Below are 50,228 nucleotides of genomic sequence, written 5' to 3'. Positions count from 1 at the left end.
CCAGGGAATCCTGCACCAAGCTGACATCTGAGGGGAGCCGGAGACGAGCCCGTTCCTTCATGGTCCTGTCATCGAGTACGAGCAGAAGCGGGGTGCCTGAGGTCCCTTCACCTTCTGCCAGTTCTTCGGCGAAAACGGACAGGGTGCCATCGTGCCAGACGGGTTTGCTGGGGATCACGTTCGGGTAGTCGACTTCGGCTGTGGTCTTCCCATCCAGGTCGTGGCGGTGGACCCAGCCCGCGCCATTGATTCCGTTGGTGGTGAAGGTGGCGTCGGGCGACGTTCCCACGCCGAGCACGAGCGGTTCAGGGATCTGGACCGCAGACAGGGAACACGCGGTGGTGGAGAGGGTGACGATGTGGGTCTTGTCGCGGTCCATGTTGCCGTTGGTCACGGTGACGAGGTCGTCGCCGCGCCGGTCCAGAAGGTTGCCGGGGCCGGCGGTGAGACCGATCCAGGGCAGGTGCTGCTGGGCGATGGTGTTGTCGGGCTTGATGTAGTCGATGGTGCTGGCCGTGCCGTTCTCGGTGGACCACAGGACGGCTGCTTTCCATCCGTCGGGGCAGGGGCCGTTTGTGGACAGGTCTCCCGACAGGCCGGGAAGGACGCTGCACGCGGTTGTGAGCATCAGCGTGGCCGACAGGGCGGCGGCCGTGCGCACAGAGGCGTGGCGGGTGCCTTTCCCGGTCGTCATCGGATCACTTCTCCCGGCAGATCGAGGTGGCCCCGGCGTTGTTGACGGCTCATCCGATGCACCGATGGGGAAGCGGAGGCGAGGACGGGGGGAGCGACGCGCAGGGCGATCGCCGCGGTGAGGACGGGGATGGTCTTCGTCATCGAAGCGTCCTGTTCTGTTGGGGTGTGGGCGGGTGAGCATCGTCGATGATGCTGCGAACCTACGCACCTGATCACCGATCCCGCAAATCGCACCCAGGGTTCTCAGGAAACTCTCAGGATTATGAGGATATCTCCAACAGGATGGGAGTCCCTTCCTGAGAGACGCCGGATGCCGCGTGGCTTGGGGCGACGGTGCCCGGCGGGTCTGCAGGGTGCCGCCGACCGGGGTCGATGTGCTGGAATGTGCCGATGACCCACGCGCACGATTCCGACGCGGTCCGCGGCTACTGGGACGAGGTGCGGGCGCGGCTCGGGCAGGCCGTCCTCGGGGCCGCCGCGGTCCAGCACGATCCGCCGGAGGCCTGGGCCTTCGGCGACGGGGCCGAGATGGCCGACGACCTCCTGGGACTCGTCCTCGCCGGCGAGAAGGTCGGGACATCGTCGGCGGTCGCCTCGTACGAGCCCGGCGAGACGTACCCGCGGCCCGGCGGACTGTCGATCCTGCTGGACGGCCACGGCCGGCCTCGGGCGCTCATCCGCACGACCGCCGTCGTCCGCACGCGGTTCTGCGACGTGACCAAGGAGTTCGCCGCGTCCGAAGGGGAGGACGACCGGACCCTCGCGAGCTGGCGGCGCGGGCACGAGCACTTCTTCCAGCGCGAGCTCGGCGACGGGTTCGCCGAGGACATCGAGGTGTTCTGCGAGACCTTCGAGGTGCTGGCCCGATGACGCTGCCGATCGAGATCCCCGCCGAGCCGATGCTCGCCAAGGCCGTCTCGGCGATCCCGGCCCAAGGCTCGATCCCGGGCGGCTACCTGTACGAGCCCAAATGGGACGGCTTCCGCTGCCTCGTCGTCCGCGACGGCGACGAGGTCGACCTGCGCAGCCGGGGCGCGAAATCCCTGGCCCGGTACTTCCCCGAGGTGATCGAGACCGCCGCCGCCAGCCTGCCGGAGCGCTTCGTCGGCGACGGCGAACTGGTCGTGCGCGTGGGCGAACCCGGCGCGCAGCGGCTCGACTGGACGGCCTTGTCACAGCGCATCCACCCGGCGGCGTCCCGCGTCGCGCGGCTGTCGGCCGAGTTCCCGGCCGAGATGGTGTTCTTCGACCTCCTCGCGCTCGGCGACGACTCCCTCCTGGACCTGCCGTTCGGCGAGCGGCGGCGGCGTCTCGAAGGCGTGCTGCGGGGCATCGCCGCCCCGGCCGTCCACCTCACGCGTGTCACCGACGATGCGGCCGTCGCCCAGGAGTGGTTCGACGTGTTCGAAGGCGCCGGGCTCGACGGCGTGGTCGCCAAGCCCGTGGGCGATCCGTACTCTCCCGGGCGGCGGACGATGCTGAAGATCAAGCACTCCCGCACCGCCGAGTGCGTCGTGTGGGGATACCGCATCCACACCTCGGGCCAGGGCGTGGGATCGCTGTTGCTCGCCGCACACAACGCCGACGGCGTCCTGCAGCCCGTCGGCGGCATCGGCGCGTTCAGCAACCGGACCCGGCTCGATCTCATCGACATGCTGGCCCCGCTGGTCGAACGGGACGACGCCGGCGAGGCCGTCACCGGCGAGACGGAACGGTCCCGCTTCGCCTCCGGCAAGGACCGGTCCTTCGTGACGCTGCGCCCGGAACTGGTCGTCGAGGTGCGATTCGACCAGTTGGAGGGCGAGCGATTCCGGCACGCGGCGCAGTTCGTGCGCTGGCGCCCCGATCGCACGCCGGAGTCGTGCCTCCTGTCCGATATCGACCGGGCTCCGGCGTACGACCTGTCGGACGTCCTCGCCGACGACTGACCGAGTACGCCCGGCCCGTGCCCCGGGGCGCGAGCCCGCGGGGCGCACCCCGGCGAAGCGGTCGGACCCCTCCGGACACCGGGATACGACGCGTCCGGGAGGCCGGATGCCGGATGCGGCGCCGGCGCGGCCCTGACTTGCCGGGGTCGCGCCCGGCCACTAAAGTCCGGCGCATGTCAGCCAACGCGAACACGCACCAGCGGTCTCTCCGGTCTCTCCGGGCCGCCGCGTGCATGTGTCCGTTCGGCTCGGTGCGCGACTGTATGTGACCTCGACCCGCACCGCTCGCGCGATCCGCGCGAGATCGACCCATCCGACCCTGTAGGGCCCGTTCGGCGCTGGCGCGCTGGGCTCCCGACGGCCGGGTGCCGGGCCTGTACGAGGCCCCGCCTTTCCTGCCCTCCGGTCCCCGGCGACGAGCCGCAGACCGGTGAGACCGTCCTGTCTCGACATTCATCGAAAGCGAACTCCCATGAAACTCAAGCGTGCGGCGCAACTGCTCACCATCGTCCTCACAGGGCTGCTTCCCCTGGCGGCCTGCTCAAGCCCGACCAGCCAACCGGGCGGTGCCACGACCACCGGCGCCGACACGGCCCTCGCCGAACTGCAGAAGTCCGGTGTTCTCAAGGTCGGCACCGAAGGCACCTACTCGCCGTTCACCTTCCACGACGCGGACACGAACGAACTCACCGGCTACGACATCGAGGTCATCACGGCCGTGGCCGAGAAGCTCGGCGTGAAGGCGGAGTTCTCGGAGACCAAGTGGGACGCGATCTTCGCCGGCCTCGAGGCGAAGCGCTACGACCTGGTCGCCAACGAGGTGTCGATCAACGCCGAACGGCAGGCCAAGTACGACCTGACCGACCCGTACTCGGTGTCCTACCCGGTGGTCATCGTGAAGGCCGACAACACCGACATCACCTCGCTCGACTCCGTGAAGGGCAAGACGACCGCCCAGACGGCGACGTCCAACTGGGCCGACTTCGCCCGCGAGGCCGGGGCGACCGTCGAGCCCGTGGACGGCTTCACCGAGGCCGTCGCGGCTGTGAAGGCCGGACGTGTGGACGCCACCTTCAACGACAACCTCGCCGCGCTGGAGTACTTCAACACGACCAAGGACACCTCGGTCAAGGTCGGCTTCGAGGTTCCCGACGAGAAGGTCACGCAGGCGTTCGCCCTCCGCAAGGACTCCGGTCTCGTCGAACCGATCAACGCCGCCCTGAAGGACCTGGCGGCCGACGGGACGCTCGCCAAGATCGGCGAGAAGTGGTTCGGCGAGGACATCTCGAAGTAGCTGCGGCGTGACGGAAGGGGTGCGTCATGGATGGGAGCACCTGGGACCTCCTGCTCCACTCGATCGGTCCGCTGCTGCTGGGGACCATCACCGGGACGATTCCGCTGACCCTGATCTCGTTCGCGATCGGGCTGGTGCTCGCCCTGCTGGTGGCCCTGGCGAGGCTGTCCTCGGTGCGGGTGCTGTCTCGGCTTGCGCAGGTGTATGTCTCCATCATCCGTGGCACGCCCCTGCTGGTGCAGCTCTACATCATCGTGTACGCGCTGCCCAGCCTCGGGCTGGTCATCGATCCGTTCCCCTCCGCGGTCGTCGCGTTCTCGCTGAACGTCGGAGGCTATGCGGCCGAGACGATCAGAGCCTCGATCCTCGCCGTCCCCAAGGGGCAGTGGGAGGCGGCGAGCACCGTCGGCATGGGGTACGTCCTCACGCTTCGCAGGGTGGTCCTGCCGCAGGCGCTGAGGGTGGCGGTCCCGCCGCTGTCCAACACCTTCATCTCGCTGGTCAAGGACACGTCGCTCGCGTCCTCGGTGATGGTCACCGAATTGCTGCGCAAGGCACAGGAGATCGCGGCTCCGTCGTTCGCGTTCCTGCAGCTCTACGCGCTGGCGGCGGTCATCTACTGGGTCGTGTGCACCGTGCTCTCGTTCGCCCAGGGCCGACTGGAGCGTCGCCTCGACCGGTACGTGGCCCGCTAGGAGGATGGACATGAGTCTGGTGTCGGTACGAGGGGTCCACAAGGCGTTCGGCGATCACGTCGTGCTGCGCAGCATCGACCTGGAGGTCGCCGCGGGGTCGGTGACGGTTCTCATCGGGCCCTCCGGGTCGGGCAAGACGACTCTGCTGCGGTGCCTCAACGGCCTCGACAGACCGCAGGAGGGTGTCGTCACGGTCAACGATGTCACGCTCGACTTCGCGAAACGCCCCAGCGGCGCCGAGGTGGCGGCGCTGCGGGCGCAGTCGGGCATGGTCTTCCAGGCTCATCACCTGTTCCCACACCGCACGGCTCTGGAGAACATCACGGAGGGGCCGATCCACGTGCAGCGGGAACCCGCTGCCGAGGCCAGGGCGCGAGGCATGGCGCTGCTCGCGCAGGTCGGTCTGACCGCGAAGGCCGATGCGTATCCCCACGAGCTGTCCGGTGGCCAGCAGCAGCGGGTCGGCATCGCCCGCGCGCTGGCCCTGCGGCCCAAGCTGATCCTGTTCGACGAGCCGACCTCGGCGCTCGACCCCGAGACGGTCGGCGACGTCCTGGTCGTGATGCGCGACCTTGCGAAGCAGGGCTGGACGATGGTCGTCGTCACGCATGAGATCCGGTTCGCCGAGCAGGTGGCCGATCATGTCGCGTTCCTCGATGGCGGCGTGATCGTCGAGGACGGACCGCCGTCGCAGGTGCTGGGCCACCCGGTGGAGCCGCGTACCCGGCAGTTCCTCCGGCGTGTGCTCGATCCGCTGTCGGCAGATCTGGACGGGAGCGACGATGCCTGAGTCGCCATCGCCGGACAGCGACCGCCGGGCGTTGCCCCCAGGTCCGGAGCCGACCGGCCGAACCCGCGTGCCGAGCCAGGGACCGGGGAACGATGCCCGCGACTCGGCCCCGGAGCCCGCACGTAGACTCGGCCGCATGACTCTCGCCTTCCGCGATCTGGGCCTCGGCGCACGGCATGTCGACTACGAGGAGGCGTGGCGGATGCAACGCGAACTCCACACCGCCGTGGCCGCCGGCGAGCAGGAGGACACGGTGCTGCTGCTTGAGCACCCGCCGGTCTACACCGCCGGCAACCGGACCTTCCCCGAGGAGCGTCCCGCCGACGGCACTCCCGTCATCGACGTCGACCGGGGCGGCAAGATCACCTGGCACGGTCCGGGCCAGCTCGTGGGGTACCCGATCGTGCGGCTGCCCGATCATGTCCGGTCGGTCGACTACGTCCGCCGACTGGAGGAGGCCCTGCTGCGGGCCCTTCGAGCATTCGGGCTGCCCGCCGGACGCATACCGGGCCGGTCGGGGGCATGGGTCGCCGACGAGCGGGGCGAACGGAAGCTCGCCGCCGTCGGGATCCGGGTCGCACAGCGGACGACGATGCACGGCTTCGCGCTCAACGTCGACCCCGACCTCACCTGGTTCGATCGCATCGTCCCCTGCGGGATCACCGACGCCGGTGTCACGTCGATGACCGCCGAGCTCGGTCGTCCGGTGTCGGTGGTCGAGGTCGCCGCCGTCGTCCGCCCCCACCTCGAAGAACTCCTCGGCGAGTTCGCTCCGTTCGAGCGGACTCCTGATGCCGCGGGTCCTCGCCCCGATCCCGCACGCGCGCCGCGGCCGGGGCCGCGCGTCGCCGTCGTCACGCACACCGCATCCGAGAGAGGAGCAGCCTCATGACCGTCGAGCCGCGCAAGCTGCTGCGTCTGGAGGTCCGCAACGCGCAGACCCCCATCGAGACCAAACCGTCGTGGATCAAGAACCGGGCTCACCAGGGTCCCGAGTACCGGGAGCTGAGTGATCTGGTCCAGCGGGAGGATCTGCACACCGTCTGCCAGTCGGCCGGCTGTCCCAACATCTTCGAGTGCTGGGAGGACCGCGAGGCGACCTTCCTCATCGGCGGCGACCAGTGCACGCGGCGATGCGACTTCTGCCAGATCGACACCGGCAAGCCGGCCACCTTCGACGCCGACGAGCCGCGTCGCGTGGCCGAGTCGGTGCAGAAGATGGGTCTGCGGTATGCCACGGTCACCGGGGTGTGCCGCGACGACCTGCCCGATGAGGGCACCTGGCTGTACGCCGAGACCATCCGGCAGATCCACGAGGTCAATCCCGGTGTCGGCGTCGAGATGCTCGCGCCGGACTTCAGCGGCCGGCGGCCGTACCTGGAGGAGATCTTCGCCACGCGGCCCGAGGTGTTCGCCCACAACGTCGAGACCGTGCCGCGGATCTTCTCGCGCATCCGTCCCGGGTTCCGGTACGAGCGGTCGTTGAACGTCCTCACCTGGTCGCGGGAGGCCGGCCTCGTGACGAAGTCGAACCTCATTCTGGGCATGGGGGAGACCCGCGAGGAGGTCTCGCAGGCGCTGCGGGACCTGCACGCGGCGGGCGCCGAGATCATCACCATCACGCAGTACCTGCGTCCCAGCCCGCGGCACCACCCCATCGACCGCTGGGTGAAGCCCGAGGAGTTCGCGGAACTCGCCGACGAGGCGCGCGCGGTCGGCTACGCCGGTGTGCTCAGTGGGCCGCTCGTGCGGTCCTCCTACCGGGCCGGGCGCCTGTACCGCCAGGCGCTCGACACCCGCACCGCCGCCGTCTGAGCGGCGACCGTCACGGCTCCGGCCTGTGACTTTGTGTGCGGGGACGGTCCCCAGGGCCCCGTCCCGGTCCCGTCCGGGGTGCTGCCGGTGTGTTTTGTCACGCGTGGCCCCGTCGCTGGGGGTGTGACTTTGTGTGCGTGGAGGGTTCCCAGGGGGCCGTCCCGGTCCCGTTCGGGGTGCTGCCGGTGTGTTTTGTCACGCGCGGCCCCGTCGCTGGGGGTGTGACTTTGTGTGCGCGGTGCGGGTGGCGGGTCGTGTTTTCGGCGTCGGTGGGGCGTTGCGGGGTCGGTTTGTCACGTGCTGGTCCCGTTCGGGGCGCTGCGGACAGCGGGACTGCTGCACGGATAGGTGACAGGTTGTAGTCACGCGTGGCCCCGTCGCTGGGGGTGTGACTTTGTGTGCGTGGAGGGTTCCCAGGGGGCCGTCCCGGTCCGGTTCGGGGTGCTGCCGGTGTGTTTTGTCACGCGTGGCCCCGTCGCTGGGGGTGTGACTTTGTGTGCGCGGTGCGGGTGGCGGGTCGTGTTTTCGGCGTCGGTGGGGCGTTGCGGGGTCGGTTTGTCACGCGCCGGCGTCTCCGCGTCGCCGCGAGCGCCCAGGCGGTGACACCGGCGCATCGCGCCGAAACGCCATTGGGCGGGCAACTACCATGGGATGAGTGGAGGACGAGGCCGGGGCTGCGGACGCCGACGGCACACGTTCGGCCTCGGGGCTCCCGGCGCTGCCGGAGTCGTTCCTGACCGCCCGGGCCCAGGCTGCCGGAGTCGGAGCCGACGACGTGCGTCGCCTCATCGACCAGTTCTCGCGCTTCATGCTCGGCTACAAGTTCGGCATCGACGCCCTCACGACGAAGGTGCGCATCCTGCAGCAGGAGTTCAAGCACGTCCACCGCTACAACCCGATCGAGCACGTCTCCTCGCGGCTGAAGTCGCCCGAGAGCGTGCTGGAGAAGGTGGCGCGCAAGGGCATCGAGCCCCGGTTCGACGAGATGTACGAGCACATCACCGATATCGCGGGCGTGAGGGTGACGTGCTCCTTCGTGTCGGACGTGTACGACGTGTTCGATCTGCTGACCAAACAATCCGATGTCCACGTCGTCAAGGTGAAGGACTACATCGCCCATCCGAAGACGAACGGCTACCGCAGCCTGCACGCGATCGTCGACCTCCCGGTCTTCTTGTCCACAGGGCCGCAGACGTCGCGGGTCGAGCTACAGGTCCGCACGATCGCGATGGACTTCTGGGCGAGCCTGGAGCACAAGATCCACTACAAGTACCGCGGTGAGGTGCCGGACGGGTTGCAGACCAGCCTGCAGGAGGCGGCCGCCACCGCCGCGCGTCTCGACGAAGAGATGGAACGCCTGCATCACGACGTTCGTGGCGACGCGACGAGCCCCGATGGCGACGACTCCGCCGACGAGGGCGATGACGGCGAGGTCGCGGCCGTCGAACTGTCCGGACTGGTCATCGCGCGTCTTGCCCAGCACCGAGCCGACTCGGGCGAACCGCACGCCTGAAGCTCCCGGCCCTCCCGAGTGCCGACCTCGATCGCGGCGCGGACGGGGGCGTGACCGGGGTCGCGACCAGCCTGTCCGGGCGCGCCGACTCGCGTGATGCGGGAACGAGGCGGTGGCCGATCCCGCGGGCGGCCGACACCGCCGAGCCGGTCACGCCGGGGGATCGGCGATGGCGGCCACAACAACCCGGGGAGCGATGCGCAGGAGGTCGGACGCGTCCAGCTCGACCGTGAGCTCGGGCGTGCCGCCCCCGCAGTACACACGGCCCATCTGCGGCACGGCCGCATCGAGCACGAGGGTCGTCGCCGGGTCGGCCGTGATGGGGGAGACGCCACCGGGCGACATCCCGACCGTCGTCAGCCGATCCGACGGCGCCGGTCGCCACAGCTTGCGCGGCACGCCCAGAGCGCGCCCGAGGTCCCCGTAGCGGAGTCGGTGGGGACCCGGGATGCCGACGAGCACGAGCCGGTCGTCCGGCAGGACGAAGGCGAGCGTCTTCACGCTGGTCTGCCACGAATGCGGCCACAGGTGGGCGTCCGCCTCCCCGTGGATCGGTTCGTGTCGGTGCATCGTGTACGGCACCGCATGCGCGTCGAGGATGTCGAGCAGTCTCACGCTTCGCACCCTCCCACCGCCTCGGGCGGACGTGGACACCCGCCGGGCCGACGCGAACCGCTCGCCCGCATCGGGCGATGGGCGGTCCCGCGCCGGCGCCGGGCTACTTCAGGTAGCCCACGTTCTCCCATTTCACACTGCCGAAGCCCATGGAACCGAAGTTCGCCAGGTTCTTCTTCACGGCCACGAGATCGGGACGCTGGTACAGCGGCAGCGTGTGGACGGCCGTCCAGATCTTCTCGGCGGCCTGATTCGCCAGGTCGGTCCGGGCGGCGGGGTCCGTCTCGGAGTCCAGCTTGTCGAGCAGATCGTCGAGCCCGCTGATGGAGAGCTTGGCGAAGTTGGACTGTGAATCGGTCCCGTAGAGCTGGCGCACGCCCGCGAACGGGTACGGCGAGCCGTACCACGAGAAGGCGATGATGTCCCAGTCGCCGCCGCTCAGCAGCTTCTCATCGAGGCTGTCGGCGCTCACCGACTCGATCTTGAGGTTGACGCCGATCTGCTTCAGCATCTGCTGGGCCTGCAACGCCTCGTTCTCGGAGGCGGCCACGCCGGTGAGCTGCTTGAACCGGACATCGAGCTGGTCGCCGTTCTTCTCGTAGTACCCCGACGAGGAGTTGAGCGTCCAGCCGGCTTCCTCCAGCAATGCCTTGGCCTTGTCGACGTTGTAGTCGATGCCCGTCTTCGCGGCCATGTCGACGTAACCCGACTGGTTGGACATGAAGATGTTGTTGTTCAGCGGCGAGACGTCGAGATTGAGGCCGGCGAGGTCGGATGCCGCGATGGCGGTGCGATCGAGGCCCATCACGATGGCCTGCCGGACCTTCTCGTCGGTCAGGAAACCGCCCTTGCTGTTGAAGGTGAACTGGCGGAAGTCGGGGCCTCCCGCATTGCGCACCTCCGCGTCGCCGACCTGCTGGACCCGGCTGTAGGCGTCGGCGTCCACGCCGACATCGAGATAGTCGAGCTCGTTCGACTGGAATGCCGAGGTGACCGAGTCCGCCGACACGACCCGCCAGGTGATCTTGGTGAGCAGCGGCTTCGCGCCCCACCATTTGTCGTTGGGGACGAGCGTGATGATCTTCTGGGTCTCATCGACGCTGTCGACCTTGAACGGGCCGGCGAAGTACTCGTTCTTCAACTCCGACCAGCCGTTGTTGAAGGCTTCGGGTGTGGCGCAGGACTCCTTGCGGAGCGGGCCGGAGCTCAGTACCTGCGTCCAGTCCGGATAGGCGATGTCGAAGGTGAAGACGACCTCGCGCTCGTCGGCGCCCTGCTTGACCTCGCTCACCGAGGCCCAGCCCTGGGTGGACACGGCACGGAACTCTGTGTTCTTGCCGTTCATCGCATTCCAGGTGGCGATCCAGTCCGCGGCCGTGATGGCCGTGCCGTCTCCCCAGACGGCGGCCGGGTTCATCTTCAGCGTGACAATCGTGTTCGGGGAGTTCACTGTCTGGACGTCCGCGATGTAGTCGCTGTTCGCGACCGGGGTGCCCTCGGAGTCGTAGTCGAAGAAATGTGCACGGATCGCGTCGCGGACCAGGGAGTAGTCGTCGCCGCTGCCCTCGATATTGAAGGGATTCCAGTTGGCGGCGAAGTCTTGGACCGACCCGCGGAACTCGCCTCCCTCGGCAAGGTTTCCACGGTCCTGCTCGTTGATGTCCCAGCCGGACGTCGGCTCTGTCGTGCCGGGCGAGTCCGTGTTGCCGGGCGACCCTCCGCAGGCGGCGAGACCGAGGACCAGGCCGGCGGACAGGAGCGTCGCCAGCCACCTGTTCAACTTCACGGGGTCTCCTTTCGGGAGGACTACGCCACGGCGCCGGTGGCCCCATTGACTTGACCTTAGTCATGACTCCCGCCCCTTCTCAGAGCGCCCATGTCACGACCTGCTAACGATCATTCTCTCGCCTCACGCGGTGGGCCGCGGCCAAACGGCGTCGTCATCGAGTCCCCTGATGGCCGGAATCAGACCGGTGTAATGGCATGCCGATCTGTGGTCGTTCAAACCGTGGACAACGTCGAGCCCGGGCGTGTCTTGGACGCAGGCGGCCCGCTGGTCCTCGCTGAGCTGCGCGAAGGCGGGGCAGCGGGTTCGGAAGGGGCAGCCTGACGGCGGTTCGGCGGGGGTGGGCGGGTCGCCGGCGAGCAGGACGCGGGCTCGGCCGCGTTCGGCGGCCGGATCGGGGATCGGGATCGCCGAGAGCAGCGCCCGTGTGTAGGGATGGGCGGGGTGGTCGTAGACGTCGGCGACGGGCCCGTCCTCGACGATCCGCCCCAGGTACATGACCGCGACCCGATCGGCGATGTGCCGGACGACGGCCAGGTCGTGCGCGACGAGCAGGTAGGACAGTCCCAGCCGTCCCTGCAGGTCGGCCAGGAGGTTGACGATGCCCGCCCGGACGGACACGTCCAGCGCCGACACGGGCTCGTCGAGGACGACGACCCGAGGTTCCAGCGCGAGCGCCCTGGCGATGCAGACACGCTGGCGCTGTCCGCCGGAGAGCTGCTGCGGATACCGGTTGACGTGGTCGGGTTCGAGGCCGACCAGGTCGAGCAGTTCGTCGACCCGCTGTTCGATCCGGCCGGGTTCGTATCCGAACGCGTCCAGCGGTTCGGCGATCAGGTCGAAGACCGGCATGCGGGGGTCGAGGGACGCCGTCGGATCCTGGAAGACGACCTGCAGCTCCCTGCGCAGCGCGGTGCGCGCCGCCCGGTCGAGCGTGCTCACGTCCTTGCCGAGGACGACGATGCGTCCGTCGGTGGGTGCGGCCAGGTCGAGGATCCCCAGCAGGGTCGTGGTCTTTCCGGAGCCGGACTCGCCCACGAGCGCGAGCGTCTCGCCGGCCTTGAGCTCCAGGTCGATCCCGTCGACGGCGTACACGGTGCCGACGCGACGCCGGAAGACCGATCCCGAGGTGCGCGGGAAGTGCCGTCTCACGCCGTGCAGCGCGATCACCGTGTCGCGCTCGGCCCTGGGCAGACCCGCGAGCGGGCTCGGGGAGATGCGGGGCACGGGGAAGACCTTGTCGTAGGTCAGCCGGTCGGTGCGGACGTCGCGCGCTCGGTGGCACGCGACCTCGTGACCGGCCTCGAACGGCCGGGCCGGGTCGGGCTCGGCCTCCCGGCACAGGGCGGTCGCCAGCGGGCACCGGGGCGCGAACGGGCAGCCCGGCGGCGGCGTCAGCGGCGACGGAGGGCTGCCCTCCAGGGACGTGAGGGGCCGGTCGGGGGCGTCCGGGTGGGGGACGGTGCCGAGCAGCCCCACCGTGTACGGCATCAGCGGGCGGTGGAAGACCTCGTCGGCCGTGCCGTGCTCGACGGGGCGGCCGGCGTACATGACCGTCACCCGGTCGGCCATCCCGGCCACCACGCCGAGGTCGTGCGTGATGAGGAGGACCGCGGCGCCCGTCTCGGCCTGCGCGCGCCGCAACACCTCCAGCACCTGCGCCTGGACGGTCACGTCCAGGGCGGTCGTCGGTTCGTCGGCGATGATCACGGCGGGGTCGTTGGCGATCGCCATCGCGATCATCGCCCGCTGCCGCATCCCTCCCGAGAACTCGAACGGGTACGACCTCGCCCGCAGCGCGGGGTCGGGAATCCCGACGAGGTCGAGCAGGGCGACCGCCCGTGTGGCGGCGGCCGCGGCGGTCAGGCCGGGGTTGTGGACGCGGATCGCCTCGACGATCTGGTCGCCGACGGTGTACACGGGGGTCAGGGCGGACAGCGGATCCTGGAACACCATCGCGATGTCGTTCCCGCGCAGGCGGCTCATCACCGCGTCGGACGTGCCGAGCAGTTCGGTCCCCGACAGGCTCACCGAACCGGTCACGCGTACCCCGGGCGGGTGGAGCCCCATGATCGCCAGTGCCGCCGCCGACTTGCCGGACCCCGACTCCCCGACGATCGCGGTCGTCTCCCCGGCGACGAGGTCGAGCGACAGCCCGCGGACGGCGTGCACCGGCCCGTCCTCGCTGGGGAAGGTGACGTGCAGGTCGGCCACCGTCAGCACGGTCCGTCCCGCCGTGCGCCCTGCGTCGTCCGGGGAGCTCATGCTCGGCCCCCCGAACCGCTGGACGGGTCGAGTGCGTCGCGGAGGCCGTCACCGACGGCGTTGACGCTCAGGACGAGCGCGAGGAGGACGGCCGACGGGCCCAGGAAGATCCACGGGAACGTGGTCGCGCTCCGCGCGCCCTCCGCGATGAGCGTCCCGAGGGACGTGTCGGGGGATTGGACGCCGAACCCGAAGTACGACAGTCCGGTCTCGGCCAGGATCGCGTAGCCGACGTTGAGGGTGGCGTCGACGATCAGCAGCGAGGAGATGTTCGGGAGGATGTGCCGGCGGATGATGCGGGGCGTCGACACACCCATGTACCGCGCGGCGAGGATGTACTCGCGTTCCTTCACCGTCAGGGTCAGTGCCCGCACCACCCGCGCCGACAGCATCCAGCCGAAGCCCGCGAGCAGCGCCACGAGCCAGATCCAGGCAGACTCGCCGCTGCCGCTCGTGATGATCGCGACGAGGAAGAACGACGGGATCACCAGCAGCAGGTCGACGACCCACAGCATCGCCTTCTCGTACCAGCCGCCGATGTAGGCGATGGACGTGCCGATGACGGCCGCCAGGCCGGTGGAGCCGGCCGCGACCAGGAAACCGATGAGCAGCGACTTGCCCAGTCCGTGCACGGTGAGCGCGAGGACGTCCCGGCCGCTCTGCGTCGTCCCGAACCAGTGGCGGCCGCTGGGGGGCTGCAGATATGCGCCCGGGTCGATGGCGTCGTAGCTCCAGGGCACCAGGTGCGGCCCGAGGACTGCGGCGACGATCAGCAGGACGATGACGCCGCCACCGAGGACCGCCGGGAGATTGCGGCCGAAGCGGCGCAGGATCAGGCGCCGGGAACTGATCCGGCGAGCGGTCTGCGGGCCCTCGGCGGCGACGGTTGCGGGTGCGGTCACGATGCGGTCCTATCCGAGCCGGACGCGCGGGTCGAGGAGGGCGACGAGGAGGTCGGACAGGAGCGCCCCGGTGAGGACGCACACGCCGCTGAAGGCGGTCACGGCGACGATGCCGTGGACGTCCTGGCTGCCGATCGCGTCGACGGCGTACATGCCCATCCCGCGGAAGTTGAACACACGCTCGGTGTAGGCGGAGCCGACGAACAGCGTGGCAACGGTGAACGCGACATAGGTACCGGTCGGCACGAGCGCGGTCCGCAGGGCGTGGCGGCGGATCGCGCGACCGCGGCGCAGGCCCTTGGCGCGGGCGGTGCGGACGTAGTCGGAGCCGAGGGCGTCGAGCATCAGGTTGCGCTGGATCCGGCTGAGGGACGCGGCTCCGGTGAGGGTGAGCACGACGGTCGGCAGGAACAGGTGCTGCAGCCGGTCGACGAGGGCGGCGCCGGGGTAGGCGCCCACCGAGCCCGTCTCGCCGGTGAACTCGAAGATGTCCACGCCGGTGGCGTTGTTGATCCGGATCGCGACGATGGTCGACACCGTGGCCAGGACGAAGACGGGCACGGAGATCACCAGCAGGGCCAGGAACGTCACCACCCGATCGGAGACGGTGTATTGGCGCGTGGCGGTCCAGGCGCCGACCGCGACCCCGACGACGATGCCGAGCAGCGATCCCAGGAGGACCAGTCGCAGGCTCACCCACATGCGCACGGCGATCTCGTCGTTGACCGAGACTCCCAGCGGCGACGTCCCCCAGTCCCAGCGGAACAGGATGTCGCCCAGCCAGGTCAGGTAGCGCTGCCACAGCGGGACGTCGTGGCTGAGGCCGTACTCCCGCATCAGGCCTTCGATCGTCTCGGCGGGCACGGGCGGGGTGCGCAGCGAGTACACCGAGTACGGGTCGAGGCGGACGGATGCCAGGACGAACGTCAGGCTCACCGCGACGAACAGTAGCACCGCGTAGTTGGCGAGCCGCCTCACCAGGTACCTGATCATCGGTTCCGTGCTCTCTCCGCCGTGAAACCCGTGTCGGGAGCACTGTATGACGAGCCCCGCCGCGCTCGCGAGGAGGTCACGGATTCGACAGCCTCCCCTCCCCACACGATCGAGCCGGAGCGTCACCGGGACGGGAGCGTCGCGTCACACCCAGCTTCCGAACCACATCCGGGCCAGCCAACTGCTGTACGGCAGGAGCTGGTCGGTGAGGATCGGGTAGATGTACGCGAAGTTGAGAGCCACGAGGGCGATCGCGACGCCCACGATGATCGCGCCGGTGCGTCTTCGCTGCTTCGGCTCCCGGTCGCCGAGGATCAGCCCCATCACCATCGCCAGCCCGATGCAGGTGAACGGGATGATCGTGACCGCGTAGAAGAAGAAGAGCGGCCGGGAGGTGTACATGAACCACGGCAGGTAGGTGCTGAGGGCCGCCACCACGGGGACGCCGAACCGCCAGTCACGGGCCGCCAGCCACCAGATGATGCACACGACGAGTGCCGCGGCGGCCATCCACCACAGAACGGGCGTACCGGCGGCCGAGATGACCCTGACGCACGTGTCGGGCCCCTCGCAGCCGTCGGTGCCCGCGGCGATGTTGTTGACCGCGTCCACACCGGTGGGGCGGGCCATGATGAGCCACAGCGCCGGGTGCGCCGAGTACGGATGGGTGGCGTTGTTGATGTAGTCGCCGGTGTGGAACGCGTAGATGTCCTGATGCAGCCGGATGAGCGAGGCGAATCCCTCGCCGAGGACGCGGACGAGCGGGTTGTCGGGGTTCTGCCTCCCCCAGTCGCGGTCCCAGCCGCCGCTGGTGACCAGCCACGGGATCCACGTCGCGAGGTAGGTGAGGAAGCCGACGACCACCAGGTAGACGAATCCGGGGACGCCGTCGGCCAGCAGCGCCCACCAGGATTTCATGCGCGCCCCGGCGAGACGCCGCGCACCGACGTCCCACAGCACGGTGAGGATGCCGAACGCGGCGAGCGCGTACAGGGAGTTCCACTTCACCGCGCACGCCGCGCCGAACGCGAGCCCGGCCGCGAGGCGCCAGGGCCGCCACCAGACGAGCGGACCGAACTGGCCGCCGAGGTCGCGCAGCCCGGCGCGCTCGAGGTGGGTGGCCAGTTTCACGCGGAACCAGTCGCGGTCGGCCACGGCGCACGACACGCCGATGACGAGGAACGCCGCCTGGAAGATGTCCAGCAGGCCGGTGCGCGACATGACGAACGCAAGACCGTCCAGCGTGAGCAGCAGGCCCGCGATGCCGCCGATGAGCGTGGACCGCGAAAGGCGGCGGGCGAGGCGGATCGTCGCGAACACCAAGATCGTGCCGAAGACCACGGACATGATCCGCCAGCCGAACGAGTTCATCCCGAAGAGGTACTCGCCGACCGCGATGAGCATCTTGCCCAGGGGCGGATGGACGGCGAACTCCGCACTGGTCGACATCACGTTCGCGTTGCCGTTGATGATGCTGTCGTTGGCGCTGTCGGGCCAGTTCACCTCGTACCCGTAGGTCAGGATCGCCCAGGCGTCCTTCGGGTAGTAGGTCTCGTCGAAGACCAGCCTGTTGGGGTAGCCGACGTTCCAGACGCGGATGACGAACGCCAGCGCGGTGATGCCGAGGGTGACGAGCCAGCCGTTGAGCCGGTCGGTGGGGTGGAAGTCGCGCAGCCGCTGGATGGTCGTGAGTTGGGGCGGGGCTCCGTAGCTGCTGGCCAGGCCGAAGAACGGACGCCGCCTCGCCGGGGCTTCGGGTGCGGCCTCGTCGGCGCCGTCCCCGGTCGTGGGGGCCTCGGTGCTCGGTGTGTCCGTCGTGGGGGCCTCGGTGATGTCGGCGGGCGGGCCGGGGTCGGAGTCGGCCGACCCGGGGTCGGAGGCCTCGTCGCGCGGAGGGAACTCGTCGCGGAAGTAAGGCGCGGCGACGGTCGTCGCCGCGGTGGCGTCGCCGTCGTCGGCGACCGGGTCGGTATCGAGCGGCTCGGCGCCGGGCGTGGCGGGGTCGGACGCGGGGACGTCCGGCGCCTCGGGGCCTTCCGCCCCTCCGCCGGGTGCGGCGGGCGGCGGACCGTCGCCGCTCGTGCCGGGATAGGTTTCCTCACGCGTCACGCGCCCCATAGTAGAGGGGCATGCTGGCCGTCGGTCCGGGCGTGGTCGCGCGCCGCCGCGTGCGGTCGCGTCGCGAGGGTGTGGGACAGTTGCGGTGTGACTGGGACCGGCGTAGGAGAACTCCGCGTCGTCGGCACGCCGATCGGGGACGCGGCCGACGCCAGCCCTGCGATGCGGGACGCGCTCGCGACCGCCGATGTGATCGCCGCCGAGGACACCCGTCGCGTCCGGGCGCTGCTGCGCCGTCTGGAGTTGGGGACGACGGCCCGGATCGTGTCGAACTTCGACGGCAACGAGGCCGCTCGTGCCGCCGATCTCGTCGCCGAGCTCGTCGCGGGGCGCACGGTCGCGCTCGTCAGCGACGCAGGCATGCCGCTGGTGTCCGATCCCGGGTACCGCGCGGTACAGGCGGCGATCGCGGCCGGGATCAGGGTGCGCGTCGTCCCGGGCCCGTCGGCGGTGCTCGTCGCCCTGGGGCTGTCGGGCCTGCCGACGGACCGGTTCTGCTTCGAGGGATTCCTGCCGCGCAAGGCCGAGCAGCGCCGGCGCCGGATCGCCGACCTGACGGCCGAGCCGCGCACGATGGTGTTCTTCGAGGCGCCGCACCGGTTGGCGGACTTCCTCGCCGACACAGCCGCTGCCTTCGGCGCCGATCGGCCCGCGGCGGTCTGCCGGGAGCTCACGAAGACCTACGAGGAGGTCCGCCGGGACGGGCTGGGCGCGCTCGCCGCCTGGGCGGCCGGCGGTCCGGTCCGCGGCGAGATCACGGTCGTGATCGGCGGTGCCGCACCCGCGTCGGCGTCGCCGGCCGCGGCGGTCGCCCTCGTTCTCGACCGGGTCGCGGCCGGGGAGCGGTTCTCGGCCGTGGTCGCCGAGGTGGCCGAGGCGGCCGGGATGCCGCGCAAGGAGCTGTACCGGCGTGCGCTGGCCGCTCGCGAAGAGATGTCCACCGCGTCCGGGGGTGCCGCGGGCGCCGTCGTGGACTCCGATGCCCCTGCGCCGCGCCGTCCGGGTGCGGGCCGATCGTCCGAAGGAGACCCGACGTGACGACGCGTCCTCTTCCCCCTGCCCCGGAACCGCTGCCCCGGCCGGTCACCGATGCGCACACCCACCTGCTCAGCACGCAGGAGTTCTCGGGCCTCGCCGTCGCCGACGCGCTGGCGGCCGCGCGTGCGGTCAACGTCACCCGGCTGGTCGAGGTGGGGGTGGACGTCGCGTCGTCCCGCGCGGCGGTGGCGCTCAGCGAGACCCACCCCGAGGTCGTCGCCAACATCGCCATCCACCCCAACGACGCCGCGCGGCTCGGTGTGAACCTGGCCGGCGCGCTCGCCGAGCTGGAGCCGCTCGCCGCGCACCCGGGGGTCCGTGGGATCGGGGAGACAGGGCTCGACTATTTCCGCACGACCGATGCGGCGGGCAGGGCCCTGCAGCGCGAGTCGTTCACATGGCATATCCGGCTCGCTCAGCGGACCGGGGCCACGCTCGTCATCCACGACCGGGACGCGCACGACGATGTCCTCGCGGTGCTCGACGAGGCGGGGGTCCCCGAGCGGGTCGTCATGCACTGTTTTTCGGGCGACGCCGCCTTCGCGGCCGAGTGCGTCGCGCGGGGCGCGTGGCTGTCGTTCCCCGGCACGCTGACCTTCAAGCCGAACGAGGCGTTGCGCGAGGCCGCGCGGGCCGTCCCGGCCGACCGGCTGCTGGTCGAGACCGACGCGCCGTACCTGACGCCCATGCCGTTCCGGGGCAAGCCGAACTCGTCGTACCTGCTGCCGCTCACCGTCGCCTTCCTGGCCGGGGTGCGCGGCCTGGGGCTCGGGGACTGCTGCGATCTGGTGAACGACAACGCGGCCGCCGCGTTCGGGGGCGGGTGGGGAGCATGAGCGACGGCCTGCTCGACCCGCGGACGCTGCGCGAGATCGCGGCCGGCATCGGCCTGCAGCCCACGAAGAAGCGCGGGCAGAACTTCGTCGTGGACGCGAACACCGTCCGGCGGATCGTCGCCCTGTCGGGTGTGCAGGCGGGCGATGTGGTGCTGGAGGTCGGTCCCGGGCTGGGATCGCTGACGCTCGGGCTGCTGGCGGCCGGCTGTCGCGTCGTCGCGGTCGAGATCGACGCGCTGCTGGCCCGGCGGCTGCCGTTGACGGTGGCCGAGCGGCGGCCCGACCTCGCCGACCGGCTGACGGTCCTCACCGCCGACGCGCTCGCGGTGACGACGCTGCCCGGCCCGGTTCCGACCGCGCTGGTGGCGAACCTCCCGTACAACGTGTCGGTGCCGGTCATCCTGCACCTGCTGGCCGGGTTCGATTCGCTCGCGCGCGGGCTGGTGATGGTGCAGGCCGAGGTTGCCGACCGGCTCGTGGCGGCGCCGGGGTCGAAGACCTACGGGACGCCGTCGGTGAAGCTGGCGTGGTATGCACGGGCGCGGCGGGTCGGGACCGTCCCGCCGGCGGTGTTCTGGCCCGTCCCGAACGTCGACTCCGGGCTGGTCGAGATCGTGCGCCGCGAGCCTCCGTCGCCGACCGTGCCGCGGGAGCTTGTGTTCCGCCTGGTGGACGCCGCGTTCGGGCAGCGCCGCAAGATGCTTCGTTCCGGCGGGTTGAGCGGCGTCCTGCGTGATCCCGAGTCCGTGCTGCGCGCTGCGGGCGTCGATCCGACCGCGCGACCCGAGGCGCTCACCGTCGCCGACTTCACCCGGATTGCGGAATCGGCCACGGCAGCGGGCGACGCGTGAAGTCGGCTACTGTCCACCCGTGACCCACGTGGCGTCGAGCGAGCAGGTCCGGGTGCGGGTGCCCGGGAAGATCAACCTCGCCCTGCGCGTGGGCGCGCTGGCGCCCGACGGGTACCACCCGCTCATCTCGATCTTCCAGGCCGTGTCGATCTACGACGAGGTCACGGTCACGCCCATCCGGCGCGGTCGCGTCACCGCGGAGGTCAGCGGGCCGCAGGCGTCCCGTGTGCCGACCGACGGGCGCAACCTCGCCGTGAAGGCCGCCCGGCATCTGGCCGAGCATCTGGAGCAGGTGCCGACCGGGGTGCACATCGCGATCCGCAAGGAGATTCCGGTCGCCGGAGGCATGGCCGGCGGTTCGGCCGACGCCGCGGCGACCTTGCTGGCGTGCTCGACCCTGTGGCAGACGGGGCTCACGATCCACGATCTCGCGCAATTGGCCGCCACGCTCGGGTCGGACGTCCCGTTCCCCCTGGTGGGCGGGATCGCGGTGGGTACCGGCCGGGGCGACAAGCTGGTCCCGGCGCTGAGCCGCGGTGTGTACCACTGGGTGCTGGCGTTGAGTGACGGGGAGTTGTCGACGCCGGCGGTGTATCGGCGGTTCGATGCGCTGGGGGCGGTGAACGAGCCGCTGGACGTGCCTGCGGAACTCATGAACGGGCTGGCCGCCGGCGATCCCGTGCAGGTCGGCCGCCACCTCGCCAACGACCTGCAGGCGGCGGCGGTGGACATGCAGCCGCAGTTGCGGCGGGTGCTGGACGCGGGCGCCGAGCGGGGTGCCCTCGGCGCGCTGGTGTCGGGGTCGGGCCCGACGGTCGCCTTCCTGACGGCCGATGAGGAGACCGCCATCGACCTGTCCGTCGCGCTGTCCGGCGAGGGTGTGTGCCGCGCGGTGCGGCGCGCGTCCGGTCCGGTGCCGGGCGCCCGTGTGATCGGCTGAGACCCGGTCCTGCGCAGCAGCGTGGAGGGTTGTTGTTGGACTACCAACATCAACTCTCCACGCTAGGCAGGTTCCTAGGCCATGACCGGACGGTGGACGGCGCCGTCGGCGAGGACCAGGGAGCCGACGGGTACGCCGAGCATGCCTGCGACCGGGGCGCATTTGGCTTTGAGCAGGTAGAAGGTCCGCGGTCGGAACACGTCGTCCTCGACCGTGGTCTCGAAGTTGGCCATCCCTTTGGTCAGGATGAGGTCGGCGGCGTCGAGGTGGGCGAGGGTCGACGGTTCCACGAGGCTGCGGATGACGCCGATGCTGGCCGTGCCGGTGTCGCGCACGTCGGCGATCTCGCCCATGCGGGCCGCCGTGGCGTCGGCGCGGAGCGCGTCGTTGATCGCGGGGCCCCCTTTGACGACCACCGTGAGGCGCAGCGGCGGGAGCCCCTCGTTCGCGCGCCATTGCCGGATCGTGTCCAGGAGCAGCCGGTCGAACACGATCTCGCCGGCGTTGTCGGTGCACAGGGTGAGGTCTCGGGCGGTTCGCAGCCTGTCGCGCAGCCGGTCCAGGTCGTTGATGGCGAAGTCGAGTTCGAGGGAGTCGAGCAGCGCCTGGTGGACGTCGAACTGCGTGCCGAAGGAGAAGTCCATCATGTTCCCGACGGCCGCCACCCGCACCGCGGCGTAGAGGGGATCGGGATGATCGGCGATCATCTCCTGCGCCATCGGCACCAGGCCGAGGACCGCCGCGTCGTTGTCGGCCTTCGCCTGCGCCAGCGGGTCGTCGACGCCGATCCGGCCGCGCGTGTGGGCGTAGAACTCGCTGAGCGAGCGGCCCAGCTCGCGACCCGGCTGCAGGAACTGCTGCTGTTCGGTCAGCAGGGCGTCCCGCAGCTCGGGGGTGACCCCGTGGCCGTCCAGGACGCGCAGCACGGTCTTGGACTGGCACTCGATGCAACTGTGCGTGAGCTTCACGGGTCACCACCTTGTCGACCGGCGCGACGCTGTCGTCGCGCCACCTCTGGGGGAACGGTAACCGGGCGCCCGGGGTTTCGAGTTACTGAGTGCGAACACCCACATCGGCGCGTTCGGCCTTGTCAGCCGGTTCCGACGCCGGTGCCGGACGCCGCGTGACGCGCCACATCCCAACGCTGTAAGAGATATCTGGGTGCACCGCTCGTTGACGGGGTCCGTCCTCGGCCTGTAGCGTCCGAGTCAGTCGCGACCCACCCATGGAGACGTCTCCATCTCAACAACCGAAGGGATATCGCCATGCCTACGAGAAGGCGCAGAGCGCTGCGCACGGGCGTCGCGACCACCGTCGTCATCGGGGCACGTTCGTCGATCGCGTTTCTCCTGTCTGCGTGCCTGCTTGCCGGGTGCGCGTCAAACGAGTCACGGGACTCCACGGCCACCGCGCGACTCGATGCGGAGACAGTCCAGGTCATCATGCCCATCACGGAGTACCGGATCTCGGAGCAGACCAGCACCAAGATGTCTGTTGCCACCGGCCTCATGGTGAGGCCGTGCATGCGCCGGTTCGGCTTCGAGATCGTCATTCCTTCACTGTCGTACGTGTCGGAGATGCGCGTCTGGGGTGTCTGGAATGTCGAGCGGGCCCGGCGAAACGGCTTCGCCATGGAAGGGGACAGACCGGAACCGACGGTCTCACCCGAACATGAGGAAGCGCGGCTGACGTGCTGGGAGGCATCGCAAGCGGACAGGGACGAACTGCTCGCCGGATGGACCGACGAGATGGAGGCAAAATCCACGGAAGTGCTTTTCAGGGCACACGACGCCGCGGAGGGCACGGACGAGTTCCGGCGGGCCAGGTCCGAATACGACGAGTGCCTTCGCGGAGCGGGTCTTCGGCCCAGGGCCGACGGATGGGGGTCGGAGAGGACATATGCATCTGGTCCATCCGGATCTCCCACCGCGGAGGAGATTCGGGTGGCCGTGATCGAGGCTCAGTGCAATGTCGATCTGAACATCACGCAGCGAATGGGTGACCTGGAGGCGAGCCTCCAGGTTCCGTTGATCAGGGAGAACCAGGCCGCGCTGAACGCGGAGCGTGACGGGCTTGCCGGACTTGAACAGCGCCTCGACGAGTACATCCGGACGCATCAGTGAGATGGATGAGGTGGGGAGTCCCGGCCGTCGCCATCGTCCTGGTTGCGGCGTCCTTCGGCATGGGGGTGTGGTTCGCCAGGCCGAAGTGGCAGCAGGCCCAGGACGCGGCGACCCCCATCGTCGTCTGGGCGACCGTCGAGCAGCGGGTCGTCGACGACCGCGCCGAGTTGTCCGGATCGGTGGCGACGACCACAACGAGTGACGTCGTGGTGCCCGTCCCCGACCAGGCCGTGGTGACCGTGGCCCCTCCGGCGCGGATCGAGCAGGGCGGTCTGATCCTGGAGGCGTCCGGCACCCCCTACTTTCTGCTGCCGGGGCCGCTGGCCCTCTATCGCGACCTGCGAGTCGGCGATCACGGGGCGGACGTGCAGACGCTGGAGGACTCACTCGTCCGCCTTGGGTACGACCTCACAGCCGACGGCGTGGTCAGCACCGTCACCGTGGAGGCCGTGCAGGAGGTCTTCCGCGACGCGGGCTACGAACTGCCCACCGAGACCGTGTCGGCAGGCAGCGACCCGAGCGCATCGCCGTCTCCGAAACCCCAGAGGCGCGCCGTGATTCCTGTCTCCCAGTTGGTGACCGGGCCTGCGGGCGAGGTCGCGACACGGGTCAAGGTCGGCGAACGCATCTCGCCGGACACTCCGGTTGTGAGGATCCGCTCGACGACCAGATCCGTCACGGCCACCGTCGGGGTGGACGAGCGAGCGAGCTTCCCCGTCGGGCAGCAGGTGGCCGTGATGTCGGACGGGAAGAAGATCCAGGGCAAGGTCGCCCGCATCGGAGCCTACGAGAGCGGCACCGACGGAAGGGTTCCCGGGTACCCCGCGACGATCGACCTGTCCGCCGCCGACGCGAAGGGCCTCAGCGACGGGCAGTCCGTGCTGGTGACCCTGCCCGGAGGTGCGGTCAGTGCCGGACCGGCGATCCCTGTCACCGCGATCCGCCACGACGACGCCGGCGACTTCGTGCTCGCGAAGGGGACCGGAACCCAGACCCCTGCCCGCACTTCGGTGAAGGTGCTCCGCACGGCGAACGGCTGGGCGGCCGTGGAGGGCGTGTCGGAGGGAACCGAAGTGCAGGTCTCCTGATGGCCCTGCTGACCGTCCAGGGCGTGACGCATCGTTACGCAGGCGCCGACGTCCCCGCCCTCGCGGACGTCAGCCTTGAGATCGAGCGCGGGGAGTTCGTCGCCATCGTCGGCCCCTCCGGCTCGGGGAAGAGCACGCTGCTCAACATCCTCGGGCTGCTGGAGGCGCCGACCTCCGGCTCGTATGCCATCGACGGCCGTTCCACGACCGACATGACCGAGGCAGAGAGCGACGTCGTCCGGTCGCGCGTCTTCGGCTTCGTGTTCCAGAACGCCCATGTCCTGGGCGACGACACCGTGGCGTCCAACGTCGAGCTCGGGCTGCGCGTCCAGGGCGTCCCCGAGATCGAACGAGGCTCCCGGGCCCGCGAGGCGATCGAGGCAGTCGGCCTGGACGTCCCCCTCCGGCAACGCGCGCGGCTGCTGTCCGGTGGTGAGCAGCAGCGGCTGGCCATCGCACGTGCCCTGGCGACCCGTCCCGACGTGGTCTTCGCCGACGAGCCGACCGGCAACCTGGACTCGGCGAACGGCTCCACGGTGCTCGCCCTGCTGCGTGACTTCCATGCGCGGGGAGGAACGGTCGTCCTCGTCACCCATGACCGGGACATCGCGGCGAGCGCCGACCGCCAACTGCTCATCCGGGACGGCGAACTTGTCGAGGACGTGTCGCGGCGCGCGCCGGACGTGCCGCGAGAGGCCGAGGCATCCGAGGCGTCCGGGGCGCCGGTCGACCGGACTCCGCGACGGCGAGGGAGGCCGGGCCGCTACGAGGAGGCGCTGCGCTCCATCGCCGTCAAGCCGATGAGGTTCGCCTGGCTCCTGACCGCCTTCGTGCTCGGTGTCGCCGGACTCGTCGTCGCGCAGGGCTTGAGCGAGAGCGCCGCCGCGCAGGTCAACCAGCGTCTCACTGCGGCCGCGCTCGACAGCCTCACCGCCGACCTCCCGACCAGCGTGGAGGTGTGGCGACCGGGCGACCTCACCCTCGACACCCTGCAACAACGCACGCTCGCGCTTCCACGCGTCGAGGAAGCGAGCTGGGTGGCCGGCGTCGCCCCGGCAGACGTGACCATCACCCGCCTGAGTCCGGCGGAGCAGGAGCCGGCGGACGCGCTCGGCCTGACCGCAGCATCGCCGGCCCTCTTCGACCTCGTCGGCGCGCGGGTGAGACCCGCCGGCGCGGCCGCCCTGCTCAACAACGAGAGCGTCTCCCCCGCGGTCATCCTCGCGACAGGCGCAGCACGGGCGCTTGGTATCGAGCCCACCGACACGCCCGTCAACCTCACCATCTGGGTCAACGGGGTCCGGGTGCAGGTGATCGGATTCGCGGACTTCCCCGACGAGGACCAGGTCACATCGCCGTACTCGCAGACCGTCTTCATCTCGCGCACGGGGATGGCTCTTGTCGGGGACCGTCCCATTGCCGTTCAACTGCGCGCGCGCACCGAACCGGGTTTCCCCGCCACCGTCGCCTCGGCGCTGCCCCTGCAGCTCGCACCGTCCAACCCCGGCAGCGTCACGGTGCGGACCGTGGCCGACCTCCTCGGGCTACGGATCGGCGTCGCCGCCGACCTCGCCGCCTTCGTCGGCGGCCTGGCCGTCATCGTGCTGATCCTGGCCTGCGTCGCCGGCGGAGTGGCCATGTACCTGTCGGTCGTGGCACGGACGTCCGAGATCGCCCTGCGTCGGGCCATCGGCTCCTCGCGTGGCGATGTGTTCGGGATGTTCCTCTTCGAGAGTCTGATCACCGGGTTGCTGGGCGGTGCCCTCGGCGCCGTCGCGGGGCAGGCGTTGACCGTCGCCGTCACGGCGGGGCTGCGGTGGACGCCGGTGCTGTCGCAATGGGCCGGCCCGCTGGGACTCGTCGCGGGCGTTGCGTGCGGGCTGCTCTCCGGCGCGTTCCCCGCCATCGCGGCGTCGCGGAAATCACCCGCCCAGGCGATGCGCGAGTAGCGCTCCGGTCGCCTCGCCGTGGCGCCTCACTGTTCCTGGCGAACGGGGGCTACCGGCGGCGATTGGCACCTGTCGCGGATCGGAGACAAACCTGATACCGCACGGCGACCAGTGGCCCCCACTTCCTAAATACTGTGGGGATATGAGTCACACCAGACGAAACATGCATACCCCGGTCCTTCTCGCTGTGCTGACCGCCGCCGTGTCGCTGACCGGCTGCGCTCTCAACGTCTCCTCGGGCCCCGACGCCGAGGACAAGCCGTCTGTCGAGGTCTCCACTCCGGTCGAGGCGTCCACGCCGGTGGAGACCGCCGCTCCGTCCGCGACCACCGGAGGCGAGAGCGATTCCGAGAGCCGGAGCGAGACTCCGTCCCAGACCCCGGCCGAGGGGTCGATCCGCACGAAGTACGCGGACGCGGTCACGACCGAGGTGCGCTGTGTCGACGGCACCGCCAAGGTAGCCGGGCAGGGGTCGGTCGTGAGACTCGCCGACACCTGCGACAAGCTGGTCATCACGGGGAACGGGGCAGTTGTGCTCGCACAGCAGGTCGGAACCCTGCAGATCGACGCCGTCGGCGTCGTGGTGGTTGTCAGCGAGGCCGACGACATCTCCCTCAGCGCCAGTTCCGTCGGCTCCATCGTGAGCTGGGAGAAGGGCTCGCCGTCCGTCGACGACAAGTCGACCGGTTCGGTCGTCATGAAAGACGCGACTGTTGACTGACGTCCACTGCCCCGTGGCGCCCGGCGTCGCCCGACCTCAGCAGCCCGGCCCGATCGAGCCCAGGACGAACGGGCTCGCGATCACCGCCTTCGTGCTCGGGCTGCTGGGGTTCGCGCTCCTCCCCGTGGCCCTCGGCCACATCGCGCTGCGGCAGATTCGCAGGCGCGGCGACGCCGGGACCGGTCTCGCGGCCATGGGACTGGTGCTCGGCTATGCCGCGACGGTCGTCTATGCGGCCCTCGTCCTCGTGGTGATCTGGGGCACGATCCGGGCGGCCACGTCGTGACCGCGGATCCCCGGGTGCTGCTCGTCGACGACGAGGAGCCGATCACCTCGACGCTGGGGCCGTACCTCGAACGCAGCGGCTTCGATGTGCTGATCGCCCGCGACGGCGAGGAAGCCCTGCAGATGCTCGCCTCTCACCCCATCGATATCGTGGTCAGCGACGTCCTCATGCCGCGGCGCGACGGACGCTCGTTCCTCCGAGAGCTGCGGAGGCGGGAGGATTGGACCCCCGTGATCCTGCTCACCAAGGTCGACGAAGCCTTCGAACGCTCGGCCGCGCTCGACGAGGGTGCCGACGACTATCTCGGCAAACCGTTCGAACCCGCAGAGCTGGTCTCGCGGCTCCGGGCGGTGCTGCGGCGCACAACGCCCGGAAAACGGACGCTGGCGGCCGCCACCCGGTTGACGTGCGGGGAACTGGAGTTCGACCGCACCGCTCGTCGGGTGCGCCTCGCAGGCGCCGAAGTGGTGCCGACGCCCCGCGCAACGCTCCTGCTGGAATACCTGATGAGCCACCCTGACGAACTGCTCACGAGGGAACGGCTGTTGTCGACGCTGTGGGGGTACGAGTTCGCGGTGTCGACGCGGGCGATCGACCACCGGGTCGCGGAGCTGCGCCGGGTACTCGGCGACGATGCGCAGCATCCGCGCTACATCGAGACCGTGCAGCAGTCCGGATACCGCTTCGTCGGAGAGGTGACCGGGGCATGAGGCGGAGGCTTGTCGCCGCAGCCGGGCTTGCCCTGGCCGGCGCCGCCCTGGCCCTGTTCTTCTGGATCGGCGGGGCCAACCCCTGGTTTCACCTGTCCGTGCCCCTGTCCACGCTGGTGCTTCTCACCGGGTTCGCCGCCGCGGGTGTCGTGGTGCTGCGGGGGCTCCGTCGCTCACGCGAGTCACGCAGGGTCGAATCGGCTGTCGAACGGGCTCAGGAGGAGGAACGATCCGCGCACCACCGATTCCTGCGCCGGCTCGACCACGAGATCAAGAACCCCGTCACAGCGATCCGCAGCGCGCTCGCGGCCGCGCCGGAGAATCCGGCGGCGCTCGACGTCGCGGACGCTCAGGCGACGCGGCTGAGTCGCCTGGTGACAGAACTCGCGAAGCTCATCGACCTCGAGACGCGCTCCATCGAGCGACTGCCTGTGGATCTCGAGGACATGTGTCGTGACGCGGTCGACGCGGTGACCTCGATCGATCCCGCCCTGGACGTGCGAATCGAGTTCCCGAAGGTTCCGTGGCCGGTTCCCGCCGTGGAGGGAGACCCGGATCTCCTGGTCGTCGCGGTGTACAACCTCATCGCGAACGCGGCGAAGTACTCCGATCCGGGAGCGCGGATCGAGATCCGGGGCACCGAGGACGAGGGGTTCGTCACCCTTGAAGTCTCCGACACGGGGTGGGGCATCGCGCACGACGAGATCCCGTTCCTGTGGGACGAACTCGCCCGTGGCACGAACGCCCGCGGAAAGGAAGGATCGGGGCTCGGCCTGTCGATCGTTCGCATCATCGTCGAGCGCCACGGCGGCACGATCGCGATGCGGTCGGCGCCCGGGCAGGGGACGCGCGTGATCCTCCGGCTGCCCGTCGCAGCGTGAGCCCCGGCACGGGCATCGACCCGGGTCGCTCCGCGAGCGCGGGCCCGGTCCCCGGGGACGGTGCTCAGGACGGCTCCGGGGCGCGGCCCACGCCTTCGACCGGCTCTGCGGGTACCGTCGAGCGCAGGTGCGGCTCGACCTCCAGATGGCGCATCCCATTCCAGGCGAGGTTCACCAGATGGGCCGCCACCTCCTGCCGGGACAGGTCGTAGCGATCGCGCGAGTCCAGCCACCACTGCCCGGTGAGGCCGACGAGCCCGACGAGCATCTGGGCGTACATCGGAGCCATCGCCGACGGGAAGTGGCTGCGCTCGAAGTGGTCGGCGAGGAGGTGCTCCACGCGGGTTGCGACGCCCGACAGGATCGTGGCGAACGACCCCGACCCCGCCTCTCCGCCGGACGTGTCGCGCGAGATGATCCGGAACCCTTCGGGGGATTCGTCGATGTAGTCCAGCAGCGCCAGCGTGCCGAGCTCGATGAGCCGTCGTGCACTGGATTGCTGACGAGTGAGGGCGTTGTGGATGGCCAGATCGAGCCGCACGACCTCGCGGTCGACGACCACCGCGTAGAGGCCCTCCTTGCCGCCGAAGTGCTCGTACACGACCGGCTTGCTGACCTCGGCCCGGGCCGCGATCTCTTCGACGGACGTCCCCTCGAAGCCCTTCTCGGCGAACAGTCCGCGTGCGACCTCGACGAGCTGGTCGCGCCGCTGCTCCCGCGTCATCCGGACACGCGTACGCCGGGCGCGGCGAACCGGTTCGGGGTTGGCGCTCACCGGGCCAGTCTGCCCTGAATCGCCTCCTGGTGGCAGGATGTCCGCTACTTGACACACCGTCAAGTAGCGGAATCGGCGCGGACGGTGACTCCCCGAACTCCTCGCCGTGCCGGGCCGGTCGTCGCTCCGGGCCGGTCGCCGGGAAGCGACGCTGACGTGCGCGACGCGCGCCGGGCACCGTAGAGTTGGCACCGGCCATTCACCTGGCCGCTTCCCCTGCGCAGGGGGAAGTTCCCCGGTTGGTCTGCCGGCAGGGCCCGCCTGACTTTGAATCAGGACCAGCGACGTAGGTTCGACTCCTACCCGGGGAGCGGAGACCGTGTTCGACCGTAGGGAGTGCCCGTGTCCGCTGACCAGACCGGTTCCGCGCCATCGCCCGTCGCAGCCGTCGTCGTCCTGGCGGCAGGCGGCGGTACCCGCATGAAGTCCGCCACCTCGAAGCTGTTGCACGAGGTGGCCGGACGTCCGATGCTGAGCTACGCGGTCGCGGCGGCGAGTGCGCTGCGACCCGACCATCTCGTGGTGGTCGTCGGCCAGCTCAAGGAGCAGGTGCTCGCGGCGCTGGAGGCGTTCGGAGCGGGCGTCGAGACCGCCGAGCAGCCCGAACCCCTGGGCACAGGGCATGCCGTGGCGTGCGGTCTGCGCGACCTGGGCGATCTCACCGGCGAGGTGGTCGTCACCTACGGGGACGTCCCGCTGCTGGAGGGCGACACGCTGGTCGACCTCGTCTCGACCCACCGGCGCGAGAGTGCCGGCGTGACGATCCTCACCGCCGACGTCCCGGAGCCCGACGGCTACGGACGCATCGTCCGCGACCACGGCGAGGTCACGCGCATCGTCGAGCACCGCGACGCATCCCCCGCCGAGCGCGAGATCCACGAGATCAACTCGGGGATCTACGTCTTCGACGCCCAGATCCTCCGGGCGGGCCTGGCCGGTCTCACCACCGACAACCATCAGGGCGAGCAGTACCTCACCGATGTCGTCACCTACTGTCGCAGCGTCGGCGGCCGGGTCGCGACGATGCAGATCGCCGACACGATCCAGACCGAGGGCGTCAACACCCGGGTCGAGCTGGCCCGCATGAACGCTGTCCGAAACCGGCGGCTGTGCGAGAAGTGGATGCTGGCCGGGGTCACGATCATCGACCCGGCGACGACCTGGCTGCACGATTCGGTCGACCTCGCCCCCGACGTGACCATCCTTCCCGGCACCCACCTCTACGGCGCCACGAGCGTCTCCTCCGGCGCGACGATCGGGCCCGACACGACGCTCGTCGACTGCGTCGTCGGCGAGAACGCCACGGTGATCCGCACGCACGGTCAACTCGCCGAGATCGGCCCCGGGGCCAGCGTCGGTCCCTTCTCCTACATGCGGCCGGGCACGATCCTCGAAGCCGGCTCCAAGGTCGGCGCGTTCGTCGAGACGAAGAACGCCCACATCGGAGAGGGCGCAAAGGTGCCGCACCTCACCTACTGCGGCGACGCCGAGATCGGGGAGGGCGCCAACATCGGCGCCGGCACGATCTTCGCCAACTACGACGGCGTCGGGAAGTACCGGACGACCGTCGGCCGGCACAGCTTCGTCGGCAGCGACTCCGTCCTCGTGGCGCCGGCCAGCATCGCCGACGGCGCCTACGTCGCGGCGGGGTCGACGATCACCAACCCCGTCGGGCCGGGCGAACTCGCGGTCGCCCGCGGCCAGCAGCGCAACATAGCCGGCTGGGTCGCGCGAAAACGGGCCGGCACGAAGACCGAGGAGGCGGCCCAGGCTGCGCTCGCCGAGGACGGGACGGAGGACGTCCGGTGACCGGAATCAAGCGGCCGTACGAGAAGCAGCTCATGCTCTTCTCGGGGCGGGCCTACCCGGACCTGGCCCAGGAGGTCGCCGAGCTGATGGGTGTCGAGCTCGTCCCCACCCGCGCGTTGACCTACGCGAACTCCGAGATCTACGTCCGCTACGAGGAGTCGGTCCGCGGCTCCGACGCGTTCGTCATCCAGTGTCACCCGGCACCCCTCAACGAGTGGCTCATGGAGCACCTCATCATGGTGGACGCCCTCAAACGGGCATCCGCGAACCGCATCACCGTCGTCGTCCCCTTCTACCCGTACTCGCGGCAGGACAAGAAACACCTCGGCCGCGAACCCATCTCCGCCAGGCTCATCGCCGACCTGTACAAGACGGCCGGCGCCGACCGGATGATGTCGCTCGACCTCCACGCCGCCCAGATCCAGGGCTTCTTCGACGGGCCCCTCGACCATCTCTTCGCGATGCCGGTGCTGGCGCCCTACGTCCAGGAGAAGTACAGCCTGGACGAGATGACGGTCGTGTCGCCCGATGCCGGACGCGTCCGCCTCGCCGACTCGTGGACCGACCGCCTCGGCGCCCCGCTCGCGATCATCCACAAGCGACGCGACCCGAGCAAGGCCAACGAGGTCGCCGTGAGCGAGGTCGTCGGCGATGTCGCGGGGCGCACCTGCCTGCTGGTCGACGACATGATCGACACGGCCGGAACCATCTGTCAGGCCGCCGAGGTGCTGATGGAGATGGGCGCGAAGCGGGTCATCGCCGCGGCGACCCACCCCATCCTGTCCGGCCCGGCCGCCGACCGTCTGAACGCGTCCGCGTTCGAAGAGGTGATCGTGACGAACACCCTGCCGATCGCCGACGACCTCCACATCCGGCAGCTCACAGTGCTGTCCATCGCACCCCTCATCGCGAAGGCGATCATGCAGGTGTTCGAGGACGGCTCGGTCGCCCAACTCTTCAACAACAACAACTGAGCATTCCGCCGCGGACGGCCGCGGCACCCGTCTCCCCGCGCTGTGACATTCCGGCCCGTCGCGTGCGCCGAGGCGCCCTGTCACGCGGCCATCGGTGCGTGCGCGCGCGGAATGTCACAGCGGCTGGCCGCGGGCGGGCGTCGCCGCCCTGGCGGCAGCACAGCTCTTCCGCGTGACATTCCGTCCCTTCGCGCCGGCGAAGACGGCCCGGGACGGCCCCGCGGGCCGTTCCGCGCGCGAAATGTCACGCCGCAGACGCGGTTCGCATGGCGCCGCGGTGCGCGGGATCGACGGCGATTCGCGCGGCACGCGGGGATTCGGGTAATCTTTCGAAAGTTGCCTCGGCGAGGGGCTTTGCCCGTGATCGACAAGGACCTCCTCGGCGAGCGCCTGCGTAGACATGGTCGAAGAGGAGAGTTCGTGTCAGAGGTCAAGCTTGCCGCCCAATCCCGCACCGAGTTCGGCAAGGGCGCTTCCCGTCGCCTGCGGCGTGCAGGCCGCGTTCCCGCCGTGATGTACGGTCACGGCGCTGATCCCGTGCACATCAGTCTGCCGGGACATGAGACCCAGCTCGCGATGCGTGTCGCGAACGCGCTGATGTCCATCGAGGTGGACGGTGGCGACGAGCAGCTCGCGCTGCCGAAGCAGATCCAGCGCGACCCGGTCAGGGACACCATCGAGCACATCGACCTCATCATCGTCAGGCGCGGTGAGAAGGTCACCGTCGAGGTGCCGCTGATCGTCGTCGGCGAGCCGGGCGATGCCTCGGCCGTCGTCGTGGCCGACCAGCAGACCATCGCGTTGGAGGTCGAGGCGACCAACATCCCGGCCCAGATCGAGGTCAGCGTCGCCGGCCTGCTGATCGGGGCGCAGGTGTTCGCGAAGGACCTGGCCCTTCCCGAGGGCGCCGTGTTCAACGGCGCGCCCGACGACCTGATGGTGTCGGTGAACGCGCCGGCCGTCGAGGCGCCGGTCGCCGAGGCCGCCGAGGGCGAGGGTGCCGAGGCCGAGGGCGAGCAGGCCGAGGCAGCCGAGGAGTAGTCCGTTCGTGTCACGCTGGCTTGTGGTCGGGCTCGGTAATCCGGGCCCGACCTACGCGTCCCACCGGCACAACGTCGGGGCGATGGTGGTCGCCGAACTGTCCCGCCGTGCCCGCTCCACCTGGAGCAGTGGGAAGGGCCTGCGCGCCGACCTCAGCCAGACACGGATCACCCCCTCCGGGATCGGGGCCGTCGGGGCGGACGCCGACACGGTCGTCCTCGTGCGCTCCCGGACGTTCATGAACGAGTCGGGCCTGGCGGTCGGGAAGACCGCGAAGTACTTCCAGGTGCCGGCGGAACGGATCGTCGTCGTGCACGACGAGCTCGACCTCGACTTCGGCAGGCTGCGACTCAAGCTCGGTGGCGGCGACAACGGGCACAACGGGCTGCGGTCCATCCGGGCGTCCCTCGGCACCGGCGACTTCCTCCGGGTCCGCGTCGGCATCGGCCGCCCGCCCGGACGCCAGGACCCGGCCGACTTCGTCCTCTCCGGCTTCCCGAAGGCGCTGACCGCCGACCTGGACGAGCTCGTGGACCGCGCCGCCGACGCCGTGGAGGCGCTCCTGCTCGACGGGCTCGCCACCGCGCAGAACCGCTTCAACTCCTGACACGGCCGTCCGGCCTCCCGCTCGGCGCGGAGGTGCATACTGGGGCACGGTCCGGCCCGTGCCGGCCGGGACCGACGCCGCTGCGCCGGCGCCCGTGAACCCTCCGGAAAGAGACTCCATGACACCCGATCCGCTCGTGTCCGCCGTGCTGGCGCGCATCGGGGAGCAGCCGAACCTGCGGCAGGCCGTCGCCGATCACGCCGCGACGCGCACCTTCGACCTCGCAGGGCCGGCCGCCATGCGTCCCTTCGTGACGGCGACCCTGGCCCGAGAGACCGGCCGCACCCTGCTGCTGGTCTGCGCCACCTACCGCGAGGCCGAGGCGCAGACCGCCGAGATCGCGTCGCTGCTGGGCGAGGACGCCGTGGCGTACTACCCGGCGTGGGAGACGCTGCCGCACGAGCGGCTGAGCCCCCGCTCCGACACCGTGGGGCGCCGGCTGGCCGTGCTGCGCCGCTTCGCCGGCACCTCCGAGCTGCCCGCCCCGCGGGTGGTCGTCGCACCGGTCCGGTCGCTGCTGCAGCCGCAGGTCGCGGGGCTCGGCGACCTGCGTCCCGTCGAGCTGGTCGCCGGCGGCGACTACGATCTCGCCGACGTCGCGCGCAGCCTCGTGGACGCCGCGTACGTCCGGGTCGACCTCGTCCAGCGCCGCGGCGAGTTCGCCGTCCGCGGCGGCATCATCGACGTGTTCCCGCCCACCGAGGAACACCCGCTCCGGGCCGACTTCTTCGGCGACACCCTGGAGGGACTGCGGCACTTCGCCGTCGCCGATCAGCGGTCGTTCGACGAGCCGCTCGACCGGGTCATCGCTTACCCGTGCCGCGAACTGCTCCTCACGCCGCAGGTGCGCGCCCGAGCGCGGACGCTGGCCGACACGGACGGCATGCCCGCCGCGCTCGTCGAGATGTGCGACCGGATCGCCGAGGGCCACGCGGTCGACGGCATGGAGTCCTTGTCGGCCGTCCTCGTCGACCGGCTCGAACTCCTGGTCGACGTGCTGCCCGGCGACGCGCTCGTGCTGGTCGCCGAGCCCGAGGCCGTCCGTGCCCGGGCGATCGAGCTCGCCGAGACGTCCGCCGAGTTCCTCCACGCCGCGTGGACGGCGGCCGCCGAGGGCGGCACGGCACCGGTCGACCTGGCCGGGTCGGCGTACCGGACGCTCGCCCAGGTTCGGCGGCGCGCCCTCGATCGCGGCCAGTCGTGGTGGGGGCTGTCCCCGTTCAGCGCCGGCCCCGACGTCGCGGCGGGCAGCCCGCTGGTCGCCGAGGACGGCGAGGTGGTCGATCTCTCCGAGGTGTCCTTGGGGAGCCAGGTGGAGTCCGCCTCGACGGGATTCTCGCCCGTGGAGACGATCGCAGGCACCGACGCGGCGCTGGCAGCGATCACGACGCACCTCGCCGACCGGTGGGACGTCGTGCTCGCGGCGGAGACCGAAGGCCTCGCGAAGCGTCTCGCCGAGGTGCTCGGGGAAGCCGGGGTGCCCGTCGCGCGGCAGGCCGAGATCGTCCCGGGCGTCGTCAACATCCTGGTCGCCGAGGTGCGGCACGGGCTGCTCGCCCCCGAGGGGAGATTCGCCCTGCTGTCGTCGGGCGACCTGACCGGACGCCGCGATCCCGACCGGGGCGGCCGCAAGCTCCCGGCGCGTCGCCGCAACCAGATCGATCCGCTCGAACTCGCCGACGGCGACCCCGTCGTCCACCAGGTGCACGGTGTCGGCCGGTACGTCGAGATGGTGCAGCGGGACGTGCAGGGCTCGACACGGGAATACCTGGTGATCGAGTTCGCGCCGTCCAAACGCGGTCAGCCCGGCGATCGCCTGTACCTTCCGATGGACCAGCTCGACCAGATCACCCGCTACGTCGGCGGCGAGAACCCGTCGCTGGACCGGCTCGGCGGCGGCGACTGGTCGAAGCGCAAGAGCCGCGCGCGGAAGGCCGTCCGCGAGATCGCCGCCGAGCTCATCAAGCTGTACGCGGCACGCCAGGCGTCGCGCGGGCATGCGTTCTCGCCGGACACGGTGTGGCAGCAGGAGCTCGAGGACAGCTTCAGCCATGTCGAGACACCCGACCAGTTGTCGGCCATCGACGAGGTCAAGACCGACATGGAGCAGGTCGTCCCCATGGACCGGCTGATCTGCGGCGATGTCGGGTACGGCAAGACCGAGATCGCGGTCCGGGCGGCGTTCAAGGCCGTGCAGGACGGCAAGCAGGTCGCCGTGCTCGTGCCGACGACACTGCTCGTCCAGCAGCACCACCAGACATTCGCCGACCGGTATGCGGGTTTCCCCATCAACGTGGCGCCGCTCAGCCGGTTCCAGAGCGCGGCGGAGGCGAAGGCGACCGTCGACGGCCTCGCGACGGGCGCGGTGGACGTCGTCGTCGGCACCCACCGGCTGCTCAGCCCCGAGATCGCGTTCAAGGACCTCGGCCTCGTCATCATCGACGAGGAGCAGCGATTCGGCGTCGAGCACAAGGAGGCGCTGAAGAAGCTGCGGCTGAACGTGGATGTGCTCGCGATGTCCGCGACGCCGATTCCACGGACGCTGGAGATGGCCGTCACCGGCATTCGCGAGCTGAGCGTCATCGCCACGCCTCCCGAGGAGCGGCACCCGGTCCTCACGTTCGCCGGGCCGTACGACGAGGCGCAGGTCACCGCCGCGATCCGGCGCGAACTCGCCCGCGAGGGACAGGTCTTCTTCATCCACAACCGCGTGAGCAGCATCGAGAAGGTCGCCACGCGGCTTCAGACGCTCGTCCCCGACGCGCGCGTCGCCGTCGCCCACGGGCAGATGGGGGAGGCGAGGCTGGAGAAGGTCATGGTCGACTTCTGGGAGCGCCGCGCCGACGTCCTGGTGTGCACGACCATCGTCGAGGCCGGTCTGGACATCTCGACGGCCAATACTCTGCTCATCGACCGGGCCGACCGGTTCGGCCTGTCCCAGTTGCACCAGTTGCGCGGACGCGTCGGGCGGGGCCGCGAGCGCGGGTATGCGTATTTCCTCTACCCGCCCGACAAGCCGCTCACCGAGACCGCGCACGATCGCCTGGCCACGATGGCCGCCCACACCGACCTGGGCGCCGGCATGCAGATCGCGATGAAGGATCTGGAGATCCGCGGCGCCGGCAATCTGCTGGGCGGGGAGCAGTCCGGCCACATCGCCGACGTCGGCTTCGACCTGTACCTGCGGCTGGTGGGGGAGGCCGTCGCCGAGTTCCGCGGCGAGGACGTCGAGCCCGAGCCGGAGCTGCGGATCGAACTGCCCGTGACCGCGCATCTGCCGGTGCCGTACATCGAGTCGGAGCGGTTGCGGCTGGAGATGTACAAGCGGATCGCCGAGGTGCGGACCCCTGCCGAGCTGGACGCCGTCCGTGCGGAGCTGCAGGATCGGTACGGCGAGCCGCCGGAGCCCGTCCGGGCCCTGCTGGCCGTCGCCGACTTCCGGCTGCTGGCGCGTCGAGCGGGTCTCACCGAGGTCATCGTCGCCGGGCAGGCGATCCGTTTCGGGCCTGTCGCGATGGCCGACTCGCGCAGGGTCCGGATGCAGCGGCTGTATCCCGGTGCCCAGGTTCGGGCCGCGATGGACGCCGTGCTCATCCCCGCGCCGCGCACGTCGGGCATCCCGTCGTCCCCGGTGACGGGTCTCGCGCTGCTGGACTGGTGCGGCCGGGTGGTGTCGGACCTGTTCCTGCCGGCCTGAGTCACTCCGCCGCGGTGTCTCGGCGGACGCGCGTCCTGCCGGGCGAGTCGCCGGCGTCCCGCGGGTCCGGGAGCGCCGCATGCGGCGGGTCGGGGCTCCCGAGGCCATATGCTGGGCGGCGGAAGCACCTGCTGAAAAGGACGTCGATGACCGTGAAGCTCCGTTCCGTGATCGTGGCCGTGATCGCCGGCCTGCTCCTGCTCACCGGCTGCTCGACGCCGCCGGCGGCCAACGTCGGCGTCCGTGTCGGGGACCAGACGATCGGCACGAGCGAGATCGACGAGGTGATCGCCCTCATCGGTGAGAGGACCGAGTACCAGGTTCAGAACACGACGATCCTGCAGGTGTTCGCCGCGTCGGCGGTGGCCGAGCAGTACGCCGCCGACCGCGATGTCGCGGTCTCCGAGGCCGACATCGAGGCACTCGTCGGCACCGATGCGATCTTCCAGCAACTGGGCGACGACGCGGTGGCGAAGGCGTTCGAGCGCCGCGTGATCCGCACGAGCCTGATCGCCAAGCAGATCACCAGCACCGAGTCGCTCCAGGAGTACGACGTCGTCCTCAACCCGCGCTACGGCGTCACGTGGAACGCGGCCGACTCGACCCTCGTGACGGGCAGCACCTCGTTGTCGACGCTGCACACGTCGTGAGCCATCCCCAGCTCGACAGGCTGGTGGGCGTCATGCACGCCCTGCGCGCGGGCTGCCCCTGGGATGCCGAGCAGACCCACCGCAGCCTCGTCGCCTATCTCGTGGAGGAGACGCTCGAAGTCGTCGAGGCGATCGAGACCGGCGGTGACGCGGCGCTGAGCGAAGAGCTCGGCGACCTGTTGCTGCAGGTGGTCTTCCATGCCGAGATCGCCGCGGAGGAGGGGCGTTTCGACATCGAGGACGTCGCGGGCCGCATCGCCGACAAGCTCGTCGCGCGGCACCCGTACGTGTTCGCCGACGCCGACGTCCCCGCCGACATGATGGCGTCGTGGGAGGCGGCCAAGCGTGCCGAGAAGGGGCGGACGTCTGCCCTCGACGGCATTCCCGAGCGGCTGTCGGCCCTCACTCGCATGACCAAGGTGGTCTCCCGCGCCCGCTGGCACGGCGTCGGTGTCGACCTGCCCGACGAGCCGGTGACGGCCGAGGCGGTGGGGGAGCAGTTCCTCGCGCTCGTCGCCCGGGCGCAGGCCTCCGGCATCGACCCGGAGCAGGCGGCGCGCGACGCGCTGCGGGCGTTCGAGGCACGCGTCCGTGAGGCCGAGGCCGGCGCGTCGGACGCAGGCACCGCGTCCGCGTGACCGGGCGCGCGTTCGCGCGCTGAGCGCGCACTGGCCGCCGAACGCGAATCTCTCGTCAACATGTGTTGACGCCGGACGGGTCGTCAACATATATTGACGCTATGTCCGACATCGCATCCGCCACCCGGCTGGCCGGGGACCTCGGCAATGCCGACCCCGCCGTCGGGCTGCGCGCCGTGGCATCCCTGCGCATCCTGCTCGAGCGCCTGGAGGCGCTGCAGGTGGACCACGCCAGGGCGCTCGGCTGGTCCTGGCAGGAGATCGCCGAGCAGCTCGGGGTCACCAAGCAGGCCGTCCATCGCAAACACCACGGGAGGAACTGACATGTTCGAGAGGTTCACCAAGGACGCCCGCCGCATGGTGAAGGCGGCGGAGGAGTCGGCCCGCGCCGCGGGCTCCCCCTCGTTCGGCTGCGCACACCTGCTGTGGGCCCTCACCGAGCCGGGATCGACGGTGCGCGACGTGCTCGCCGCCCACGGGATCACGCCGGAGGTCGTCGCCGTCGAGCTCGGTCGCACACCGGCAGGCGGGCTGGACGCGTCCGCGCTCGCCGCCCTGGGCATCGACCTGGACGCCGTCCGCGCCTCGGTGGAGGAGACCTTCGGGCCAGGAGCGCTCGACGACGCCGCGGGCGGCGGCTCCGGTCGTCCCCGGGCAGGGGGCCGGCCGCGGTTCACCGACGGGGCCAAGAAGGCGCTGGAGCTGAGTCTGCGCGAGGCCATCCGTCTCCACGCCGACGGGATCGATCCCGCCGTCCTGCTGCTCGGCGTCGTCCGCGCCGACGACGCTCGCGTGAACGCCGTCCTCACCGCGGCGGGAACGGACGCCGCGACGCTGCGGGGCGACGTCGAACAACGACTGCGGCGTTCGGCCTGACGACCTGCCCGCGGCGGACCGGCCCCGCCCCGGCAGACGTCGAGGGGCGGTCTCAGCGGACGTCCGCGATGCGTCCGCCGCGCATCACGACGACGCGATCGCAGCGTTCGGCGACCGCCGGGTCGTGCGTGGCGACGATCGCGACCATGCCCGACGCGCGCAGCCTGCCGATGCAGTCCATGACGATGTCGGCGTTCTCCTGGTCCAGGCTGCTCGTCGGCTCGTCGGCCAGGAAGAGGAGCGGTGAGTTCACGCAGGCACGTGCGATGGCGACCCGCTGCCGCTGCCCACCCGACAGCGTGGACACGCGGGATCCGGCCAGCGGCCTCACACCGAGCTCGTCCAGTGACTCGCTCGCCAGCGTTCGCGCGCGCCGGGCGGACACCCCCGCGTAGCGCAGCGGGATCGCCACGTTGCGGAGAGCCGACTCGTCCTCGATGAGGCCGAACTCCTGGAAGACGTAGCCGACCTGCGTCGCCCGGAACCTCGCGCCCGCACGTGACCGGGGATGCGGCACCTCCACGCCGTCGATGCGGACGGCGCCCGCGTCGGGGGACAACTGGCAGGCGAGCATCCGCAGCAGGGTCGTCTTGCCGGAGCCGGATTCGCCGACGACTCCGAGGAGCTCGCCCGAGACCGCCGAGAGGCCGGCCTCGTCGACCGCCCGGACGGTTCGCTCCGCCGAGACGAACCGCTTGCTCAGCCCTGTCGCCGTCAGCGTCACCATGTGCTCTCCCGCAGTGCCGAGTAGTGGTCGGTCCGGGCGACGCTCCGGGCGGCGAGGAGCGGGATGGCGACGGCAACGCAGGCGACGACGAGCGCAATCCGGCCGGCGACGGTCGCCGCCTGGTGCCCACCGTCCACGACCGCCGCGCCCGCCCAGCCGAACACGACGGCCGGGAGTGCCCAGGCGAACACGACGAAGGTGAGAAGCCGGACGTAGAGGTGCGGCGTCCCGGCGCCGAGAGCGATGTGCACCACGAGGTCGCGCCGCCTGCTGCGGACCAGGGCCTGCAGGCCGCCGAACGCGCCCACGACCGTCGTGAGCGCGCCCGCGAGGAAGACCCCGAGGAACGCGGTGCGTCCGCGCAGCTCCGGCTCGTAGTCGAGCGAGATCTTGTCCCCCGCCCAGCGCGGGAACAGGGTGGTCGTCCCAGCCGTGGCGGTCAGGTGAGCGGCGATGTCGGCGCCGGTCGCATCGGTGATGACCAGCCGTGCCGCGATGTCGTGGATCTCGGCGTCGCTCGCCCGGGCCAGGTCGCGTTCGATGTCGCCGACGACGACCACGGTGCCCGACAGGGGCTGGAAACCCATCCAGAGATCGAGGTACCCGGCGTCCTCGATCGCCGCCACGATCGGCACGTCCACGCCGTCCACGAGGACCGACTGCCCCGGCCGGTGTCCCGATGCGGTTCCCGCCAGGGCGTACGGGGGCAGGGCGTCGACCTGCGCGAGCTGGAACACCCTCGCGAGGGACCCGTAGCCGACCAGGGTGTTCTCGGGTTGCGGCCCCGCATCGGCGGGGGATCGCAGTGCGTACGCCCGGCCGCTCGTTAGGACATCGACCAGATGGCGGCGGAGCGTCTCGGACGCCGCCCGCGGCGGCTGATCGGTGGCCGCGGCGACGAAGTACACGGCCCTGAGGTCGACCAGTCGGGAGGCCGCCCGGATGTCGGCGACACTCTGGGTCACCATGGCGGCGGAGACCCCGACGAGGACGCTCAGGAGCGCCACGTGCAAGGCGAGAAGGACGGCTCTGCCTGCCACGCGGCGAGTGTCCGCAAGGCCTTGCCGGCAGGCGTACCCGAGCCCCGTCACGCGATCGCCGTCCGGGCCAGGAGCGCGGCTCGCGCCCAGGCGACGATCACCGCGGACGCGAGATCGGCCGCGAGCAGGAGACCCCAGGCCATCGCAAGCCCGGTCTCCGCGCCGCCGGCCCCGGCCGACGCGGCGAAGACCGCGACGGACACCGCCGAACCGATCGCCGCGAACGCCCAGGCGACGGTGACGGTCGGCAGCTCGCCGAGCGCCGCACGGCCGGGCGTGGCGCCGAGGAGAACCCGTTTGCGCAGCCGATCGGCGCCACGGGACTGCTCGACGATCCACGCGGCGGTCGCACTCACCCACGCCAGGGACAGGATCAGCATCATCAGCAGATAGGACGGCGACCCGGCCAGGTCCTCGCCGAGCGAGGACCGCCGCGAGGCATGGACCTCGTAGCCGGCCGCGGTCAGAGCCGTCGCCAGGCGCTCGATCGCCGACGAGTCGAGCCCCTCGATCGCGAGGTGCCCGGTCGTGAGATCGGCGGCCAGCAGCGGATAGACGAACTCCGTCTCCGGGAACGCGTCGCCGTCGAAGTCGCGGGTGAAGGCGGCGGCGCCGGTGAGGCCGCGGGCCGGCACGCCGGCGGCGCCCAATGCCGATCCGGAACGGAGCGAGACGACGCGCCGGGAGCCGCGGTAGTCGTCCTCGGTGAACGGCAGGCCCGGCCACGTGCCCAGCGTGTCGAAGACGCCGGCGCCGACCCCGGATTCCGCGCCGCCGGTGTACACGGCGCTCGCGCGAGCGGTCGCGAAGGCGTCCGCGAGGGCCTGCCGGCCGGCACCCGCCCGGGAGTCGTCCCCGTCGGAGGAGTGAAGGTCGATGACCGTGGTGTTCGCGTCGGCGAGACGGAATCCCCGGATGCTGCGAACGTCCGCCGCCGCCTGGACAGATGCGAGGAGCGCCCCGATCAGGATCAGCAGCGGCAGCCGTGCCAGCGCGAGACGGACGATCGGGCGGGCACGGCGAACGAACGTCGTCACCTCACACCCGCTTCGCGGCGTTGCCCTTTGTGTCCGGATTCCTCATGGATGCCTCCCGTGTGGTGGGGTGGGTGGCTCGCACGCTAACGCAGTCGCTTCCCGTCCTTCAACCCCTGTTGGGATATCTGTGCCCGGCAGGCCGTGACGCGCCGATCTGCGGCCGGTCGCAAGCCCCGCGACCCCCGGCTGCGCCGGAAGTCCGACCAAACTCCCCCGGACCGATGGCGTTGCCGGGTCGGGCCGATAGGCTTTGGGCGTATAGCCAACCCAATGAAAGGCAACACATCGTGGCAAGCATTGATGTCGTTTCCGCTCGCGAGATCCTCGATTCGCGCGGCAACCCGACCGTCGAGGTGACGGTCGAACTGGATGATGGCTGCATCGGCCGCGCGGCCGTTCCGTCGGGCGCCTCGACCGGCGCCTTCGAGGCGGCCGAGCTGCGCGACGGCGACAAGGCCCGCTACGGGGGCAAGGGCGTCCTGAAGGCGGTCGAGAACGTCGAGGAGCAGCTCGAGCCCGAACTCCTCGGCCAGGACGCCACCGAGCAGCGCGTGATCGACCTCGCCATGCTCGAACTCGACGGCACTCCCAACAAGTCCAAGCTGGGCGCGAACGCCATCCTCGGCGTCTCCCTCGCCGTGGCCCACGCGGCGGCGCAGTCCGCCGACCTCCCCCTGTACCGCTACCTCGGCGGCCCGAACGTGCACCTGCTGCCCGTGCCGATGATGAACATCCTCAACGGCGGTGCGCATGCCGACTCCAACGTCGACATCCAGGAGTTCATGATCGCCCCGATCGGCGCGTCCTCGTTCGTCGAGGCGCTCGAGTACGGCGCCCGGGTGTACCACTCGCTGAAGGCCGTTCTCAAGGGCCGCGGGCTCGCCACCGGCCTGGGCGACGAGGGCGGCTTCGCCCCCAGCCTCGAGAGCAACGCGGCCGCGCTCGACCTGATCGTCGAGGCCATCGAGGCCGCCGGCCTCAAGCCGGGTGTCGACGTGGCGCTCGCGCTCGACGTCGCCGCGTCCGAGTTCTACTCCGACGGCACCTACGAGTTCGAGGGCGGCAAGAAGACCGCCGCCGAGATGATCGCCTACTACGACGGCCTGGTCGAGAAGTACCCGCTGGTGTCCATCGAGGATCCGCTGAACGAGGAGGACTGGGAGGGCTGGCAGGCCATCACCGCCGACCTCGGCGCAAAGGTCCAGCTCGTCGGCGACGACCTGTTCGTCACCAACGTGGAGCGCCTGCAGCGCGGCATCGACACCAGCACCGCCAACGCGCTGCTGGTGAAGGTGAACCAGATCGGATCGCTGTCCGAGACCATCGACGCCGTGGAGCTCGCGCATCGCAGCGGCTACCACACGATGATGTCGCATCGCTCCGGGGAGACCGAGGACACCACGATCGCCGATCTCGCCGTGGCTCTCGGCTGCGGCCAGATCAAGTCCGGCGCCCCGGCCCGCTCCGAGCGCGTCGCGAAGTACAACCAGCTCCTGCGCATCGAGGAGGAGCTCGGCGACGCGGCCGTGTACGCCGGAGCCGCAGCGTTCCCGCGTTTCGCGGCGAAGTGATCCCACCCGTTGCGCGCTGAGCGCGTGACGACCCGAACCGGGCGCGACCTTTCCGAAGGCCGCGCCCGGTTTGTCCGTCCGCGGGGCCCCGGCGCCGAGGTCGCCCGGGCCGAGGCGTGACATTCTGCGCCCGTATTGGTGCTGCGAGTGCCGTGCGGGCGGTGTGGCCGGCGTCGGGGGCCGATTTGTCACGCGCGGGCCCGGAGAGGGGCGCCGCCGCGGGTGTGACTTTTCGCCCGCGGGAGGCGCGAGCGGGCGGTGTGGCCGGCGTCGGGGGCCGATTTGTCACGCGCGGGCCCGGAGAGGGGCGCCGCCGCGGGTGTGACTTTTCGCCCGCGGGAGGCGCGAGCGGGCGGCAAGAGGGGGCCCCGACGGTGCGCACGGCGCGGTATGTCACGCGCCTCCGGCGGGGCGACGTTGCGGCCGGGGTGATCCCGGCCCGGACACGCCGGAACGCCGCGCCCCTCCGCGGCCCGTGAGGACGCCGCCCGTACTCTGAGAGTGATGCCTTCCTCGACGCGTTCCGGTCCTCGCACCCCGACCAGCCCTGGGCGGGGGAAGCCTCCGACGCGCACGCGCCGTTCATCGAGCGTCGCCCCGCAGCCGAAGGACACGGCGGCCCCGGTGGCTCAACCGGCGCCGCGCAAGCTGGGACGCGGATTCCACGTCACGAGGCGGGCGGTGGCGTTGTTCGTCCTGGTGCTCGTGCTCGCCGTGTCGTACTTCAACTCGCTGCGCGTGTACTTCGACCAGGAACGGCAGATCGTTCAGACACGCGCCGAGGTCGCCGAGCGCACGCAGGCGATCTCCGATCTCGAAACGGAGTTGCAGCGCTGGCAGGACCCGGCCTACGTCAAGGCGCAGGCACGGTCGCGCCTGGGCTGGGTGATGCCCGGCGAGGTCGGCTACCGGGTGATCGGGCCGGACGGCAAGCCCATCGACACGAGCGTGCAGATCGAGCAGTCCGGCAGCGTCCCCCCCGGCGAGGAGGCGCCGACCTGGTACGAGTCACTGTGGGGGTCGGTCGAGACCGCCGACGATCCGAAGGCGAAGTGACGCCAGAGGTCAATCCTCTTCGGGGATGAACCACCAGAAGAAGACGTAGGCCAGGATCTGCGGCCCCGGAATGAACAGCGACAGCACGAACCCGAGCCGCACGTACCGCGGGCTGATGCCGAAGCGTCGCCCGATGGCGGCGCACACACCCCCAAGTTTGCCGCGTTCCTTGCCCAGGCCCGGCGCCGGTCTCGCCAAGATCGCCATGACGTCTCCTCTCCGGTGCACACCCTACGGGCGGCGCGGGCCGGACGGGAGAGTGCCGCGCGCGCCGGTGCATCGAGACGAGACCCACCACCCGCTGGGGAAATGGGCGCCGCCGATCCCGGTCGCTGCGCATCGTCCCAGCCGTTTCGCGTCTCAAACCGAGGAATCGCCCCCCGCAAGGGGGACGGCGGGCACGGTTGAAGGTCGAACGCCCCTGTCACGTGACACCCTCCCCACTAGGCTCGGGGCGTGACCATCGGAGAGATTCTTCATACGGGCAAGGTGCGGCGGTTGCATGCTGTTCCTGGGCACCCAGATCGCCTGCTGGTCGTCGCGACCGATCGCATCTCGGCGTTCGACCACATCCTCGCCCCCGACATCCCCGACAAGGGTGAGATCCTCACCCAACTGTCGATCTGGTGGTTCTCACAGTTGTCCGACCTCGTCCCCAACCATCTGGTCAGCGCCGACGTCCCGTCCCACGTCGCGGGCCGCGCGATGCTCACCGAGCGTCTGCGGATGATCCCGGTCGAGTGTGTCGCCCGTGGCTACCTGACGGGATCGGGCTGGGCCGAGTACCAGCGGACGCAGTCCGTCTGCGGCGTGCCGCTGCCCGCCGGTCTGCAGGACGGCTCGAAGCTCCCGACTCCGATCTTCACGCCGGCGATCAAGGCCGAACTCGGCGAACACGACGAGAATGTGGACTTCGACACGATCGCGGCCCTTCACGGCCGTGACATCGCCAACCGCCTGCGGGACATCACACTCGCGCTGTACAGCCGGGCCGAACGTACCGCCCGCGAGCGGGGGATCATCCTTGCCGACACCAAGTTCGAGTTCGGAATGCGGGATGACGGCACAATCGTTCTCGCCGACGAGGTGCTCACCCCCGACTCGTCCCGCTTCTGGGACGCGGCCGCGTGGCGCCCCGGTGGCGCGCAGCCGTCCTTCGACAAGCAGTTCGTCCGCGACTGGCTGGCCCATGAGTCCGGTTGGGACCCCGCGACGGACGATCCGCCACCGCTGCCGCCCGAGGTGGTCTCGGCAACCCGCGCTCGCTACATCGATGCCTACGAGCGGCTGGTCGGGGCCCCCTTCGTGCGGCGCGCGGCCGATGCCCGAGCGGGGACCGGTGACGACAGTCCCCGCGTGGTGGTCGACGTGATGCCCAGGGCCGACGCTCTCGATCCCCAGGGGCGAGCGGTGACGAGCGCGTTGCAGCGCGTCGGGTTCGACGGGCTCACCGTCCGGCAGGGCAAGCGGTTCGAGATCGAGGTCGCCGGCGATGTCACGACCGAGCGTCTCGACGAGATCCGCGCGGCTGCCGACCGAGTTCTCGCGAATGCGGCGACCGAGGTCTACGACGTCCATGTGGTCCCATGACGGCGCGGATCGGTGTCGTCACGTTCCCCGGGTCCTTGGACGACAGGGATGTGCGTCGCGCCGTCGGTCTGGCCGGCGCATCGGCGGTCGCGCTGTGGCATGCCAGCGATACGCTGGCCGGCGCCGATGCGGTCATCCTGCCTGGCGGGTTCTCCTACGGAGAGCGGCTGCGGGGCGGCCCGACGACGCGGCTCGCGCCGGTCATGGGCGAGGTCGTGCGGCACGCCCGGCGTGGGCTGCCCGTGCTCGGCATCGGCAACGGCTTCCGCACCCTGTGCGAGGCGCAACTGCTTCCCGGCAGCCTGCTCCGTGATGATCGGGGCACGTTCGCGTGCCGCGAGCAGCGGCTGCTGGTCGCCTCGATCGACACCGTGTGGACCGTCGACTACTGGCCGTACGAGCAGGTCACGCTCGTCGTCAAACACGGCGAAGGCCCCTACGTCGCCGACCACGAGACCCTGACGCGGCTGGAGGACCAGAATCGGATCGTGCTCCGGTATGCCGATGAGACCCCGAACGGCTCGGTGAGCGACATCGCCGGTGTCACCAACGAGCGGGGGAACGTCGTCGGGCTCATGGCGCACCCCGAGCACAGCATCGGCGAACTCACCGGTCCGTCCTCCGACGGAAGCCGCGTCTTCTCCAGCGTGCAGCGGTTCCTGCGCGCACGGCAACCGGCGTGACGTCGCGAGAAGGAGGTCGTAATGCACATCAGGGTCACCGGTGAACACACGCTGTCCGTCCCGGCCGACGAGGCGGCCGTTCGCTTCTCGCTGGGCTTCTCCGGCACGGACAAGACTGCGGTGATGAACGACACGGTCCGGCTCTGCAATGCGGCCAAGGCCGAACTCGAGGCCCTGCGGCACGGCGGCGCTGTCGCGTCCTTCACGATCGAGTCCGTCCGGACGTGGGCCTCCTTCCCCGACACCCGGGCCCGCGAACGTCGCGAGCAGGAGCATCATGCCCGTGCGTCGGCGAGCGCGGTCTTCGTCGACTTCGACGAGGTCGGGCGCGTGGTGGCCGAGGCCGGCGCGCGAGCGGGCTGGACGCTCGCCGGCGTCACCTGGCAACTGGCCCGACCGACGCGGCTTGCCGTCGAACCGCAGGTGCTGCGCGAGGCCTTCGCCCGGGCGCAGGAGCGGGCCGGCTGGCTGGCCGACGCCGCCGGCGCGCGTGACCTCCGGGTGGCGGAGATCGCCGACGAGGCGTCCGTGATGCCCCACCGGATGGCCGCGGTGTACGCCACGCGTGCGGGGGGCGCGGCGGGCGACACGGTTCCGCTCGAGTTCGCTCCCGAGCCGATCGAGGTCACCGGACGCGTGAGCGTCGTGTTCGACGCCGAGGGCTGAGGCCGGTCCCCCCGGTCGGCGTCGTCAGCGGCCGCGGCGGTGAAAGCCGAAGTGGTCGCGCCTGCTCGCGCGCTTGTTGTTCGTGGCCCGGCGCTGTCGTCGGGCATCGCGGTCGAGCGGGTTGCGGAAGCCCTCGGGCGGGGCGTCGGCGGGGACGTCCCGGGCCTGCAGGAACACACCCAGCCACATTGTGCGCGGACTGGAGTCGATGAAGACCGCCTTCAGGAACAGCGTCAGCGGCACGGCCATGATCGCGCCCAGGCCGCCGAGGATCGACACCCAGAACAGCAGGGACAGGAACGTGACGGTGGTGTTGAGGCCGACGGCGTCCCCGGTGAACTTCGGCTGGATCATCGTCTGGAAGAAGAAGTTGATGATGCTGTACCCGACGATGACGATGATCATGGCCGGAAGGTCGTGGGACAGCAGGGCCATGAGCGCCGGCGGGATCAGCCCGAGGACGAACCCGACGTTGGGGATGTAGTTGGTGACGAATGCGAACACGCCCCAGGTGATCGCGAGCGGGATGTTCATGAACGAGAGGAAGATCGTGTCCAGCACGGCGACCAGCAGGCCGAACCCCGTGGACACGAGCCAGTACTGCCGTACCCGGACGCCGAAGTCGCTGAGGGCGGTGAGCATCGACGGCTGATCTCGCTGCAGCCACTGCGTCCTGTTGACGATCTGAGTCGTGTCCACCCCCATGAAGACGATCACGATGATCAGGGTCACGAGCTGGCCGGAGCCCTGCCCGATACTGCTGAGGAGGCCTGTCGCGGTGCTGAGGAGCGAGTTGAAGTTCACCGAGCTCAGCCCTCGCGAGATGGTGCCCTCGTCGAGGCCGAAGCCGGAGAGCCACGCGATCGCGTCCCGGTAGACGGCGGTGAAGCGCGAGGCGTACTGGGGAAGCGTCTGCGCCAACTGCGCGATCGACATGCCGATGAGCGCGACGAGCCCGAAGATGAACAGCAGTACCAGCGCGGAGCAGGCCACGGATGCGAGCGGGCGCGGCACGGACCGTTCGACCAGCCATGTGAACAGCGGCCTGACGGTGATGATCAGGGTGAGTGCGAGGAATGCCGCCGAGAACAGGTCTCCGATCTGGCTGAACCCGGCCAGGACGATGACGGCCGCTGCCAGCGCGAACAGCAGCGACACGCCCACCGGGCGTCGTTCGTCGTCGGCTTCGAGGATTGGTCTGGTCATGGTCGGCCTGCCTCCTGTCCTCGGTGCGAGTCTATGGGCGCCGGTTCCTCCGGCCGTGTTCCGCCACCGCGGTGGGCTCCCGCGAGGGCCGGGCGGGACGATCGCCGCTTCCGGATCGGGGTAGCGGAGTGGCCGCCGGAGGACGTGCGGGAGGCCGGTCGGGCGCTGCGCCGGGCGTCCTCGTGCCGTGAGAATCGCCGTAGCGGCCAGGCTGAGCGACGCCCACGAGTTAGGTGTCTATAGCGTGGGGGATCTTGGGTGCGGGCGCGACTATGTGCAAAATATCAAGTGGTGCCCCGAATCGGTGTGCCCGGACGCTCAGAAAGGACTTCGATGAGCACCAATCAGCCAGACCCGTGGGGTCAGCCCCCGACGCAGCCTGACGGAGAGGGCTACACGCCTCCGTCGTACGGCACCCCGGAGCCGGCTTCGAGCGGAACCGAGGGATACGCACCGCCCAGCACCCCCGAATCCACCCCTGACGACGGTGCGTACACGCCGCCGAGCTATGAGCCGCCTGCGGCCGATGTGTCTGTTCCGTCGGCGGCGGCTGATGGGGGCGAGGCTCCGGCTGCTCCGGTGTGGGGGGCGTCCGATCCTGCCGGGGCGGGCGCGTACACGCCGCCGAGCTACGAGCCGCCTGCGGCCGGATCCGACGCGTCGGCTCCTGCTGATCCGTATGGTCAGGCGTCGGCTCCTGCTGATCCGTATGGTCAGGCGTCGGCTCCTGCTGATCCGTATGGTCAGGCGTC

The 50,228-nt window shown here is 70.4% G+C and carries 48 protein-coding genes and 1 tRNA gene; 34 read left to right on the top strand and 15 right to left on the bottom strand.

The window, feature by feature from the left end:
- The coding region (locus tag G555_RS0104815) for a hypothetical protein (protein WP_028707997.1) at positions 1-694 on the bottom strand (694 nt) is incomplete at its 3' end.
- A complete protein-coding gene (locus G555_RS22560; RefSeq protein WP_169337862.1) occupies positions 691-837 on the bottom strand; it encodes a hypothetical protein in 147 nt (48 codons plus the stop codon). The genes G555_RS0104815 and G555_RS22560, both read right to left, overlap by 4 nt.
- A 249-nt stretch (positions 838-1,086) precedes the next feature.
- Here G555_RS22560 and G555_RS18010 point away from each other — a divergent pair, with 249 nt between their 5' ends.
- The 8 genes from G555_RS18010 (at position 1,087) to G555_RS18005 (ending at position 8,731) form a co-directional block, all read left to right on the top strand.
- On the top strand, positions 1,087-1,566 hold the full coding sequence (locus tag G555_RS18010; RefSeq protein ID WP_084634752.1) for an ASCH domain-containing protein: 480 nt from the start codon (positions 1,087-1,089) through the stop codon (positions 1,564-1,566).
- Positions 1,563-2,624, top strand: coding sequence for an ATP-dependent DNA ligase (locus tag G555_RS0104800; RefSeq protein WP_028707996.1), 1,062 nt, complete (start codon positions 1,563-1,565; stop codon positions 2,622-2,624). Before G555_RS18010 ends, G555_RS0104800 begins: the two co-directional genes overlap by 4 nt.
- 472 nt (positions 2,625-3,096) lie before the next feature.
- A complete protein-coding gene (locus G555_RS0104795) occupies positions 3,097-3,918 on the top strand; it encodes an amino acid ABC transporter substrate-binding protein (RefSeq protein ID WP_028707995.1) in 822 nt (273 codons plus the stop codon).
- 26 nt (positions 3,919-3,944) lie between these two features.
- Complete coding sequence (locus G555_RS0104790; protein WP_028707994.1) at positions 3,945-4,613, top strand: amino acid ABC transporter permease; 669 nt, start codon at positions 3,945-3,947, stop codon at positions 4,611-4,613.
- Between the two features lie 10 nt (positions 4,614-4,623).
- A complete protein-coding gene (locus G555_RS0104785; protein ID WP_281168172.1) occupies positions 4,624-5,403 on the top strand; it encodes an amino acid ABC transporter ATP-binding protein in 780 nt (259 codons plus the stop codon).
- A gap of 136 nt (positions 5,404-5,539) precedes the next feature.
- Positions 5,540-6,295, top strand: coding sequence for a lipoyl(octanoyl) transferase LipB (gene lipB, locus G555_RS0104780; protein ID WP_028707992.1), 756 nt, complete (start codon positions 5,540-5,542; stop codon positions 6,293-6,295).
- On the top strand, positions 6,292-7,218 hold the full coding sequence (gene lipA / locus G555_RS0104775; protein ID WP_028707991.1) for a lipoyl synthase: 927 nt from the start codon (positions 6,292-6,294) through the stop codon (positions 7,216-7,218). Before lipB ends, lipA begins: the two co-directional genes overlap by 4 nt.
- A gap of 655 nt (positions 7,219-7,873) precedes the next feature.
- Entirely contained in the window at positions 7,874-8,731 is an 858-nt protein-coding gene (locus G555_RS18005) for a GTP pyrophosphokinase (RefSeq protein ID WP_245581197.1), read from the top strand.
- 150 nt (positions 8,732-8,881) lie between these two features.
- Here the strand turns inward: G555_RS18005 and G555_RS18000 are convergent, their stop codons facing one another.
- From G555_RS18000 to G555_RS0104740, 6 genes are all read right to left on the bottom strand, one after another.
- On the bottom strand, positions 8,882-9,346 hold the full coding sequence (locus G555_RS18000) for an aminoacyl-tRNA deacylase (RefSeq protein ID WP_051208450.1): 465 nt from the start codon (positions 9,344-9,346) through the stop codon (positions 8,882-8,884).
- A gap of 103 nt (positions 9,347-9,449) precedes the next feature.
- A complete protein-coding gene (locus G555_RS0104760) occupies positions 9,450-11,132 on the bottom strand; it encodes an ABC transporter family substrate-binding protein (protein WP_028707990.1) in 1,683 nt (560 codons plus the stop codon).
- 123 nt (positions 11,133-11,255) lie between these two features.
- Positions 11,256-13,397 (bottom strand): dipeptide ABC transporter ATP-binding protein, encoded by a 2,142-nt coding sequence (locus G555_RS17995; protein ID WP_084634750.1) that lies wholly within the window; start codon positions 13,395-13,397, stop codon positions 11,256-11,258.
- Positions 13,394-14,299 (bottom strand): ABC transporter permease, encoded by a 906-nt coding sequence (locus tag G555_RS0104750; RefSeq protein WP_028707989.1) that lies wholly within the window; start codon positions 14,297-14,299, stop codon positions 13,394-13,396. The genes G555_RS17995 and G555_RS0104750 overlap by 4 nt, the downstream gene beginning before the upstream one ends.
- A gap of 9 nt (positions 14,300-14,308) precedes the next feature.
- Positions 14,309-15,292 (bottom strand): ABC transporter permease, encoded by a 984-nt coding sequence (locus tag G555_RS0104745; protein WP_028707988.1) that lies wholly within the window; start codon positions 15,290-15,292, stop codon positions 14,309-14,311.
- Between the two features lie 144 nt (positions 15,293-15,436).
- Positions 15,437-16,966, bottom strand: a complete 1,530-nt coding sequence (locus G555_RS0104740) for a dolichyl-phosphate-mannose--protein mannosyltransferase (protein WP_051208455.1) — start codon at positions 16,964-16,966, stop codon at positions 15,437-15,439.
- A gap of 531 nt (positions 16,967-17,497) precedes the next feature.
- Between G555_RS0104740 and rsmI the strand changes: the two genes are divergently transcribed.
- From rsmI to G555_RS0104720, 4 genes are read left to right on the top strand one after another with little or no spacing between them, the layout of a single operon-like run.
- A complete protein-coding gene (gene rsmI / locus G555_RS17990) occupies positions 17,498-18,448 on the top strand; it encodes a 16S rRNA (cytidine(1402)-2'-O)-methyltransferase (protein WP_084634746.1) in 951 nt (316 codons plus the stop codon).
- Positions 18,445-19,284 carry a TatD family hydrolase gene (locus G555_RS0104730; RefSeq protein WP_028707986.1) on the top strand — a complete coding sequence of 280 codons (840 nt, stop codon included), beginning with the start codon at positions 18,445-18,447 and terminating at the stop codon, positions 19,282-19,284. The genes rsmI and G555_RS0104730 overlap by 4 nt, the downstream gene beginning before the upstream one ends.
- Positions 19,281-20,135, top strand: coding sequence for a 16S rRNA (adenine(1518)-N(6)/adenine(1519)-N(6))-dimethyltransferase RsmA (gene rsmA / locus G555_RS0104725; protein ID WP_028707985.1), 855 nt, complete (start codon positions 19,281-19,283; stop codon positions 20,133-20,135). The genes G555_RS0104730 and rsmA overlap by 4 nt, the downstream gene beginning before the upstream one ends.
- Before the next feature lie 19 nt (positions 20,136-20,154).
- Positions 20,155-21,075 carry a 4-(cytidine 5'-diphospho)-2-C-methyl-D-erythritol kinase gene (locus G555_RS0104720; protein ID WP_028707984.1) on the top strand — a complete coding sequence of 307 codons (921 nt, stop codon included), beginning with the start codon at positions 20,155-20,157 and terminating at the stop codon, positions 21,073-21,075.
- A gap of 74 nt (positions 21,076-21,149) precedes the next feature.
- Here G555_RS0104720 and G555_RS17985 read toward each other — a convergent pair whose 3' ends face one another.
- On the bottom strand, positions 21,150-22,043 hold the full coding sequence (locus G555_RS17985; RefSeq protein ID WP_051208448.1) for a damage-control phosphatase ARMT1 family protein: 894 nt from the start codon (positions 22,041-22,043) through the stop codon (positions 21,150-21,152).
- Between the two features lie 474 nt (positions 22,044-22,517).
- Between G555_RS17985 and G555_RS0104710 the strand changes: the two genes are divergently transcribed.
- The 7 genes from G555_RS0104710 (at position 22,518) to G555_RS0104680 (ending at position 28,833) form a co-directional block, all read left to right on the top strand.
- The gene (locus G555_RS0104710; protein ID WP_156887437.1) at positions 22,518-23,198 is read left to right on the top strand and encodes a hypothetical protein; all 681 of its coding nucleotides are present in this window, start codon (positions 22,518-22,520) and stop codon (positions 23,196-23,198) included.
- Positions 23,199-23,203: 5 nt separating this feature from the next.
- On the top strand, positions 23,204-24,286 hold the full coding sequence (locus G555_RS0104705; RefSeq protein ID WP_028707982.1) for an RND family efflux transporter: 1,083 nt from the start codon (positions 23,204-23,206) through the stop codon (positions 24,284-24,286).
- Positions 24,286-26,235, top strand: coding sequence for an ABC transporter ATP-binding protein/permease (locus G555_RS0104700; protein WP_028707981.1), 1,950 nt, complete (start codon positions 24,286-24,288; stop codon positions 26,233-26,235). Before G555_RS0104705 ends, G555_RS0104700 begins: the two co-directional genes overlap by 1 nt.
- Before the next feature lie 142 nt (positions 26,236-26,377).
- Positions 26,378-26,956 carry a hypothetical protein gene (locus G555_RS0104695; RefSeq protein ID WP_156887436.1) on the top strand — a complete coding sequence of 193 codons (579 nt, stop codon included), beginning with the start codon at positions 26,378-26,380 and terminating at the stop codon, positions 26,954-26,956.
- Entirely contained in the window at positions 26,949-27,242 is a 294-nt protein-coding gene (locus G555_RS17980; protein WP_211223175.1) for a DUF4190 domain-containing protein, read from the top strand. Before G555_RS0104695 ends, G555_RS17980 begins: the two co-directional genes overlap by 8 nt.
- Positions 27,239-27,952, top strand: a complete 714-nt coding sequence (locus G555_RS0104685) for a response regulator transcription factor (protein ID WP_028707979.1) — start codon at positions 27,239-27,241, stop codon at positions 27,950-27,952. The genes G555_RS17980 and G555_RS0104685 overlap by 4 nt, the downstream gene beginning before the upstream one ends.
- Positions 27,949-28,833 (top strand): sensor histidine kinase, encoded by an 885-nt coding sequence (locus G555_RS0104680; RefSeq protein WP_028707978.1) that lies wholly within the window; start codon positions 27,949-27,951, stop codon positions 28,831-28,833. Before G555_RS0104685 ends, G555_RS0104680 begins: the two co-directional genes overlap by 4 nt.
- 64 nt (positions 28,834-28,897) lie before the next feature.
- Here G555_RS0104680 and G555_RS17975 read toward each other — a convergent pair whose 3' ends face one another.
- Positions 28,898-29,557, bottom strand: a complete 660-nt coding sequence (locus G555_RS17975) for a TetR family transcriptional regulator (protein ID WP_051208446.1) — start codon at positions 29,555-29,557, stop codon at positions 28,898-28,900.
- 283 nt (positions 29,558-29,840) lie between these two features.
- Here G555_RS17975 and G555_RS0104670 point away from each other — a divergent pair.
- The 10 genes from G555_RS0104670 to G555_RS0104625 all read left to right on the top strand — a co-directional run bounded on the left by G555_RS0104670 (position 29,841) and on the right by G555_RS0104625 (position 39,900).
- Positions 29,841-29,919: transfer RNA gene (locus tag G555_RS0104670), tRNA-Gln, on the top strand.
- A gap of 31 nt (positions 29,920-29,950) precedes the next feature.
- Entirely contained in the window at positions 29,951-31,417 is a 1,467-nt protein-coding gene (gene glmU, locus G555_RS0104665; protein ID WP_028707977.1) for a bifunctional UDP-N-acetylglucosamine diphosphorylase/glucosamine-1-phosphate N-acetyltransferase GlmU, read from the top strand.
- Positions 31,414-32,391 (top strand): ribose-phosphate diphosphokinase, encoded by a 978-nt coding sequence (locus G555_RS0104660; protein WP_028707976.1) that lies wholly within the window; start codon positions 31,414-31,416, stop codon positions 32,389-32,391. The genes glmU and G555_RS0104660 overlap by 4 nt, the downstream gene beginning before the upstream one ends.
- Before the next feature lie 420 nt (positions 32,392-32,811).
- Positions 32,812-33,432, top strand: a complete 621-nt coding sequence (locus tag G555_RS0104655) for a 50S ribosomal protein L25/general stress protein Ctc (protein WP_028707975.1) — start codon at positions 32,812-32,814, stop codon at positions 33,430-33,432.
- Positions 33,433-33,439: 7 nt separating this feature from the next.
- Positions 33,440-34,039, top strand: a complete 600-nt coding sequence (gene pth / locus G555_RS0104650; protein ID WP_028707974.1) for an aminoacyl-tRNA hydrolase — start codon at positions 33,440-33,442, stop codon at positions 34,037-34,039.
- A gap of 118 nt (positions 34,040-34,157) precedes the next feature.
- Positions 34,158-37,736 carry a transcription-repair coupling factor gene (mfd, locus tag G555_RS0104645; RefSeq protein WP_036921299.1) on the top strand — a complete coding sequence of 1,193 codons (3,579 nt, stop codon included), beginning with the start codon at positions 34,158-34,160 and terminating at the stop codon, positions 37,734-37,736.
- Positions 37,737-37,882: 146 nt separating this feature from the next.
- A complete protein-coding gene (locus G555_RS0104640; protein ID WP_028707972.1) occupies positions 37,883-38,386 on the top strand; it encodes a hypothetical protein in 504 nt (167 codons plus the stop codon).
- Between the two features lie 32 nt (positions 38,387-38,418).
- Complete coding sequence (locus tag G555_RS0104635; protein ID WP_051208452.1) at positions 38,419-39,024, top strand: nucleoside triphosphate pyrophosphohydrolase; 606 nt, start codon at positions 38,419-38,421, stop codon at positions 39,022-39,024.
- Between the two features lie 101 nt (positions 39,025-39,125).
- Positions 39,126-39,347: a helix-turn-helix domain-containing protein gene (locus tag G555_RS0104630; protein WP_084634741.1), complete on the top strand. Its 222-nt coding sequence runs from the start codon at positions 39,126-39,128 to the stop codon at positions 39,345-39,347.
- A gap of 1 nt (position 39,348) precedes the next feature.
- The gene (locus G555_RS0104625) at positions 39,349-39,900 is read left to right on the top strand and encodes a Clp protease N-terminal domain-containing protein (protein ID WP_028707969.1); all 552 of its coding nucleotides are present in this window, start codon (positions 39,349-39,351) and stop codon (positions 39,898-39,900) included.
- A gap of 52 nt (positions 39,901-39,952) precedes the next feature.
- Here G555_RS0104625 and G555_RS0104620 read toward each other — a convergent pair whose 3' ends face one another.
- Genes G555_RS0104620 through G555_RS0104610 form a run of 3 tightly spaced genes read right to left on the bottom strand, consistent with a single transcriptional unit; the run spans position 39,953 to position 42,704 of the window.
- Entirely contained in the window at positions 39,953-40,627 is a 675-nt protein-coding gene (locus G555_RS0104620; protein WP_028707968.1) for an ABC transporter ATP-binding protein, read from the bottom strand.
- Complete coding sequence (locus G555_RS22175; RefSeq protein ID WP_028707967.1) at positions 40,621-41,667, bottom strand: hypothetical protein; 1,047 nt, start codon at positions 41,665-41,667, stop codon at positions 40,621-40,623. Before G555_RS22175 ends, G555_RS0104620 begins: the two co-directional genes overlap by 7 nt.
- Before the next feature lie 47 nt (positions 41,668-41,714).
- Positions 41,715-42,704 carry a hypothetical protein gene (locus G555_RS0104610; RefSeq protein ID WP_028707966.1) on the bottom strand — a complete coding sequence of 330 codons (990 nt, stop codon included), beginning with the start codon at positions 42,702-42,704 and terminating at the stop codon, positions 41,715-41,717.
- Between the two features lie 287 nt (positions 42,705-42,991).
- On the opposite strand from G555_RS0104610, the gene eno reads away from it, so the two are divergent.
- On the top strand, positions 42,992-44,275 hold the full coding sequence (gene eno, locus G555_RS0104605; RefSeq protein WP_028707965.1) for a phosphopyruvate hydratase: 1,284 nt from the start codon (positions 42,992-42,994) through the stop codon (positions 44,273-44,275).
- A gap of 624 nt (positions 44,276-44,899) precedes the next feature.
- The gene (locus G555_RS21080) at positions 44,900-45,331 is read left to right on the top strand and encodes an FtsB family cell division protein (RefSeq protein ID WP_051208444.1); all 432 of its coding nucleotides are present in this window, start codon (positions 44,900-44,902) and stop codon (positions 45,329-45,331) included.
- Between the two features lie 9 nt (positions 45,332-45,340).
- Here the strand turns inward: G555_RS21080 and G555_RS0104595 are convergent, their stop codons facing one another.
- Positions 45,341-45,538 (bottom strand): PspC domain-containing protein, encoded by a 198-nt coding sequence (locus G555_RS0104595; protein ID WP_028707964.1) that lies wholly within the window; start codon positions 45,536-45,538, stop codon positions 45,341-45,343.
- Between the two features lie 249 nt (positions 45,539-45,787).
- Here G555_RS0104595 and G555_RS0104590 point away from each other — a divergent pair, with 249 nt between their 5' ends.
- Genes G555_RS0104590 through G555_RS0104580 form a run of 3 tightly spaced genes read left to right on the top strand, consistent with a single transcriptional unit; the run spans position 45,788 to position 48,270 of the window.
- Positions 45,788-46,921 carry a phosphoribosylaminoimidazolesuccinocarboxamide synthase gene (locus tag G555_RS0104590; RefSeq protein WP_028707963.1) on the top strand — a complete coding sequence of 378 codons (1,134 nt, stop codon included), beginning with the start codon at positions 45,788-45,790 and terminating at the stop codon, positions 46,919-46,921.
- Positions 46,918-47,604, top strand: coding sequence for a phosphoribosylformylglycinamidine synthase subunit PurQ (gene purQ, locus G555_RS0104585; RefSeq protein ID WP_028707962.1), 687 nt, complete (start codon positions 46,918-46,920; stop codon positions 47,602-47,604). The genes G555_RS0104590 and purQ overlap by 4 nt, the downstream gene beginning before the upstream one ends.
- Before the next feature lie 21 nt (positions 47,605-47,625).
- Positions 47,626-48,270 carry an SIMPL domain-containing protein gene (locus G555_RS0104580; RefSeq protein ID WP_028707961.1) on the top strand — a complete coding sequence of 215 codons (645 nt, stop codon included), beginning with the start codon at positions 47,626-47,628 and terminating at the stop codon, positions 48,268-48,270.
- A gap of 24 nt (positions 48,271-48,294) precedes the next feature.
- Here the strand turns inward: G555_RS0104580 and G555_RS17965 are convergent, their stop codons facing one another.
- On the bottom strand, positions 48,295-49,476 hold the full coding sequence (locus G555_RS17965) for an AI-2E family transporter (RefSeq protein WP_084634724.1): 1,182 nt from the start codon (positions 49,474-49,476) through the stop codon (positions 48,295-48,297).
- Positions 49,477-50,228 lie beyond the last annotated feature (752 nt).

It is taken from the genome of Propionicicella superfundia DSM 22317 (genome assembly GCF_000423465.1).
Classification (GTDB): domain Bacteria; phylum Actinomycetota; class Actinomycetes; order Propionibacteriales; family Propionibacteriaceae; genus Propionicicella; species Propionicicella superfundia.
The sequence above is the reverse complement of the archived record's forward strand: the minus strand, read 5'-3'. Positions and strand labels throughout refer to the sequence as shown.

What these genes read in the sequence shown, in the direction of transcription:
- G555_RS22560 (WP_169337862.1), bottom strand. Translation starts at nt 837, where the DNA reads ATGACGAAGACCATCCCCGTCCTCACCGCGGCGATCGCCCTGCGCGTC.
- G555_RS18010 (WP_084634752.1), top strand. Translation starts at nt 1,087, where the DNA reads ATGACCCACGCGCACGATTCCGACGCGGTCCGCGGCTACTGGGACGAG.
- G555_RS0104800 (WP_028707996.1), top strand. Translation starts at nt 1,563, where the DNA reads ATGACGCTGCCGATCGAGATCCCCGCCGAGCCGATGCTCGCCAAGGCC.
- G555_RS0104795 (WP_028707995.1), top strand. Translation starts at nt 3,097, where the DNA reads ATGAAACTCAAGCGTGCGGCGCAACTGCTCACCATCGTCCTCACAGGG.
- G555_RS0104790 (WP_028707994.1), top strand. Translation starts at nt 3,945, where the DNA reads ATGGATGGGAGCACCTGGGACCTCCTGCTCCACTCGATCGGTCCGCTG.
- G555_RS0104785 (WP_281168172.1), top strand. Translation starts at nt 4,624, where the DNA reads ATGAGTCTGGTGTCGGTACGAGGGGTCCACAAGGCGTTCGGCGATCAC.
- lipB (WP_028707992.1), top strand. Translation starts at nt 5,540, where the DNA reads ATGACTCTCGCCTTCCGCGATCTGGGCCTCGGCGCACGGCATGTCGAC.
- lipA (WP_028707991.1), top strand. Translation starts at nt 6,292, where the DNA reads ATGACCGTCGAGCCGCGCAAGCTGCTGCGTCTGGAGGTCCGCAACGCG.
- G555_RS17995 (WP_084634750.1), bottom strand. Translation starts at nt 13,397, where the DNA reads ATGAGCTCCCCGGACGACGCAGGGCGCACGGCGGGACGGACCGTGCTG.
- G555_RS0104745 (WP_028707988.1), bottom strand. Translation starts at nt 15,292, where the DNA reads ATGATCAGGTACCTGGTGAGGCGGCTCGCCAACTACGCGGTGCTACTG.
- rsmA (WP_028707985.1), top strand. Translation starts at nt 19,281, where the DNA reads ATGAGCGACGGCCTGCTCGACCCGCGGACGCTGCGCGAGATCGCGGCC.
- G555_RS0104710 (WP_156887437.1), top strand. Translation starts at nt 22,518, where the DNA reads ATGCCCATCACGGAGTACCGGATCTCGGAGCAGACCAGCACCAAGATG.
- G555_RS0104705 (WP_028707982.1), top strand. Translation starts at nt 23,204, where the DNA reads ATGAGGTGGGGAGTCCCGGCCGTCGCCATCGTCCTGGTTGCGGCGTCC.
- G555_RS0104700 (WP_028707981.1), top strand. Translation starts at nt 24,286, where the DNA reads ATGGCCCTGCTGACCGTCCAGGGCGTGACGCATCGTTACGCAGGCGCC.
- G555_RS0104695 (WP_156887436.1), top strand. Translation starts at nt 26,378, where the DNA reads ATGAGTCACACCAGACGAAACATGCATACCCCGGTCCTTCTCGCTGTG.
- G555_RS0104680 (WP_028707978.1), top strand. Translation starts at nt 27,949, where the DNA reads ATGAGGCGGAGGCTTGTCGCCGCAGCCGGGCTTGCCCTGGCCGGCGCC.
- G555_RS17975 (WP_051208446.1), bottom strand. Translation starts at nt 29,557, where the DNA reads ATGACGCGGGAGCAGCGGCGCGACCAGCTCGTCGAGGTCGCACGCGGA.
- mfd (WP_036921299.1), top strand. Translation starts at nt 34,158, where the DNA reads ATGACACCCGATCCGCTCGTGTCCGCCGTGCTGGCGCGCATCGGGGAG.
- G555_RS0104640 (WP_028707972.1), top strand. Translation starts at nt 37,883, where the DNA reads ATGACCGTGAAGCTCCGTTCCGTGATCGTGGCCGTGATCGCCGGCCTG.
- G555_RS0104635 (WP_051208452.1), top strand. Translation starts at nt 38,419, where the DNA reads ATGCACGCCCTGCGCGCGGGCTGCCCCTGGGATGCCGAGCAGACCCAC.
- G555_RS0104630 (WP_084634741.1), top strand. Translation starts at nt 39,126, where the DNA reads ATGTCCGACATCGCATCCGCCACCCGGCTGGCCGGGGACCTCGGCAAT.
- G555_RS0104625 (WP_028707969.1), top strand. Translation starts at nt 39,349, where the DNA reads ATGTTCGAGAGGTTCACCAAGGACGCCCGCCGCATGGTGAAGGCGGCG.
- G555_RS0104620 (WP_028707968.1), bottom strand. Translation starts at nt 40,627, where the DNA reads ATGGTGACGCTGACGGCGACAGGGCTGAGCAAGCGGTTCGTCTCGGCG.
- G555_RS0104595 (WP_028707964.1), bottom strand. Translation starts at nt 45,538, where the DNA reads ATGGCGATCTTGGCGAGACCGGCGCCGGGCCTGGGCAAGGAACGCGGC.
- purQ (WP_028707962.1), top strand. Translation starts at nt 46,918, where the DNA reads ATGACGGCGCGGATCGGTGTCGTCACGTTCCCCGGGTCCTTGGACGAC.
- G555_RS0104580 (WP_028707961.1), top strand. Translation starts at nt 47,626, where the DNA reads ATGCACATCAGGGTCACCGGTGAACACACGCTGTCCGTCCCGGCCGAC.
- G555_RS17965 (WP_084634724.1), bottom strand. Translation starts at nt 49,476, where the DNA reads ATGACCAGACCAATCCTCGAAGCCGACGACGAACGACGCCCGGTGGGC.